We start from the raw sequence: 57,671 nt of genomic DNA on the forward strand, positions 1-57,671 counted from the left end.
TTTTCTAATGCTAAAACTAAGCATTTATCCAAAGCTAATCGACCAGACTTCTTCGTTGATTCTGGATATAAGATAATACCGGATGACTTACCTTCATGCCGAACGACAAACTGATAACTCAATATACGATTGTAAGTACCACAGGGTGATTCAGTGTATTCGGTATCCAGCGATACAGTTGGACGTTCAAAGAACTTAGTACCAACCCTACGCTTTCCCTTCTTGGCTTTATCTTTACCCTTGCCCTTAGTAATAGAATGACTAACTTCATACTCAGCAACAGATAGCATTGCTTCGTTATCAGATAAATTATCCTCATCCCATGTTGATGATAATCCAGTATCTTCGTTACTAAGCTCAGATACCGTTGATTCATCCTGTTCCCATACCATTAATTCGTTAATCATTTTTCAGCTCTCCAGACGCAAAAAAGACTCCCTAGGGAGCCTTAATTAAAAAAGTGTATTATTTACCAAGGTATTACTTTTGGTATTCAGCCCATTGAATGGCTGAGACTTTTTTGTCATCACTGATGTCGATTAGTACATCAGTAATAGCATCTGAAAGACCTGAAATATCCGAGTATTGCTCTTTATCAAAAATGCAAAGTGGTCGCTCATTCAAACCGATCACAAGTAAATGACCTGTTTTTGGTGAAACAAATGTATTTTTAATAATACGCACGTCGATAAAACCGCCATTCTCAAGCACAATACTATAATCTTTCTGTGGTTTAACGCGCTGTTTAGCTTTTTCAAACAGCTCGTGTGACTTTTCGCTGTTATCAAAAATAATTTTACGGCACTGAGCATCAAGAATTAAAGTAGCATCTTCAAAATGAACAACCGTAGTACCAGCACTAGCGTTTAAGATACCGTTTGATGTACGAATAAATAGTGGTTTAATAGTAGTCATAATTATTTCCTATTAAGAGTTTTAGATTGTTAAAGAGCGCATATAGAGCAACGCTCCATGAGTGTCAAAACAAAATGTCTTAACAACGACGCTATTATCTAATAAGCAATCAACGGTGATATTCAGTACAAAAAGCGTATTTTAAAGAGATAGAACATCGTCTTAATAAAATTTATCGGTATATAAACATAAGGCCATTGTGACGAGTAGTCACAATAGCCTTATGTTCTATGTTCTTAATTGAATATGTTAAATCATCCAGCGTGGCTTTAAGGATTGTACTTGCTCGGCTACCTGCTTTTTCTGTAATTCAGCAAGTTCATCCTCCCAAGCGATCACATCACTTAATCTAAAGCGTATAGGACTGTTTTTATTAGTACCCAGTTTAAAGAAAGGCGGCACTGAAGATGGATTACGCGAACAAGCAGTGGTAATAGATTCCAGACTACGTTGTTGGCGCTTAGCTAAATCAGCTTTAGTCAAAATAGTGTTGTTCATGAGATATCCCTTAATCCAAATTAAATGCGTGATGATGACCAGATACAAGCGACAATGCTGTATCTTGGCTAGCTTGAGTAAGCTGCTTATTATCATGAAAAGCATATCGCTCAGTAGTAGTGACACTTTGATGAAATAGGTTTTGCTGAACCAATCTCGCATCACCAGTCAGCTGTAATTGACGACTTGCGTACGTTCTACGTAAATCATGGATAACAACATGCTCATAACAGCCTGATGCTAATGCAACATGGTCACGTATTTTGGCATGGCAATCTTTAGGTGCTGAAATATGCTGGTTATCTTTCAAGGCAGATGGAAATAGCCAATGGTTCCAAGATAAAGCAGCGCATTCAATTAAGAGCTTTTTTGCTGGCTCATTAATAGCAATGCGATAGGCGCGGCCATTCTTTGTTTGCGGTAAAGACAGAAGAGAGAAGTCATTATTAATCATTATTTTTTCAATGCTAATAGCATTGCCAATACGCAATCCCAGAAAGAGACTCACCAATAACGCTTTAGAATGAAATGAATCAATCTCAATCGCTTTATCGATGTAATGGTATAACTCGACATCACTTAATACGCGGTCACGTATATTAGCTTCAGGCCATTTTTTAATACCTTTACAGGGATTACGGTGCAGCAACTCAAGATCAACGGCAGTAGAAAAAATACGAGATAATAATGATAAGTGGCGGTTAACGGTGGAGCCTTTAACCTCTAAAGCAAGTTGAGTTAATATCTGCGTGATATCGATGCGGCTAACATCACTTAGAGTACGACGCGCAATATCACCAGCAAGGCGACGCCAGCGTGTTTTAACACTTTTAATATCACGATTGTGCGCTTCCATCATCGGCAACACATAATCAATAAAGAAGTCACCAACTAATATCGTTGAGGCTTTATTGTAAAAACCTTGTTCAATCTGAGATAAACGAGCATTAGCAAGTTTTTCAAATGCTGAAATGCTCATATCAGGCCAGTGTCCTATCACTTGGTTAGTACGCTGACCTTTGAATGACTTAGATATACTTAGCGATACAGTGGTCGGATAAAATGTGACTTTTTGATGACGCGCACCAAGACGACGCTTAACAATAGGTTTTTCACCGATGTTAGGTCGAGGATGCGCTATAAAAGCATCAGCAGTAAAAAGGATAGTGTTAGCAGACAAAGTAAACTCCGTTACATAATTAAATACATGCAACGGATTTTATAGGAGGGAACGGATTGCGATATTCAGTACAAAAGGACTATCTTAGAGAGGAAGAAATTTATCATCATGAACTTATTTATCTAAAATCTTCTTCAAATTTCGTCTGAAATTAGACACATTCATAGCTATATCTTCTGAATCAAAATCAGACAACACTGTAGTAGATGATTCAGCAGCAGAACGTAATTCCTCATACCTTTCCTCAAAATCCAACGCTAATTGAGAAAGTCCCATAAAAAAGTCTCGTTCTTTATCGCAAACAACATGCTCAGCCACAACAACGCGTTTAACCTGAGCAATATCAGAACGCTCAACACCAAAAGAATCAATGGAGGTAGAGTCAGAGAAACCTTTCATACACGAATTAATTATATCTTCAGAGTCAAATGGACGATCACATCCCTTAAGTAGAGATTTAACACCTTCTGCATAGACTGATATACACACATTTAACTTCTTACTATACGCATAACTAGATGATTTTTTCACTGCCTCACTTCTTATTGCAGATGTCTTTTTTACTTTATCTGCTCGTTTTTTATTAAACAGCTTATAAGGTTCAGGGGTAAAATAGCTGTGAACGATCACAATCATTTCAGCAATACCACGAACTTCTTCAATCAGTGATTCCGCTTTTTTTAAATTATCTATCTCAATTGCACTACGTGCTTTATTCAATTTATCATGAGCTAAAGCTGGAAGTAATAACATCGCCGTATTTGGTCGTTTATCCAGAATACCATCCATGTCTGGATATAATTCATTGACAATAAGTGAAATGAAAACGGCCTGAGCATCACTTAATTCATCATGAAATCGATCTAAATTAGGCAAACTATGTAGCTCACAAAATTCATCGTCAATGAACTCAAAAGCATTATTTTTAACATCCGCAATCGCATTATAAACATAGTCAATAATATAAATACGAATTTTAAAACCATCGCTTTGATCGTCAACTTTAAAGGTTTTAGCATCGATTTTAGGTACTTTAACATCAGCTTCAAAGGCTTTAGTATTATAATTAATACCTTGTAACTTGAGTGATTTTTTAATATTCGATTCGTGCTCTTTACACTGTTTCTTAAGCATCGCTTTTTTATTTACAGGTCTAGCCAAAATATCAAATCTCCATAGTTGAAAGCCTTCTCGCATGATGTTGATAATAATACAGCGCTAGACATGTGTGTGTCATTATTATATCTACCCCTACGTGTAAATCACACACCTACTCAACTCTTTGAACCATAATAAAATAAATACATAAACTAAAACGAAAAATCAAACGTACTCATTTAACTAGCAAATGAAATCAACAATAAATTAGTTAAAATTTTAATAGTCCTAACGTCTCATCTAAGGGGCTATACAATCCATAGGGAAAATAAAAAATGAGTACATTTAATTTATTTGTTGAAGCGTTTAAATCTCGGGTAGTTTTAAAGGCCAACCAAGGAAAAAATTCGAGAGTCGCTGAGTTCGATGCAGTCGTAAGCGACATTGAAATGGTGCATGGTGCTATACCTGATATCTGTAAAATCCGCGCTTATTTCACCGTGTGTATATCTAGCAAACCTAATTGGGGCTGTCGTAAGGTTATTGAAGAGTTTGATTACGCAGTTACTAAAATTAGAGGTGATGGTTGATATCGGGTAATGACTGTGATTTATAGGTATGTCTGTATTAGTGGGTAATTTTATTCACTAATATAATGAGTAACATAGGTATTAAGATGGAGGGGAGAGGGGGTGAACGAAGTGAAACAACTCTCCCCTCCATCTGATCGATTGATGGCGTGATTTTTACAATAAATCAAAAAAAATCATCTTCCAAATCCAACTGGAAAATGATTTTTAGGTAATTAAACAGGTTCATGATTGGGATAATATTTACATTCGCGCTGATGATATTGCCAAATAAATCCAGCTCACTGACAATATCACCTGCTTCTCATCGTTTATTCATTCGGTTTGAATAAGTTAATCTGGCTCACCAAATACAGCACCCGCAATCGCGCCACTAATTACACCGATGATTACGCCTTGTGGACCAAACCTAGCCCCGATAACGCCTCCAATTGTTGCCCCTTTTTTAGCACCTTGCATACTAAAATCGATAGTTGTTGTAGATATACCATTTTTATAACTTGTTTTAACTGCTTGTGATTTTCCAATTACTTCACTGAACATATTTACTCACCTCATTAAGTTGATGGATAACGGTGTTAACAGTCATAGGCTGACAGCCATGCGTTAATCACCATTTAAGTAATATATGCTTCAGTGCGCGATTAAATCAGGCTGCATCAACATACCAACGATGCGTATTGGTAATGAAATAAATAATCTAGATACGTGATTACTTCAGGTTTAATATCCAACGGGATGACGATGACACGCTGATATTACGATGTATTTAGCAGAGATGTTGTTGCTACGTTTGCCAAAAAAATAAATCAATGATGTCGCTTAAGGTTTAGATGTATTTCAGCAAGTGTCGAGTTCCATGCTGTCTATCGAAAGATTCAAAATGAGCTAAGTTCCCCCCAACGTAACTAACATATTAATAATAATATCCTAGCTTCTACAGGGTTCAATATAGGGGTATATATTATATTTTCATCAGTAAATTACTATCCAGATTTTTAATATTTAATTACCCCAATTACATTAAATAGAGTCACCCACCCCATTGCCTATCGTGCAATGGGGTGATTATTTTTGATGGTATTTTCACTTCATTAAGCATCGATCATTACCAACCTAAACAGCCGTTTTCTGTAAAAGGATTAAGTATCCTTTGCTAAAAATTCATAAGATAATATGGCAATACCCATCACACCTTACTGCGTAAGACGCGATGGGTACTGCCGATTTAAAGCAGCCAAGTTGTTAGCTCCCCTCCTGTCCATAACTCGACTTTTTCCTGACCTTTACGCAGCACAGCTAAAACCTAATTACAGCCTATTCCACATTGGCTAAAACGTACTGAGTTTAACTTCATCAAATGCACCAGAATCTTGATAATCAATAAAGTTCATCTCCCACGTTGGGTAAAAATCCATAACTTCATGTAAAGCACGCATTGGTAATGGGTACACCAGCCCAGTGCCATTGCTCATATCAAAATCAATTTCTTTAGCCAATTCAGGATATGGATAACCTTGGTAGCTGAACGAGGTGATGTAATCAAATTGCCACAATCCACCATTGCAGGTAATGCTTATTTCAACAGGATGATAACCACCTTTTTTATTGCTGTAAGTGCTATCTCTAAAGTTAAACACAATCGTGTTTGTGCCTGTTGGTATTTCTTGTTCTTGGGCTACCTTGGCAAGTAAGTTCATCAGGTCTTGTGTTACAGGCACGAGTAAGCTATCCGAATCAAAGTTCAGCTTCATAATGAGCTCCGTTAGTAAGTTTGTAGGGTTAGGTTTAGTGAGGTTCTTAGGTATGTAAGGGGTGAATTAGCAGCGTGGATTAAGTTAATGCTAACAACTTGGCTTTCTTCTGCTCGTAATCATCGGCTAATACATGAAGAAATACGCTAGTACCTGATTGAACAATCAAACCAATATCATCACTGCGTAACACGCCAGCAAGGAACCCAGCGTTATTTGAGCTAGCACCTTTAAAGGCAGGTTTAAGTGCGGTACTTTTAAAAGGCTTATCAACTTGTTCATCCAGGATTGCAATCAATGTAGTTAGGTTAATCCATTCTTTAGAATGTAACCCACCACCTTCATTACCGCTAAGTCTGATATATAACTCACCTTCTTCATCATGCTCTGCGATATCAAAGAAAACATGGTTAGTTGTTTTAGGGCTTAGTTTCTTACCTTTGCCTGATAATACAATATTACTGAAATGGTCATGTTTCTCAGGTTCAGATTGCTTATCATTAGCTGGCTTATCTTCAACAACTTTATCCGTTGGTGTATCCGTAGCTATATCACTTACTTGCTCATTGGTTAATTCAACTGATGTGTTATCAGTGACAGTTTCATCAACGATAACAGTAGTATCAACATTGTTATCTTCAACTTTTATATCGGCTGTTTTATTGGTGTTGTTAGTTTTACGGCTCATAGAAAATCCTTTAATAATGATGGCTAGATTAGGTTTAATTTAGATTTGTGGTATCGGTAGTCATTGCAGGTTAAAGTATCTTGCTTAATACAGTGACGGTAGTTGTTTTAGACGTTAAAGGTGCTAATAAATAACAGCCACCACCTGCATCGGTAATAACTGATAAAGCCAGTAGATAGGGACAAGTATCATCATTCAATAACAAGACAAACTCAGGGTTATCTATCACTCGCTGAATGAAATATTGAATATCTTCATCAGCATCAAGTAATGAACTATCAACATCACTTTCTTCTAGCAGTATGAGAAAGGTATCGTATTCAGACCAGAAGTCAGCAGTTGTATCTAAGCAACCATCAAACGGGCTAATTAATTCATTATTCAATGCTGTTTTAACCTGTTCTGGTAGGGCTAGCTCATTAACAAGGTTGAAGTTCTTAATCACTTTCATTGGTTGTATTCTCCATAGGTTAACAATCAATAATCATGATATTTATATATGTATCAGCCTTGTTTTATTACGCTATAACTCCTCAACCATGCTCGATATCATTGATGCAGTTTCTCGTTGTTTACCTTCACTTAATTTTGCATAACGTAAGGTGCTAGATATGTCCTTGTGATTAAGCAACTTCTGAACTGAGCTAATATCAACACCGTTAGAGATCAGGTTACTCGCTACCGAATGTCTTGCCGTATGCAGCAATACTTCATCAGGATTTTCTATCCCAGCCATCTGCTTAATTATATCGAATGAGTAACGAGGCGCACCGATTGGCTTGCCCTTTTTATGTGGCGCTGGGAATACGAAATTATTGCCCGATATTTTAGGGATTGATTGCAGGATCTCTATCATGAGGTCGGAGAGATAAATGATGTGATAAGTACCGTTCTTGGTCCGAGGGATAGTCAGGGTGCGCTTTTCGAAGTTAATATCACTGTGGACTCTGAAACGTAGCTCACCTTCACGACAGCCGATTAGATGTAGCAATGCAATGAAGTTGCCAATGCTGGGTTTTGGATAGGCTCTGGCCACTTTGATAATGCGCTTAGTCTCGTCAATATCACAATACCGAGTTCTAGCATTATTTTCGGGCAATAATGAAACTCTATCCGCCACATTATCAACATCTAACATTGAGTGCGCTAATTTACCCATGGTTTTTAATAAGGCTAATACACGGTTACAGGTTGCTGGTGCATAATATTCACCTTTGTACTTGGTTTCGCTCAGGGTTAAGTGGAGCTTCATTACATGGCTAACTGTTAGCTCATTATATTTAATGTTGGAAATCGAGGAGCAATGCTTACGGAATCGCTTTTCATCAATACCCCATGTTTTCTTACGACGCTTTGCCAGTGGTAAGTAGGTATCGTAGAAGAATGACTTAACCGTTGGGTAATCAACTTGATTATCACGTTCAGCTTTAGGGTCAACACCATCAGCGATCATACCTTTATACTTTCTGGCTACCTTTCGAGCTTGGTTAATATCAATATCTGGAAAGCGCCCTATGGTGATACTACATTTACGTCCGTTAAATTTATAACGTAGTAGAAAACGTTTATTACCTGTTTTACCGGATAGACATTTAAGGCCAATGATTTCTGTATCGGATACTTCGAGTTCTGTTGATGATGAATTTACTTGATTGGATGGTAGGGATTTTAGATTAGTATTGGTAAATTTGAATTTTTTGGTGGTGATAGTGGGGTTATTGCTGGTCATATTAATACCTCGTTAATTGGGGATACAAGGTATTAATATGTTCTTGAAGATGGGTTAGATACGCTTAGTGATAGACAATTACACAAGCTTCAGGACAGGGGCTGAACTCTTAATCTTGAAGTTCTTCTGTATAATTACCACTCATATAAGCATCTATATTCTTCAATTTAAACGATTCCTTAATTGCCTTTTCATGAACTCCAACATGGCTCATACTAGACTCATAATCGTTCGTAGCATATGAAGATTTGATCGTCTCAAGCTCTTCAAACTCCGGATTTCTTTCTTTATCATTCCATAACAGTTGATCGGGGTACCAGATATTCTTAACACCACTTATAATTTTAACAGCGGGTATCACACCTCTGAACAAATTAGAATAATCTTGTGACTTCAAACTAATACCATCAAATGTAGTTCCCGTTTTCTCACAGAATAACATGAGTAACTTCAGATGAATCCGACAGCGCGGATAATTCCAACGTTGTGAATCGAGCACGTCATAAACAGTAAACGTTTGAGTTCCTACGGTTTTAGTGCGCGCAATAACAACCCCTATTCTAAGCTCATCGCTGCTATTATCGCCACTAGCATTCGCATCAGACATCTGCTTTTCTACATTTTTTGATTCAGTATCGAGTACAAAGAATACCCGTGGTCTTTCTCCATTTATCCTATATCTAGCTAAACGGTAAGCAATGCTATCTACACTTTTATAAACAGTTCCATGCCCGCCATAATTAAACAAATATTCATCAGCTCCTTTCACCCAACCAACACTTATATTAAACATGTCGGAAACTTCATTTACTATGTCACTGCTCAATGCGTCTAATAAAGCTTTATCATCCATCAATTGTGAGGGCGTCAAATTTCCTGATTTGATCATATTAGGGATATCAAATGTGTTGATTTCGTGCATTTGAAATAACTGTCGAAAACGCGAGCACATCAACTCTAACTCTGATGCCATTGGATTTTCGGTAGCTTTCATTACAGATGTCATAGTCATAGACACTAAATCCTGAATAGAGCAGCCAACATGGTCTGCTTGATGATCAAGAAAGTTTCTAACATCAGGCATAAATCTAATCGTGATACCGCGAGCCGGTTGTTCAAGTTCTTTCTCTGTTAGCGCTGGTGTAGAAGGTACACCAGAAAAAAGGATTGCTATTCTGTCTTTAATCGATAGTTTCTTGCTCATATCATTACCACCTTGAGTTTTTGGTTCATTTTGGTTCTACATCTTTATTTAGAACCATATTGACCCAAAAATAATTTCATTGCAACAAAATTACTTAATTTTTCATTAGCAGAATTGTTTTTAGTAAAAAAAAGTTAGCTATATAGGGTCTGTACTATCAGTAATCAACCCTTTATATTTACGAGCTACCTTTCTAGCTTGGTTAATATCATGAAAGCGCCCAGTGGTGATGATGGAATTGGTATTATCTGGTGTATTGATAGACATATTAATATCTCATTGATTAGGGATACAAGGTATTAATATGTTTTTGAAGATGGGTTAGATACGTTAATGAAAAGAGCCATTGAGTGTATCGATATTACCCGAACGGCCTAGTCGAAAAGCGCATGGTAATGGCACTAATAAAGAATTGAGCTTATTCAGAACTTGAATAAGATGTCGGCTGCGCGACACCTATTTTTATTTATACCTTTAGTACAATTGAGGTGGATTACCTTTGTTTTCCACAACACGCTCTACTTGAGCCCCCCATTTACGGATTATCTGCCCAAATTCATGAGACTGGAGATAATCTGTTGACGAGGATTCAAGATTAAAGACTGGCATATAAGTACCTAAAACGCCCTGCTCTAAAATACCATCACTAATTACACCATTTTCTCGAAAAATAAGTACTGGCAATCCAATTTGAAATGCCATAGCAGGTTCAATATGACTATATGGACTAGTTAACCAATTATCATTCAGGGTGCACTCCTCTGACGTCCCAGGTTTACTAACCCCCTCAATCACATGAGCTCGTCTAAATGCGATTGTGATTAATCCATTTGATTCAAGCATTAACCGTCTAATCGCTTTCAGTGGAGCATCCATATCATAATCAGTAACACCTAGGGTTCTAGGTTCATAACCTTGGTCTTTGAGATATGCCGATAAAGTGGATACAAATGTCTCCTGCTCCGCATTGTAAGGTTTTGGATAACTTAAAAAGATTGGTTTTCCCATATATTCCTACTTTTAATAACAGCTAAATCTAGAGGTATACGCCTGCTAAGCGCTGTGAAATAGTTGGCTAAAATTAGCGTGGAGCAAGTAACAGTCAGCTATTCACGTCTGTTTGAGCAACGTCTTAACTAGCAACACAAAATAGCCACGAAGAAACTTTTGGATAGCTACTTATGACAAAAACGATAAAATGCAATAAAACGAAAACCCAAGGTACATAGATTTCTATGTGGGTAAACGGTAAATACAATTTAGGATCGCCCCCCCGACCTACAGCTTCCCATTCAGCATCATATGGGCTAATAGGAAGACTTTTTTCAATTTCATGAATGACCTTAAATTTTGCGCTATTTAAATCCTTATACGACCGAACAAGCCTATACCACATATATGAAATCGCAATACCAGCTAGGGATATTACCCAGTAAAGCTTCGATGAGGTTGCGACACCTAAATTTAAGTAACTAATTAATGATATAAGTGCTGTATTAACCGTAACGAAAAAAGAATTTGCAGTCTGCCTTCTATTACTAATATTTTCGGCTGAAGTTAAGTAAATTTTATATTGTTCTAATAAATGAGCGTTATAACTGTTAGTTGCATCATAAGCATCTATATTGCCACTTGCGTATAGCTTACTATTTATCTCTTCTGGCTCCATACTAGCGAGCACCATTTATCAATTTTTTAAGTGTATCCCACTTCCATTCATAAATTTTATCTGAACTTGATGCAGATGTTGGCTTAGTACACTTTTTATCTGCATATGCCCACAGCAAAAAATAGGCTTTCCCTTTTTCTTTTGCAATTTTTAGCTCAGCTGCAACACCAGTGGCTGTATGAGTTTTTGTACCGCACAGAACAATCACTACATCTACATTATCCATTCGTCTACGAACTTTCTCTTTCCAGTCACCGTCTAAATGAGCTTTTACAGAGTTATCTTTAAATTGAAATGGACTATCAGGGAAATCTGACTGCCCTACTAGCATAGTCTTAGTACCTAAATCATTATCTATGTCGAAGCTTATGAAAACGCGTTTTTTAGTCATTTATTATTTCCCTATTTTTTTGTAGTAATTATCTAATTCATCTAATTTATTCAAAACTCTCAAATTTAACGTATCAATATAATTAGGTAAGGTCATATTGTGAGAAGTCTTAAATACATAAATTTGTTTATTTAAACCTAATGCAATACCTAGTTCATGAGAAACCCAAGGGGAGTCTTTACTTCTTACTGATAAAATAAGAATAATGCTATTGCTATTCGAAATTTCATTTCTTATTTGAGCTTGATGATTGCCAACTTCACGCTCTAGGTTTTTTTCAAAGACAAAAGAATTAACACCTAGTTTGGAAAGGTAATTTGACACCGACTTTGCTTTTTTACTAGCATCCGTTGAGTAACTAATAAAGACTGATTCCATTTATTAAATATTTTCCTGATTATTCGGCCAGTTAACACCGCAATTCACGGCGAGCGATAGCGTGTCCAGTAACGAAGTGGCGATGCAACATTAACTTGTTACATTTGAGACCTATGATTTGTTACAAGCTGGATTTTTCTTATTTTTTTGGACATATCTCAATATAAGGAGCCTTTCAACAAACTTGATGTAGGCGGCACCATCGTACCGATTTATATCTATCGGAAGAAAAGATACATATATATCACTAGGCACAACTTCACTTATTGTGCTACCTAGAAATTGCTCTGAATATGTCCAGCCACCACTATGGCCATTTTTCCTTTTGAAAGCAGATGTACCAAATTGATTTAAACGGGTTCGGATACTCTGTTTAGTTGTTTCACCTATGTATACAATATTTTTTGATGTGAAGTTTAGCGGGCCATTTGGACTTTTTTTGTACCTAGAAAGCACATAAACTCCAGACGAAGTACTCTCAGCGAGAGCTTTCACATCTTCAAATTTCGTCCACTTTGTAAATTCAGCTAAATCCATCGAGTACCCTTAACGTATGTAGCATTATATTACTGTACCTGCTCACTCTGCCAGTCAGATAAGCCATTAAAAATGCAGGTTAATGCATTGAAAAATATAGGCTTAACTTTCAACTTCAGTTAACTTCTAAAAATAGAGAGTACGAAACTATTATTTAATCATTTGGTTCTGGATATATTTTTAACAATAAACCATATGCCATTGACTCTACTAGCTTAATTAGAAACCAACAAGGTAAAAAGTACAGCTTTGAATGGTAAAGTGTTTCACTATTATTCTAAATCAAACAATCTAATATAAATATGGCGGTAATTTAACAGGCAATAGTTAATACGCATAAGCACCTATAGAAAATTTGTATCATAATCAGCACAGAACTACCTAGATCATCACAGATAGATTTAATGATAATGAGGTATACTGATAGTGCGTGTGCTTGTTATCTATCCCCTACGCGCTTATGACACACATGCCACAAACCTATATGGCATAGGCACTTCCCGCATTAGTTCATTACGAAAAAATAACGCAAAGACCTTCACCAGCAATAACCCCCCCGAATTACGCATACCAATTCCAAAGGACAGGACGCGGACCGTAAAGACCGGAATTCCACTCAACCTAATCCCATGCTAATACTGCCACTGACAACCACCAGTAAAACTAACAATCTTCAAAGTACAGGACGGTGTTGGATCTAATGAGATTGCCTTGCGCACAGATTCTGCATGCGAAAGTACCGGATATGGACAGGAGCAAATTATCTAAGAGTAATAACGTGAGTTTATTAGAGAATATTTTTAAGGGATATAACGTAAGGAAAAATGAGGTAAGCTTTTGATTGTGCTAGATACAACAAAGCCCCAACTTTCGTTGAGGCTCTATTACTTAAATATGGTGCCCGAGGGCGGACTTGAACCGCCACTCCTTTCGGAAGAGGATTTTGAATCCACCGCGTCTACCGATTTCACCACTCGGGCATAGGTCAACATTATACATAGCAAACGATGCCAAGCAAGGCGTTTCTCACTATCCTAAAAACAACTGTTCAAAATTAAAGCAAAGTGCTGTTTTTAATCATAACATCCAGACCTAACCACGAAGCTACAAGCTAATTAGCCGTACATCCCCTCTTATCACCAGCCCATTGATATCCAGCAAGTCCGACTATTTAGCACTACCAAGGACATCTTTTTTTGCTACACTGTTGCCACTTTCGAGATAACCCTGAAGACATGGCTGGATTCATAATGGCGAAGAAAAACAAACTTAGAAAACCAAAACACACACCGACAACCGAAGCAGGCGAAACCGCATCAATAGCCACTTTTGGCCCGCGTATTGGTGCTCTTGTCTATGATGCATTGATTGTTATTGGTATCGCGGCTGTCGCTGGTGCCGTCGGACTTGGTATTGCTGAAGCATTAATTGCATCAGGTATTGTCGATATTGCCGGTCGTTATGTTGATACTGCGGCGTATGCAGGCAACCAAATTTGGTTTGCACTGCTGGTATGGGGCTCGGTATGTAGCTTCTATTTGTGGTTCTGGACTCACGGTGGTCAAACTGTTGGTATGCGAGCTTGGCGTTTACGCGTACAAAATGCCGATGGCAGTGCAATCAGCTTAACGCAAGCACTTATCCGTCTTGCTACAGCAGCCTGTGGGTTGGGTAACTTACAAGTGCCGTTTGACATGAAAAATCGCGCCTTTCAAGATCACTGGTCGAACTGTAATGTATTACGTTTAAGCAAAGAACAAAACGGTTCGTTACTGCGTTATGCCGACAAGCTAAAACAGAAAAAATAATCGATTTAACTGTGCTTAGTGCCTAACGCTAAGCCGATAAACCGACACAAAAATGGCAACCAATTGGTTGCCATTTTTTATCGCTATTTTCCGACAATGTATCTTCAGTATCGAAAAATACCCACGTTAACCATGTTTCCTTAACTGCACAATCGCAATCAAGGTGAAGATGGCACTGGGGACCACCGCCCCAAGAAACGGCGGTAGCGAGTACACTAAGCTAATCGGGCCAAAGGTTTCACTGGCAAGATAGAAAGTAAAACCAGCAACCACCCCCATCAAAATACGCGCGCCCATGGTCACCGTTCGCAGTGGTCCAAATACAAAAGACAGCGCCAACAATACCATCACACCGATCGATAACGGCTGGAAAATTTTACGCCAGAAGGCTAACTCATAACTGCCTGCATCCTGCTTATTACTGTCTAAATAAGTAATATAAGAATACAAACCTGATATGGATAAATCTTCCGGGTCAATCGTCACCACATCTAATTTTTCCGGTGTCAGAGTTGAATCCCAACGCTGCGTAGCCTGTTCTGTCACCGAAATACTATCACGCTCAAAATGGGTGATCCGCAGGTCGGTTAACTGCCAATACTTGCCTGTATAAGTTGCACGTCGCGCTTGTGTGGTTTTAACTAAACGCTGATTGCCAGCAAATTCATAAATCGTTACATCATGTAATTCACTGCCATTATTCACTTTACCTATATTAATAAAGTTTTCTTTATCCTTTGCCCAGACCCCTTTTTGCGCCCGAATAATCGATTGACCAGAGGTTGCTTCACCACGTAATTGCGCCGCTTTCTGCTCTGTATAAGGGGCAACATATTCACCCATTAGCATCACAATAATCATCATCGGGATCGCAGTCTTCATTGTAGATAACACAATTTTAAAACGCGACTGACCCGCCGCTTGAATAACCACTAATTCAGACGAACTCGCCAGGGCCCCCAAACCAATTAACGCCCCTAATAAAGCCGCCATCGGGAAAAAGATCGTAATTTCGCGTGGCATTTTCAGCATCACATACATTAACGCTTCGAGTAAACCATAGGTGCCACGGCCGACGGCTCTTAATTGTTCGACATATTTGATCACTGCCGATAAACCAACCAAGGTAAATAAACAGATCATAGTGGCAAATAAAATAGCCTTACCAATATAGATATCTAAAATTTTAATCACTGCGGTTACCTCGAGAAAAACGAACTTTCATCTTATGTACTAGACGATGATACCAAGAGTAATTAGCTAAATTAAACCAAATAGCTAAAATCAGCACCCCGAGATGCACGATCCAGAAACCGAATACTAACGGTAATTTTTCATCTAAAATGGCAGAACGAGCGGCACTTAATAACATAAAGTAAGTTAAAAACATTAATAACGCGGGGAATAATTTCGCATAACGCCCCTGCCTGGGATTAACCATCGCCAGTGGCACCACTAATAACGTCAGCAATGGGATCGCGACAACTTGGGCGATACGCCATTGCAGCTCAACCTTGTGTTCAAACTCATTCGAATTCCATAATTCTGAGGTTGGCAGTGCCTTGGTTTTACGGCCACGTTCACTGACGTCTTGCTCCTGAATAAATACCCGGTACTCACTGAAATCAACAATACGGAAATCACGTTGTGATAATTCACCTTCATAACGCAGACCCTGGCTTAGCTTCAACCATTGTGAGCCGTTGTCGTCAGACTCAACGTTACCTTTATCTGCTAACACAATAGAAGGACGCTCTCCCTCCTGCGAAGGTGATTTAGCAATAAATATTTTACGCAGCGATTTATCACTATCATAAGACTCAACATAGACCACCGCGAGGCCACCATCTAGCGACTCAAAGCGCCCTTGTTTCAGTGTCGCTAAACCGACATCCGCATCGACATTTTCTAATAATTGCACCCGGCCTTCTTCAGCAGTTGGGGCATAGATAAACGCGTTAAAAGCCACCAGACCTATCGTCACAGAAGATAATAATAACGACGACATCAGTATCCGGCTTGGGGTATAACCACAGGCCGTTAAGATCACCATCTCACTTTCGGCATACAATCGCCCATGCGCAAACAAAATACCAATGAACAAACTCACCGGTAAAATTAATGTACCCAACGCTGGCATGGTATACAGCAACATCTCCATCACTAAATTAGCAGGTAAAGCACCTGTCATTACCTTCGAGAGCAGCGCAACAAACTGCTGACTCACAAAGATAAGTGATAAGATGAATAACACAGCGACTTGTGATTTCACTGTCTCAGCAAATAAATATCGGAAAATTATCACTTAAAACCTATATTAGACTAATGTTTTGTATGAAATGCAGCGAATAATTAGGTAAACTCAGCTACAAATGCAGTATAAATAGTTAACTGCACACCCATTTTATCTGAAAATGTTAGTTTTTGATTAACTAAATACGTATAACCCCCTATTATGTTATAAATATTTGATTTTGTCTTTAGGAAACCGGAGAGTCCATGGAGTTCAATGTAAAAAGTGGTAGCCCTGAGAAGCAACGCAGTGCTTGTGTTGTTGTCGGAGTATTTGAACCACGTCGTTTATCGCCTGCTGCAGAACAACTCGATAAGATCAGTGATGGCTATTTAAGTTCCCTACTACGTCGCGGTGATATCGAAGGTAAACCTGGTCAAGTATTGTTGCTTCATCATGTACCAAACGTACTAAGCGAACGTGTATTATTAGTTGGCTGTGGTAAAGAACGTGAATTAGATGAACGTCAGTACAAGCAAATTATCACCAAGACAATGAATACCTTGAACGAAACTGGTTCAATGGAAGCGGTTTGTTTCCTACCAGAGCTAAATGTAAAAGCCCGTGATACCTACTGGAAGATCCGTTTTGCCGTTGAAACAGCACGCGAAAGTCGCTACCGTTTCGATCAGTTAAAAAGTAATAAAGAAGAAACGCGTCGCCCATTACGCAAAATGGTATTCAACGTGACTTCACGTCGCGATTTACCAACCAGTGAAAAAGCCATTGCTCATGGTCTCGCTGTAGCAAGTGGTATGCGTCTGTGTAAAGACGTAGCCAACATGCCACCAAACATTTGTAATCCCGTTTACCTGGCAAATCAAGCTCGCCAACTTTCTGATGAAAGTGACAAGATCACCACAGTGATCTTAGGTGAGCCGGAAATGAAAGAATTAAAAATGGACTCTTACCTTGCGGTTTCACAAGGTTCAGCAAATGAAGCGAAGATGTCGATTATTCATTACCAAGGTAACCCTAATCCTGACGCAAAACCAATCGTACTCATTGGTAAAGGTCTGACCTTCGATTCAGGCGGTATTTCATTGAAACCAGGCTTAGGCATGGACGAAATGAAATATGACATGGGTGGTGCTGCAGGCGTACTTGGGACTATGAAATCACTGGCTAAACTAGACTTACCAATTAACGTTATTGGTATTCTAGCGGGTTGTGAAAACATGCCAGGTAGCAACGCTTACCGTCCGGGTGACATTATCACTACCATGTCGGGACAAACAGTTGAAGTACTCAATACCGATGCTGAAGGCCGTTTAGTGTTATGTGATGTATTAACCTATGTTGAACGTTTTGACCCAGAACTGGTAATTGACGTAGCAACCTTAACAGGTGCTTGTGTTGTCGCACTTGGTCGTCACATCACAGGGTTAATGTCGACACATAACCCTCTGGCACATGAATTATTAAATGCGTCTGATCAAGCCGCAGATAAAGCATGGCGTTTACCAATTACCGATGACTTCCAAGAACAAATTGAAAGTCCGTTTGCTGACTTAGCCAACATCGGTGGTCCTGCAGGCGGTGCAATCACAGCGGCCTGTTTCTTATCACGCTTTACGAAGAAGTATAACTGGGCGCATTTAGACATCGCCGGTACTGCTTGGGTAAGTGGTAAAAACAAAGGTTCAACAGGTCGCCCTGTGCCTATGCTGACACAGTTCTTACTTAATCGTACAGAGCGTAATGAAGTGCAGCAAGCTGACGAAGCTTAATTAGTTTCATCACTCTGAATATATAAAAGGTCACTGCGGTGGCCTTTTTTGTTTCTGCGAAAGAATAACCACCAAAGTATATCCGGATATTACCTCGACAACTGTATTTTCCCGCCCCCGCTTTGTGTTATTATGTGCAGTTGTGTTTTAAACTATAACTGTTCGTAATTTGGCGTAAAACTACCGATGAAAAAAGTCACTTTTTATATCATGCAAGAATCCAAGAATGGCGTTGAGGCAAGCATGCCCCAGCATCACGAACTTGCCTGTAAACTGGCTGGTGAGTTTTATCAGCAAGGACAACGCGTCTATATTCACGCCAACGATGAATCGGCAGCCAATCAGGTTGACGAATACCTTTGGCAATTAGATGCGAGCAGTTTTGTACCACATAATTTACAAGGTGAAGGTCCACGTAATGGCGCACCCGTTGAAATTGGTTTTCAACCACCCCGCCATCGTTATCAGGTACTTATCAACCTGCACGATCAGACACCGCAATTTGCAGTCAACTTTAATCAGATTATCGATTTTGTACCGCATCAAGACGGTTTAAAACAACAAGCTCGTGAGCGTTACAAACATTATCGTCAAACAGGGTTACAACTGTTAACTGTGAACGCCGAATAATCAATCAACCATTGAGAATTAGAAAGCAGACCTATGGAAAAAATATACAATCCCCAAGCCATTGAGCAAGCTCTTTACCAGAACTGGGAAGAGCAAGGTTACTTCAAGCCAAACGGCGATCTAACTAAAGATGCATACAGCATCATGATCCCACCGCCAAATGTCACTGGTAGCCTGCACATGGGTCATGCCTTCCAACAAACGATCATGGATGCGCTAACGCGTTACAAGCGTATGCAAGGTCTAAATACACTATGGCAAGTGGGTACCGATCACGCTGGTATCGCGACACAAATGGTTGTTGAACGTAAGATCGCAGCTGAAGAAGACAAAACACGTCACGATTATGGCCGTGATGCGTTCATCGACAAGATCTGGGACTGGAAAAACGAATCAGGCGGTACCATTACCCGTCAAATGCGTCGTTTAGGCACATCGGTAGATTGGGATCGTGAACGTTTTACAATGGATGACGGTCTGTCTGAAGCAGTAAAAGAAGTATTCGTGCGTTTATTTAAAGAAGACCTGATTTACCGTGGCAAACGCCTAGTGAACTGGGATCCAAAATTCCACACAGCCATTTCTGATCTTGAAGTTGAGAGCAAAGAAAAACAAGGCAGCATGTGGTACTTCCGCTACCCACTAGCAGATGGCGCAACAACCGCAGACGGTAAAGATTACATAATTGTAGCAACCACACGTCCAGAAACTATGCTAGGTGACTCTGCAGTTGCAGTACACCCGAAAGACGAACGCTATGCAGCGCTGGTAGGTAAAGAAATTATTCTGCCTATCGTTGGTCGTCGCATCAAGATCGTGGCTGATGATTACGCGGATATGGAAAAAGGTTCTGGTTGTGTGAAGATCACACCAGCGCATGACTTTAACGATTACGAAGTTGGTAAGCGTCACAACCTAGTGATGTTCAACATCCTAACTGAAAACGCAGATATCCGTGAAGAAGCGGAGATCATCAACTCAGACGGCACAGAAAACACCGAACTAACCTTCGTGATCCCTGCTGAATACCAAGGCCTGGAACGTTTTGCTGCACGTAAAGCAATCGTGGCTAAATTTGAAGAACTTGGTTTATTAGACAAAATTGAACCACATACGCTGCAAGTACCTTACGGTGATCGCAGTGGCGTGGTGATTGAGCCACTACTAACAGACCAATGGTATGTAAGTGTTGGTCCAATGGCTAAAGTAGCCACTGACGCAGTAAAAGACGGCGAGATCCAATTCGTACCAAAACAATACGAAAACATGTATTTCTCGTGGATGAACGACGTACAAGACTGGTGTATCTCGCGTCAACTTTGGTGGGGACATCGTATTCCAGCTTGGTATGATAACGAAGGTAATGTATTCGTTGGTCGTGACGAAGCAGAAGTGCGTGCAGAAAACAACTTTGGTCCTGAAGTAGAATTACGTCAGGACAACGATGTACTTGATACTTGGTTCTCATCTGCGCTTTGGACATTCTCAACGCAAGGCTGGCCACAGCAAACGCAAGATCTTAAAGTATTCCACCCAAGTGATGTACTGGTAACCGGTTTCGACATCATCTTCTTCTGGGTTGCCCGTATGATCATGATGACCATGCACTTCATCAAAGATGAAAACGGCAAACCACAAGTACCATTCAAAACAGTTTATGTGACTGGTTTAGTACGTGATGAAGCTGGCGATAAAATGTCAAAATCAAAAGGTAACGTACTTGATCCACTCGACATGATCGACGGTATCGACCTTGAGTCGCTAGTAAAAAAACGTACTGGCAACATGATGCAGCCAAAACTTGCGAAGAAAATTGAAAAAGCAACGCGTAAAGAATTTGAAGGCGGTATCGAAGCACACGGTACTGACGCACTGCGTTTCACATTAGCAGCAATGGCATCGACTGGTCGTGACATTAACTGGGACATGAAACGTCTTGATGGTTACCGTAACTTCTGTAATAAACTATGGAACGCCAGCCGCTACGTATTAATGAACACAGAAGAACATGATTGTGGCCAAAATGGCGGCGACATGGAATTCAGCCTAGCTGATCGTTGGATCCAAGGTCAATTCCAAGAAACCATCAAAACATACCGTGAAGCGATTGATACTTACCGTCTCGATCTTGCGGCTAACATCGCTTACGAGTTCACTTGGAATCAATTCTGTGATTGGTACTTAGAATTAACTAAGCCAGTATTCGGCAACGGGACTGAAGCACAACTGCGTGCGACGCGTTATACATTAGTAACGATCCTAGAAGCGTTACAACGTTTAATGCACCCTATCATGCCATTCATCACTGAAGAGATTTGGCAGCGTGTAGCTCCACTTGCTGGTAAGTACACAGAAGGCGCAACGATCATGCTACAGGCATTCCCTGAGCATGATGCGGCTAAAGTTGATGCGCAATCAATGCAAGATCTTGAGTGGGTTAAACAATTCATTATCGCTATCCGTAACATCCGCGGCGAAATGGACATCAGCCCAAGCAAGCCAATCTCGATTTTGCTTAAAAATGTAGGCACTGAAGAGCAACGTCGTCTCGACGAAAACCAACAGTTCCTTAGCTCACTAGCAAAACTAGAAGCAATCACTATTCTTAGCGAAAATGAAGAAGCGCCAATCTCAGCAACATCACTATTAGGCAACATGGAAATCTTAATTCCAATGGCTGGTCTAATCGATAAAGATGCTGAAATTACGCGTATCAACAAGCAAATGGAAAAAGTGCAAAAAGACTTAGACCGTGTTGCAGGCAAACTAAACAACGAAAAATTCGTTGGTAAAGCGCCAGAAGCTGTTATCGCCAAAGAACGTGAGAAACAAGCGGAATTTGAAAATACCATTGCTAAATTTAAAGCACAAAAAGCACGAATTGAATCGATCTAATCGTTAAAATCGACCTTATCAACAAGGGAAGACTGATTAATCAGTTTTCCCTTTTTTTTGTTTCTCACTTCTAATAAGTTGCTTTTCGTTTCGAGTAAATACTAAATAGACATCACAATTACGCATCCATTTTTTGAAAAAATATTTCCATCCAGAGCGATAAGATGTAACATATTTGTAAATAACAGTAAGTTGTCGTTATAAAAAACAGCTTAGCTATAGAATGTCGACACCAAGGAATGGAGTGATAGGTTATGGGTAGCAAGAATTATCTGAATCATATATTGATTAATGCAATTCAACATCTGCCAATAGGTATCTTTTGGAAAGATATTCATGGGCAATATCTTGGCTGTAATAAACATTGTTTATCATTATTTGATTTACCATCAGAACAGTTCATTATTGGTAAAACCGATGCTCAACTTGAACCCGCGTTTAAAGAAAAGCAGCTGCCTACCGAAGCACTCTATCAAAGCGATCAAGAAGCGCTAATACACGGTCGCAGTGTCATCGCTAAAGCCATGACGCTAGAAACCATTTACGGTCATCAACAATTTGAGATCACCAAGATCCCGTTGAAAAATCGCGCCGGTAAAACAGTTGGCTTACTCGGAATTGCCATTGATGTGTCCAGCAAATTCAACTCAGAACAAAAGCTACAAGAAAAAACCGCATTACTTAATTCGATCTTTGATGCCCTTCCCGACTTTGTTATTTACAAAGACATGGAAGGTCGTATTGTTGAATGTAACCGCGCAGCACTCAAGTTAGCGAAAAAGAAAAAAGCCGATGTTATTGGCAAAACCATTGCAGAAATACTGCCAGCTTCAACTGCCAAAGTCGCTATTGATTATGATACCCAGCTAAAATCAAATTATAAAAGTGCTAACTACAAAATGGAATTTGAATTAGCAGGCCGACAAGTCTATGTTGATGTACACAAACATCCGGTCATTCAAAATAACGAATTAGTCGGTACCGTCAGTATCTCTCGCGACATTAAAGAACGCCGCACTACGTTAGAAAAAATTGCTACACTGACCAAACATGACCAGCTGACTAAATTACTTAACCGCCCGACTTTCCTACAATCCTTGGAAGACATCGACCAGGATTCGCATTGGGGCATACTACTTATTGATATCAAAAAACTCGGCCAGCTTAATAGTAATTATGGTACTGAGATTGGCGATCAAGTGCTGATCCATGTCGGTGAACAGATCAAAAAAATAGTCCCTGAAGATGCGTTTCTAGCGCGTATCCAAGGTGATCGTTTTGCGATCCTGACAAATAAAGCCAGCTCACCGGATCAGCTTAATTACCTGTGTAATAAATTAATAGATAAACTCAATAGGCAAATAGCGATTCAAGGGCACGTCATTGATTTAGCGGTATGTATCGGCGCAGCAAACTACCCTAATACAGTACAAGATACCAACCAGTTACTCACTTGCAGCGAACAGGCTTTATCACGTTCGCGTAAACATACCGAACAGTATTACACCTTATTTGACCCAGTATTAGAAGCACATGCCGAAGCTGAAAAACGCTTAATCGTCGATTTAAAACACGCCATTAATAACAAAGCTATCGACTTATATTACCAACCGGTCGTCGATGCAAACAGCAAAGCAGTACTCGGGGTAGAGGCCCTCGCGCGTTGGCATCACCCTGAACAAGGGCTTATCATGCCAATTAAATTCATTGAGCTTGCCGAAAAAAATAACCTCATAGGGCAACTGGGTGAAGTGGTATTAGAAAAAGCCTGTCAGCAACTCGCACTATGGCGTGCGCAAGGTATCGATATCTTCATGGCAGTAAACTTATCGCCAATTCAATTTAATGATCCGCAGCTTATCAGTAAAATAAAGTATTACATTGATTACTATGATATCCCTGCACACCGACTTGAAATTGAGGTGACAGAAAGCGCACTACTGGAATCAAACCATACCACAGGGCATATGTTAGAAGAGTTGATTAACCTCGGGGTACGCTTGGCTATCGATGATTTTGGTACGGGTTATTGCTCGTTGTCTTATTTGAAAAATATGCCGGCTCATAAACTAAAAATTGATAAATCATTTGTTGATGAACTTGAATTAGATAAAACCACAACCGCTATCACCCGCTCGGTGATCAGCTTAGCAAGAGAGTTAAATATTACCGTAACAGCGGAAGGGGTCGAGGAAGAATCACAAATGAAATGGCTTCAAGCCCAGCAGTGTGATCAATTTCAGGGGTATTTATTTAGCCGCCCGTTACCGAGCGACAAATTTTGTCTGTGGTATAAACAACATCATGCCACACACAATAATATTACTTATCTACAACCTGCAGAGACAAATATGTCCTTGCCAGTATTATAATGTAAGTACTATGATGCATCGTCTTCGAAATAAGTGCCCCAACCGTCGTAGGTAACATCTTGTTCGATAGACATTTTAAGTAAAGCTTCGATATCACGTGTGATGGTATCGATATCAAGTTCTGTTTCAACAATACAGTCAAACGCAAATACGGTTTGGCCGTCATCCAATTCCACTTCTTCAGGATCAGAAACATCGTAGCCCAGTTTAAACGCTGCAATAGCGGCTTTTTCTAACTGTGCAAAATCATCCCCAGCAAAGTGATGTTCAATAGAATATACAGCATCAGGATCACTGCCATCTTCTAATAAGTTATCAATGATCTCTTCAGCTTCAACTTTCAGCTCGGCAAATTCTTTTTCAAAATCCACTAGGTTAATCTCTTTAGTTATGATGTAAGAAGAATACTCTGGTTTTATAGCAATTGCATTAAATTATAGCCAAAAAAAATGCCAAACCTAAGGTTTGGCATTGACAACTAAACAGCAAGATTATGGCGTAAATACCACTTTTACCGTGTCATCAACTTCTGAAGAGTCAATATAAGCAATGGCATTCGCATGCGATGCAACTTGGCTTTTAATCAAAGCAGATGAGCCAATTGTTTTTGGCGGTTTACCTTTACCGGTAAATATTAAACGTGACCAATAAGCTTGTAGCTGAGAATCACTTTTACCCGTCACGCCCGCGTGGAATTCACCACGAATAGCACTGCCAGTCGCTTGCTCAAAGACTTGAGCTTTCACGCCATTTGGTAACTTTTTAGATTTACCTAAATACAGTTTAGAGACTTGTGATTTCGACAATGCATCAGGGCCAGTTGGGTTGGCAATAACAACAACACCTGCTTGTGCTACACCCGAGATTAATGCTGCGGCTAAGGCAACTTTAGCTAATAGTTTCATCAAAGTTCTCCTTAAAATACTGCATCAAATGAAAGTGTGTACACCAGTGTATCATCGTTAATTTGATTACCCACGCTGTCTATATTTGGAGACATACCACCTGAGGTATCACCAAAATCAGTTGCATAAGTAACATCGGCTTTTAGTGCTAGATTTGAGCTAATGTCATAACGAGTACCAATGCTGTATGCAGTACGCTTCCAGTCAAAGCCAGCTTTTAAGCTAGGTGCTGCTCTCTCACTATCATCCGTCGTTTCAAGAAAAGCATAAGTCACATAGGGGGTGAAGTCATTAATACGGTAACCAAGCGTAATATAACCAGATTCAGTATCTGCATAATTGCCTTCTACATCAGAAACGGCAAACTCTGCGATAGCAAGTAGTGAGCCATCATCATAACTCAGACCAACGCCAGCAAAATAACTTTGCTCATCATTAAAAAATTGTGGTATTTGACCATCTTTTGTCGTATCAAGTGTGGTTTGGTAATAAGTAGTACGGAAAACCCACTCTTCATAAGCAAATGATGCTGAAGCGCCTAGAATATCTTTGTAGTCCACTTCGCCAAGTGTTGCACCCGCATCACGATCAGCATGACCATAACTTGCTTGTAGCGTGACCGCAACATCGCCCAAATCAATATCATAAATAACATCAACACCATCAAAAGATGTCAGTGGCACAATACTGTAAAGTTCACTTGGTGGTGAAGCCCAAGGTTGTGCGTAACCCACTTCTAGATAATCTGAATACATGTACAGAGGCACACGCAAACGACCGAAACGCGTGACAAAACCATTATAAAAATCATGGCTTAAAAATGCCCATTCCATTTCGGTAGACCAATCATCATTACCACGAGCAACTAACTGAGCAACAATGTTTGTTTGCTCTGTAAGTGCGAACGTACCTTGCAGACCAAGCTTGCTGCCTTCAGCGAAATTAGCATCTTTATCGTATCCATTATATCCCGCATCGTTACTAGCAACACCTACTTTACCAGTGAAAAAGCCATTGATAGACATCCGATCAGATAGCGAATCATAAGAGCTCGCTTCTTGTAAAATAGCTAATTCTTGCTCAAGTTGCGCAAGACGCTGCGAATCAGTTGTTGCAGCCATCACAAATTGTGACGCACAGGCAACAGCAAGAGGTAGCATTATAAATGCTTTTTTCATCTAATATCTCCTTATCCTAAAACACTTAGTCCATTTTGCATTTATTCAAAACTGGTCATATATGTTGGTTTTTACGGTAAATAACTAATAACTTAGTATGATGGTTTTATTCATGCTCACACACTTTATTTCCGTGATCTACATCACATTATGACGACTTGTTACGATAGCGTGACTGGTTTTATTGAACTTTAGCACTATAGCACTGTTAGTTAACCGTATTGGTATAATTGTAAATACCCAATACGTTATAAATAAATCCCATGAAATAAAGATGTATATTCTACTTTATTGCATGGAATGATTACCCTAGTTAATGCATTGGATTTTACTTATAAGTCGTAGTTAAAAAGGAGAGAGGAGAGAGGAGCGTATCTTATCGAGAGAGTAAAAAATCAATGAGCCAACAGCACTATGATAGGGTCTGTTTATCACCTTAATAGCGCTGTGACTCATGTTTATAAACGTCATTAATTATGGGCGATAGATGATTTTCACTGAATCATCGACTTCAGCAATATCTAAATAGCCAATCGCATTTTTATTACGAGCAATTTTACGACGTAATAACTGTGTAGAAGAGATAACTTCTGGCTTTTGACCTAATCCCGTAAACACATTTTTAGACCAATACGCATTGACTTGTGCCGGTGTACGGCCTGTCACTAAAGCATGAAAGTCTTTATGTAATCTTGATTGCTTTGGTAACTCATATATTTTCGCTAAGTTCCCATTAGGTAATTTTTTAGCCTGGCCAAGATATAACTTTTTGACCTGAATGCGGGTCAATTCATCGGGACCTAATGGATTAACGACCACCACTATCTCAGCCATCACTGATGAGATAAAAAATGGTAATAGAAATAGTATTCCCTTGATCATTCTCTGCATCTTTTCCTCCATGAAATTTGTAATCAATTCCCCCTCCCAACATCTCGGTATTAAGTGGGGATAGCGTTAAGGTCGGTAAGCAATTTTGACACTATCATTCACTAACGATTCATCAATGTAACCTATCGCATTCTCATTACCGCCAACCAACGACAATATCAATTCAGGTGTACGTACTGCACGCGGCGGTTTTCCTTTGCCGGTAAAAATAAGACGCGACCAATAAGCTTGTAACTGTGAAGCACTTTTATGCGTAACCTTCTCATGGAATTCACGTTTTATGTCACTGTCACCAGCCATATCTATGATATATGCTTTGCCTTGACCGGGAAGATGTTTACTCTTCCCTAAATACAGCTTGCTGACTTGCGTTTGTGATAAATAATCAGGACCTAACAGATTGACTATCACCACTACCTCAGCCTGTGCGCTCCCTATTAACATCAACGACAATAATGCACCTTTAAGTAGAGCACTCATCATCCTCTCCCTAAAACACCATATTCAATGATGTGGTGTAAACCATAGTGTCTTCTTCACCAATATTACCAGTTAGACCACCATTAGTATCTGCAAAGTCATCACTATAAGTAACATCAAATTTCAGCGCCATATTGGCATTGATGTCATATCGTAAACCTGCACTATAGGTTGATCGTACTGCATTAAATACTGCTTTATTTACAGGATTTAAATCACGCTCATTATCATCAGTGGTTTCCATAATGGCATAAGTCATATAAGGGGTGATATTACCAAATCGATAAGCCGCTGTGATGTATGCCGAATCTACATCAGGCCAATTACCTTCAGCACTTGTAGCACCACCATCGACTTCAGATTTAGTCCACTCCGCAACGACAAGTAGATCACCATCGTCATAACTAACACCAAGACCAATAAAACGGGCATCAGCATCGGTGAAATTGATTAAAGGAATATCCATTCCCGGTACATTAGCTTGGCCAGAATTAAGGGTCGTCATCACATAACTAGCACGAACACTAAAGCTGTTATAACTGAAAGTACTCGCTAAACCGATAACATCGTCATACTCAACATCGGTGCCAAATCCGGTTTCTTCATCGGGATCAGAACCAACACCGGTATATGCCTGAAATTGCCACTCAGCTTCATCAAACGGAATAGTATAGACAAAATCGATACCTTCGTATGAGCTAACAGGAACAACGGCGTAAACTTCTTCTGGTGGGCGTAACCAAGGCTGCGCAAAGTTAACTTCTAAATAATCTGAATACATATACAAAGGCACACGTAAACGACCTGCTCGCACGGTTAAATCGTTATCAAAGGTATGACTTAAAAAGGCCCATTCCATTTCTGGACGCCAGTGCTGTTCAGCACGAGCAACCAGTTGCGCAATCAGAAAAGTACTCTCTGTTACTTCAAATGCAGCTTGCAGACCGACTTTCGTTTCAGGTACGTAATCGAGTGTTTTGTCATAACCAGCATAACCAGCATCATTTGATGCCATGCCTGCACTTAAAGTGAAAAAGCCATTCACGGTGACATTGTTAACACGATTGGTTTCAGCTTGCTGCTCTTCAAGTACAGATACTTGTTCTTCGAGTAATTGCACGCGACGTAATTGTTCCGCGGCGGTATATGACGAGAATAGCGCGGCTGAAATACAAGCAGCTAAAGATAATGTTGCGGTGGTTTTCTGTAATCGGATTGATCTAACTGTTGATACTGTTTTTGATCCATCAATAGCAATTTGCTTGCTCATAAAATTTCTCTCCTTAGAAATTTCGTGCAGCAAGCAAATTGTCGTTACTTACTACACACTAAATTGATTTGTTGCTTTCCTTAGTTTTTGTGTGGCAATTTCAATAGCTTGTGCGATCTCATCAAGCACTTCGGTATCTTTAGATACTTGTGTTGCTATCGAATGGGTTTCATCGATATAACCATGTATCAGTTTTGATGTTTGAGCCTGTTCTTCCGTCGCTGATGCAATTTGCTCGTTGACGACATTGATGGCTTGAACTTTACCCGAAATGTTTGTTAGAGAATCGCCAGCACTCGATGATTGCTCTACGCCAATATCCGCTTTACTCATCCCACGTTGCATCGCTTCCACAGCGCCTCGTGAAGCACGTTGCAATTCTTCCAATACTTGTTGGATCTCTTGGGTTGAATCTTGTGTGCGAGATGCTAAAGTCCGAACTTCGTCTGCAACAACAGCAAAACCTCGTCCTTGTTCACCCGCACGCGCCGCTTCAATGGCTGCATTTAAGGCTAACAGATTGGTCTGATCAGCGATACTACGGATAGTATCGAGGATCACGCCAACATTGCTAGTATGAGCGTCTAATTCGTCGATTACTTTTGACGCTGTTTTCACCTCGTCAGCCAGTTCGTGTATGGCTTCGATGGTCTTTTTAACAACCACAGTACCAGTCTCAGCTTCGCTGTTTGCACTGCTTGCTTCTGCCGAAGCATTAGACGCATAATCAGCAATATGCCTGACAGTCTCAAACATTTCGTTCATCGAGCGAGATACCTGATCAATCGACTGACTTTGCTCTTGAATTCGCGATTTAGAAGTACTACTTGATGTCGCTAATTGCGTCGATGCTTGTGATAACGAATCGATCGATTGAATGGTTTCGCTAATACTGCCATGAAGTTTATCTAAGAACAGATTAAACCAATGTACCAGCTCACCAACTTCATCTTTATTTACATAATCAATACGTACCGTAAGATCACCGTCGCCTTGCGCGATCTCTTTTAACGAATCAGATACTTTACGAATACTGCCTGTGATCGATACCGTCAGCCAATAACATACCGCCAGTACTAATATAATCACACCGACAGCTAACATCACACCGCGATCACGACTCGTATCAGAGCTCGCTAATGACGTTTCAATCAAGGCAGTGAAGTCAGATTGACTGTCTTGTTTAAACTGACCAAGATTAGCTAACAACTTTTCTAATGTAAAACGGTTCTTTTCTGCTAACACAGATAAGTCATCCATAGAAATAGTGCCCATAATCAAACCATTAGCTAGATATTTCGCGGAATTATAATACTCTTTAGCTTCCGCCTTAATTAACAATAACTCGCTGCGTTTATCAGGGTGAATAGAATTAATTATGTCTAATTGACTAATGAGATCAGCATAAACTTCATCAGCACTTAGCAGCATATCTTCATCACCAATGGTTACAGATGTTTCAATTGCTTGGGTTAACTCGGCAATCTTACTGTTACTGATCGTGGCCGCTTCAAGTACTGGATAATAAATTGCAGACAGTTGTGATAACCGTTCTTTATTTTCTTTCACAACAAGAATGTTGGCGAAAAGATAAGTTAAAAAACTAACGACAACAACCGCCGAAAGAATGCCGATCTTATGCTTGATTTTTAGTTGGGTGGAGAGTCCCATTTAATACCTCTGTAGCGTTTGTAAGTTAGCTTGATAATGTGATTACAATATCAGTCCCGTCCCTGTGATCTAACTTATAGATCGGACAATATCCGATAAGTCTCTAATAACTTATCGGCCTGAAGATTAAAATCATGACCGTTTAACTGATTTATTTTATTAAATCGTTAGTATTAGAATATTCATACTACCTGAATAAATTAACCCAAACGAGCCTCAGCAGTTAATAACTATCCGACCTTTAAAAATCATACAAAAAAAAAGCCTATTATATAAATTATAATAAGCTTTATTGTTTTGAATTTTAAATCACTGCATTAGCATTTTGGCCTATGACTTTAGCTTTTAGGTACTAACAGTAATGCTGCTTCTACAACCTCAACACCCGCGCCTTTTTTATGCCCTTGCTCGCTGAGGTGACGCTTCCACGCTCTTGCTCCCGGCAACCCAAGGAATAACCCAAGCATATGACGATAAATGTGCGTTAAACTGCCGCCATTACGAATATGATTATCAATATACGGTAGCATCATTTCAGCGTAATCGTGACGGCTATGGATCGACTTCTCGCCACCATAAACCAGCTCATCAATTTGGCTCAATAAAAATGGGTTATGATACGCTTCACGCCCCATCATCACGCCGTCAACATTACCTAGGTGTAATTGCGTTTCTGCTAATGTTTTAACACCACCATTGATAGCAATGAAAAGCGCTGGGAAGTCCTGTTTAATATCATAAACACGTTGATAATTAAGCTCTGGGATCTCACGATTCTCTTTCGGGCTTAACCCGCTTAACCAGGCTTTACGCGCATGTAAAGTAAAGTCCTTACAACCCGTAGCTGCAACGGTATCGATAAAGGTTTGTAGAAATTCATACGAGTCTTGGTCATCAATACCAATACGGGTTTTAACCGTAATCGGAATATCTACCACGTCTTGCATTGCTTTTACACAATCCGCCACCAGCGTCGGTTCAGCCATTAAACAGGCACCAAATTTACCACTTTGCACGCGATCTGATGGGCAACCCACATTCAGGTTAATTTCGTCATAACCACGCTCTTGTGCCAACTTCGCACTTTGAGCCAGATCGATAGGATTACTGCCACCTAACTGCAACGACACCGGGTGCTCTTCTTTGTTATAGGCAAGATAATCACCGCGACCGTGAATGATCGCACCTGTGGTTACCATTTCTGTGTACAGCAAGGTATTCTTGGTTAACAAGCGGTGGAAGTAACGGCAATGACGGTCTGTCCAATCCAACATTGGGGCAATCGAAAAACGCCCAGGGGCATGAACACTGGTGGTAACTGGCTTGGTCATTACTTTATTATCTCTTATCAGGATGCGTAAGTGCACTAAATATAAGTGCGCTAACTAAATATAAGTACGCTAAATGTCATTAGGCTGCTTTCAAATTCGTACTACAGCAAAGCCGCGACGATGAAAAACAAGGGGGCGATCATACACCTTGCGGGCTGCACTTTCAAAAATAAAGATCTTACCCACATATTTTATGACGCCAGCAACTCATTTCTGTTTTAAGGCATCGCCATAGATCTCAACGACAAACTCCAGAAAGACTTTAACTTTCGGTATTTTAGCGCGGTGGCGTGGATACAAGGCATAGACATCGACAGGCTCCATCCCCCAGTTTGGTAATATATTCACTAACCGTCCTGCCGCAACGTCTTCACGACTCATGTAATCGGGCAATACCGCGATACCTAACCCATCAATCAAAGACTGTTTAAGAATGGCAAAGTCATCCACTAATAATCGCGGCTTACAGTTAACGCTAAAAGCCTCGCCCGCTGTCGACACTAAGTTTAACGTTGGATCATTGTTAGTCGGGTTCATCACCAGTAATTGATGCGTGAATAAGTCACTGACCACGTGTGGTGTGCCATGTTTAGCCAAATAAGCAGGACTGGAAAATAATGTGCGCGTGGCAGTCCCGAGTTTTTTCGCAATCAACATCGAGTCTGCTAATTGGCCAATACGGATCACCACATCAAAGCCTTCTTCAATAAAATCAACTCGTCGGTTAACTAAATTAAGTTGCACGTTTATCTCGGGGTATTGGTGCATGAACGTCGCCAAAGCGGGTCTTAATATTTGCTGCCCTGTCGATATCGAGGCACCTATTTTTAATTCACCTTTGTAGCTATGCAGTAATTCAGACACTGATGCAGTGGCTAAATCCAACTCTTCATGCACTCGCTTACAATGAATCAAATAGCGTTTACCGGCTTCGGTTAAATGTTGTGAACGAGTCGAACGCTCTAACAAGGTGATATTTAATTGTTGCTCTAACCGTGAAACCTTGCGACTTACATTGGCTTTGGGAATACCGAGTCGGTCTGCGGCGAGGGTAAAGCTGCCCGTTTCAACCACAGCTAAAAACACCATCATGTCATTTAAGTCATGTTCCATTGTATCAAGGCCCATTCATTGTTGTTGAATATGAAATTATCATATCAATAAATCGCTATTTATCAAACAAGCTTCACGTCCTATTATTAGTTTCAACAAAGAGAAGTTAACAACAGAGCAAGATAACTTCAAAGCAAGTAATACTAAGAATGAAATCACTCAATAACAAACACGGAGCAGAACATGCAAATACTCAGTAGAAAATCATTACCCCTAGGCGGTTTTGCTGGTTTAACCGAACATCGTTTAGTCACGGATAGACGTGTTTTTGGTAACCGAAAAGCAGCCAACACATTCGACGGGTTAGGCAACTTTGTTTACCTTGCGGATGCGCAGTTTAATCCACGCGGTCAAACTCACATGCACCCACACAAAGAAATCGATGTTATTTCTATCATGATGGATGGCCGCGTCAGTCATGAAGGTTCGCTTGAACACGGACAAAGTTTAAATGCCGGTGAAGCTCAGATTCAGCGTGCCGGTGGCGAAGGTTTTTCACATAACGAAGTGAATCCAGATAACAGCAAAAATCGCATGTTGCAGTTATGGGTATTACCCGATGAATCAGGTCAACCTGCGGGATACAAACACTACAAACTCAAAACCAATGGTGTGACCCGTATCTATGGCGGCACGAAGAGTCAAAGCGAGACTTTTGATAGCAAAACCTATATCGACATAGTGCGCTTAGCGGCTAGCGAAAGTATCAAATTAGACAATGAAGTGCTCGCTTATGTCAGTAAAGGTAATGCGGAATTCGCTGATAAGAACAGTACCTTTAACGCCGAAGAGGGTGATTTAATCCGTAGTTATCAAACACAGATCACCGCGACTACAGATGTCGAGATCGTCGTGGTGAGCAAGCAGGCGTAAAAGTAGCAACCTGGGCATCGGTATTGGCCGAAGTGATGGATGATTGGCGCAGTGAAAAAGGCATGGAGCTTGGCAGTATCTTAGGTCAGCACACTACTTATCGTTGGCTATATGGTAATTATTTACAAGCCAGCCAGGCGAACCAAGCGAAAAATTAATGGCCATTTATCATGTTGTACCCAGTGTGCAATACGGTGTTCAACATGCTGTTTTATTAAGGAGTAGAACATGACCCCACCAAACAAGCATCTGATCGCACTAATTAATTATTTTACCCTGATCCCCTTGGTCTATTTTATTCCACAGTGGCTTAACCCTTATCTACCCGCCAATCCATTGTTACAAGTCTGTATAGTGGTGGCGATTATCGTGCCAATCATTTCGTATGTTGTTATGCCAATAGCCATGACGCGATTGACCAAACCCAAGTAAGGAACTGTTATTTATAGAAAAATATATATTATAGCCAAGCCACTTCAAAATGCACAATCAGCAAACCGAACGAAGAGGATATTCAAAAAACGAACGGGATCTGTCATCTCGTTTGTTTGCTTATATGAATAAACCCACTTTCTCTGCATTGCTGATTAGAAAAGTCACCTCAATGTGTTAGCATTATCCTTTCTCCGCTATTTTAATGGTTCCTATGACAGACTCAGCGAACAATTTACTCTACAGAGCGCAGCAGCTTTGTATTACCCGTGCAGTTCGCTTCACCCCAATTAGGCAACAAATTTTTCTGTTAATGGCACAGCACAACGCCATGATCAGCGCTTATGATCTGCTGGCTCAGCTGCAGCTATTAGAACCGAATGCCAAACCACCGACAGTTTATCGCGCACTCGATTTTCTACTCGAAGAAGGCTTTATCCATAAAATAGAATCAAGTAATGCCTTTATTTTATGTCCACATTTTGGTGAAAAGCATCCTTCACAACTACTCTTATGTAAAAGCTGTGGTAGCGTTATTGAATTGCACAATGCAGAAATAGAAGAGTTGCTACAATCACTTGCCGACGAACATGGTTTTGCCATTACGACGAAGACAGTTGAAGCACATGGTATCTGTGCTGGTTGTCGTGAATAATTAAATTTCAGGAATAACAAACTATGCGTGTAGAGTTTATCAATCCATTTATTTCATCTTTATTAAATGTATTAAATACCATGGCACAAGTGGAGTTAACTCCCGGTAAGCCAAGACTCAAAAAAGACGATAAAGCTAAAGGTGATATATCCGGTATTATGGGGATGATGTCAACCCAAGCTAAAGGTTCATTTGCACTGACATTTGATGAATCATTGGCATTAGCCATCATGCAGAATATGCTGGGTGAGAAACCAGCAAAAATTGATGCTGAAGTCATTGATATGGTGGGTGAGATCACCAATATGGTGACTGGCGGTGCCAAACGTATTTTAGCTGAAAAAGGCTTTGATTTTGATATGTCGACCCCGATCGTGGTATCAGGTAAAGATCATACCATTACGCATAAATCTGAAGGGCCAAAATTATTGCTGCCACTAACTAGTGCGTTCGGCAATGCCTCGATTGAAATATGCTTTGATAGCTAAGACAATAGCAAACAATAGATACTAAAAAGCCAATCTCGATGAGATTGGCTTTTTTATTGGACTTAATTTTTACTTAATAAGTTAAGTGAAAATTATAGGCCTTTAGCATTTTTGCTTAGGTATTTAGCAACGCCTTCTGGAGATGCTTCCATAGCTTCTTTACCAGCTTCCCATTGTGCAGGACAAACTTCACCGTTTTTCTCGTGGAAGTTTAGTGCATCAACCATACGAAGCATTTCATCGATGTTACGGCCTAATGGAAGGTCGTTAACAACTTGGTGACGAACAACGCCGTTTGTGTCGATTAGGAAAGAACCACGGAAAGCCACACCAGCTTCTGGATGTTCAACACCATATGCTTGACAAATATCGTGTTTAACATCTGCTACTAGTGGGTATTTAACTGGACCGATACCACCATCTTCAATAGAAGTGTTGCGCCATGCGTTGTGGCTGAATTGTGAATCGATTGAAACACCGATTACTTCAACACCACGTTTTTGGAATTCTTCTAGACGGTGATCAAAAGCAATTAGCTCTGATGGGCAAACGAATGTGAAATCAAGTGGGTAGAAAAATACAACCGCTGATTTACCTTTAGTGAATTCAGCAAAGTTAAAGTTATCAACGATTTCGCCGTTACCTAGTACTGCTGCAGCTGTAAAATCAGGTGCTTGACGTCCTACTAAAACCATTTTAATCTCCTAAAATTAATTAAATATCCGCTTATTTACGGCATAATTTTCACATTAAATATAATTTTAAACCAATTGTTTGAGTCAATCATTTTAATAGACAAAAACTATCAAACAGTTAGTAATCATAAGGTAATAATTATTAAAATATAACCTTAGCAACCATAGCACTGCCCTTTCTGGTTGTCATCTGGTCTGCTACTTTTTTCTAAATTACTGTGATAATAGCAGCGCTAAATGTTGAAAATATGACAGTTATACTGTTAACAGATAATAATTATATTGTTGAAAAGAGAATAGTTATAACCCGCGCTGCCATTCTTTACGCAGATTGCTTTGTTCTGGGGTTTCAATTGCCCCACGTACTTGCGCTAATAATTGTTCTTTATCTTGCCCTAACGTCCCTTTCAAAGACAAGTAGTTAGAAGCATGGTCAGATCTGAATACGGTATTCTTCAGGTCTAGATTTTCTAACAACATTTGCATTTCCAAAAATAACCCTTGCTGATCGGGTAACTGGAAACCATTGACGAAATTCTTGGCAAACTTGGCTTGTCCTAATGGAAAAGACACGACTAATGTGGATAAATAATCCGGCTGTGCTTCGTTCATTAAACGGGCTGAATTTAATGCATGCTGCTCAGTAAACTCGGTGCCACCTAAACCATTTAATATCATCACCGAGGTTTTAATGCCTGCGCCTTTAAGTTTGTATAATGCATCGAGTTGTGAAGCGTAAGTTTCGCCTTTCTCAACTAATGCTAATACTTCATCATCACCACTTTCACAGCCGACATAAACAATGCCTAAACCGAGATTACATAACTCATAAAGCTCTGCCAATGATTTATTTTTGATGTTACGAGGTAGGCAATAAGCACTGACTCTTTGCACATGGGGCATGTGCTTGCGGATCAGTAGCAAGATCTCTTTTAAACGTTTAAACGGTAATGTCATGGCATCACCATCAGCAAGAAAAACGCGCTGATGCTTTTGACCGCTGGCAACAACACTTAAAATTTCAGCTTCAATATCTGCAATCTTTTTAGCGCGGAATTTTTTCTGCGGTTGGGTATACATATCGCAAAAAGTGCAGTTATTCCAAGAACAACCATTGGCTACTTGTAAGATCAGTGAACGCCATTCACTCGGCGGACGAAATACGGGTTCAACATAAGAAATAGGCATAAAACAGTTCCATTATTTGAGCGTCAGCATCCACTGCTAATTGAGGCGGGTACCAAGCAGTATCTATAACCCAAGCATCTTGAAGTAACTTGGGTATATATCATGCAACACTGCTAATTTATTCGGTTAAGATAGTCGTATCTAGTGGGCTAGCATGACAACAATTAACGCCGTTATGTTGTTAATCATCGCTTTGATTAACCTTAAGCTTATAACCTGCTAAGTTCGCGTAATGCGTCAAGTATACTTTCGCTAGTACTTTTGCTTCATGAACATATTTATCTGCTGATTCAGGTTCCTGAACAGCCAGGCGTAAAATTGAACCGACAGTACGTGGTAAAATAACCGAGATCATTTTGATCTGTTCACTATCCAGATCGTCAGCGACAATGCTCACCATTTGCTTTTGAATCACTGCGGAATGAAAATCGAGTGCTGACTGGTCAATACTTTTAAGTTCAGGTAACGAATCAACACCTGACCAAACAGCCATATAACCCGGTTCATTCTGGTAGAATTCAGCATATATTTCGATAACCAGTTCGATACGGTCTTCAAGCGGTAAATCACTTGCGACTACTGAGAAACGTAATTCCAATGCTTGGAGATGACGTTCAGCCAATGCACGGATAATTGATGCTTTATTAGGGAAGTAGCGGTACAAAGATGTTCTGGTTAAACCCGATGCTTTAGCAATATCAGAAGGGGTCGCATTCGCAATCCCGATTTCATCAAATAAGGCGGCCGCGGAGTCAATAATTTGTTTTACTCTTTCAAGGCTTCTTTCCTGCCTAGGAAGATTTCTTTGCATCGTATTATTCTCTGTCATATTCCCTCTTGCTGCTGTACAAATTAAATGATAAAAAGTGAAATAAACTATGCTTAATCGCAACCCTGAGGTACATCTATCAATTTTATACTAATAATTTAATATCGGCGAAATAAAACAATAATTGACGGATATTGGCTCAAGTTTAGACTTAAATTAAGTAAGTAGAGCTTTAACCCTACTCTATGATAGCGCAATTAATTAACAAATTGCAGATGAAATACGCATATTTTAGTCCACCTATTGCATTAAAATTCATGACTCCGTGTTATCTATAAATATAATACCTTGATATGACTTAATTTTCGTTGGCTTTCAAACTAAAAATAAAGACATCATAGCCAACTGTTTTTTATAAATATTTTAGTGTAACCCGTTGGGTAAGCTTAGTTACCAGCTCATATGCAATGGTTCCGATGTGCTCAGCAACTAATTCTGCTGGTAAACCAGCTCCCCACATAATCACTTTATCGCCAACTTTATCTTGGCAATCAACACCTAAGTCAACCGTTAACATATCCATTGAAACGCGCCCAACAATCGGTACGATACGGCCATTGATTAATACCGGTGTACCTTCTGGTGCCATGCGTGGGTAACCATCACCATAACCCACAGCAACAACGCCTAAGCGAGTATCTGTTGATGCACTCCAAATACCACCATAACCCGTGGTTTCACCTTTTTTAATATCGTGCACTGCAATTAAGTCTGTGGTTAATGTCATCACTGGCTTTAAATCATGTTCGACAGCGGTTGCGCCGATCATCGGTGACACGCCATAGAGCATAATACCAGGGCGGATCCAATCCCGATGTGCACTTGGCCAAGCCAACACTCCCGCAGAGTTAGCAATAGAATGTTCACCCTCTTCACCAGCCACTAATTCGTCAAATATATTAATTTGACGTTGGGTGATACTCGGGTCAGCTTCATCCGCACAACTAAAATGGGTCATCAACCGTGCAGGTTGCACTACATTAGGGTTATTCTTCAAGCGCTCAATGGCACGTTTACAGTTGTCAGGACGGATCCCCAAACGGTGCATACCGGTATCCATCTTCAACCAAACATGAATAGGCGCCTCTAAGTCAGCTTGTTCGAGTTCGTCAAGCTGTTGTTCAATATGTACCGATGTTTGAATGTTATTTGCCACCAAGATCGGTAATTCATCTGTCGAGAAGAAACCTTCCAATAATAAGATCGGTTTTACAATACCACCACTGCGCAGGGTTAAGGCTTCTTCAACACGAGCCACCGCAAATGCATCGACATCAGTAAGCGCAGATGCGACTGCAAGCAGACCATGGCCATAAGCATTCGCCTTCACAACAGCCATTATTTTACTGTGCGGGGCAATGTTTTTTATTTGTTGAACGTTATGCTGCAATGACTGCAAACATATTTCAGCCGTTGCTGAACGCATAGCTATTCCTTAATAATCATCATCATAAGCAGGACCAGTAAAGTTATCAAAGCGCGAAAATTCACCGTTAAAGGTCAATCTTATTTTACCAATTGGGCCGTTACGTTGTTTACCGATAATGATTTCGGCAGTGCCTTTATCTGGCGAATCATCGTTATAAACTTCATCACGATAAATAAACATAATTAAATCGGCATCCTGCTCAATAGAGCCTGATTCACGAAGATCCGAGTTAACCGGACGTTTATCGGCACGTTGTTCCAACGAGCGATTCAACTGTGATAAGGCAATCACAGGACATTTAAGTTCCTTAGCAAGGGACTTCAATGAACGGGAAATTTCGGCAATTTCCAAGGTTCTGTTTTCACTTAATGCAGGCACACGCATGAGTTGCAGGTAGTCAATCATGATCATACTGATGCCTCCGTGATCACGGGCAATACGACGTGAACGCGATCGGACCTCGGTTGGCGTCAAACCAGAGCTATCATCAATGTACATTTTACCCTGTTCCAGCATGCTCTTCATGGTCGCAGATAAACGCGCCCAATCATCATCATCTAATTGGCCAGTACGTACTTTAGTTTGATTAATTTTGCCGAGTGACGCGAGCATACGCATCATGATTTGCTCTGCTGGCATTTCTAGCGAGAAAATAACCGCGGGTTTATCTTCATTCAACGCCGCGTGTTCACATAAATTCATCGCGAAAGTCGTTTTTCCCATCGATGGTCTGGCTGCGACAATAATCAAATCAGACGGTTGGAAGCCAGTCGTCATCGCATCAAGATCATGATAACCCGACGCAACCCCTGTCACACCATCATGTGGGGTTTGGTAAAGCTCTTCAATCTTATCAACGGTTTCTTGCAGTACGCTTTCTAAGTTCTTTGGGCCTTGGCCTTCGCTCTGTCTTGATTCTGCAATTTGGAATACTTTACTTTCAGCTAAATCAAGTAGGTCGGTACTTTTACGCCCTTGTGGCTCATAACCTGACTCACTGATATCACTGGCAACCGCAATGAGTTCACGTATTATCGCACGCTCACGCACAATGTTGGCATAAGCGGTAATGTTCGATGCACTTGGGGTATTTTTAGTAATATCACCCAGATACGCAAAACCACCCGCATCATCGAGCAGTTCTTCGTTATCTAACCATTCGGAAACGGTAATAATGTCCAGCGGGATATGCTGATCCACCAGCTTCCCCATTGCTTCGAAGATAAGCTGATGTGGGCGACTGTAAAAATCTTTCGCCACCACAAATTCGGTTACACGATCCCAGGCTTCATTATCAATGAATAAGCCACCTAACACCGATTGCTCAGCCTCAAACGAATGCGGCGGCACTTTTAGCGCATCAACAGCACTGTCTTTTCTATTTTTATCTTTTGAAAACTGATTTTGAAACTGGTTTTGACGTTTGTCGGCCATGCTAGCGCTCACGAAATTTAGTGCGATTAGCCATTATCCTAAAAATATCCCTGTAGGGGAAATGAAATAACCAGTGAAGTGGTAAAAATTTATACGAGGGCGGTGTTTGACGGTTTTTTGATTAATAAAAAAGCCTCATCGCGAGGCTTTATTAATGTATTGGCTGTTGGTACTAACGCAATACTATTTTAAGCTTGCGAAGTACGCCGCTACATTGTTAATGTCTGCGTCAGATAATGCCATCGCTTGACCAGCCATTATCGGCGCCATACCGCCAGTACGTTGACCCGTTTTATAGGCTTTTAATGCATTAACTAAATACATTTCTTTTTGACCCGCTAGATTTGGGTACATAGGCACAGCAGAAATACCTGCTGCACCATGACAAGCAGCACATACAGCCGCTTTCGCTTTACCAGCAGCGATATCACCACCAGCCATTGCAAGAGAAGGAACTAAACATGTTAACGCAACGATCATTGTTGTAATTTTTTTCATCATATACTCACTAATTGCATCCTGCTGTGAAGCAGTATAGGGTTTAACTTTATTATTTGTGGCAAATTTTAGTACTCATACTAAAAAAATGAAAGTGTTGAGTACTATAAATCACTCATTTAACCTGATTTTTGTGAACTACACTCTCTGCGCACTCTCTATAAACATTCGGGGTTTGCCCTGTCCATAACTTAAAGCTACGAAAAAAAGAACGCGTTTCACTAAATCCCAGCATTATAGCAATCTCATCAATTCCAGCCTTGCTTTTGGTCAAGTACTGCTGTGCCAATGATAACCTCGCTTCATCGAGTAGCTTTTGATAACTGGTTTGTTCTTGCTGCAACTTTCGCTGTAACGTTCGCTCACTCATATTCAGCTGTGCTGCCACCATATCTTTACGGGTGATACCTTTGGATAACAAAATACGAATAATATCGTGAACTTGGACACTAAAACTATGCGTCCCTTCCAGTGCAGAAACTTGTCCTGCCGCATGCAACTCAAGGGTTTGCAGTAAGCTATGATCTGGCTGTCGCAACGGGATATTTAGGTTATCACGCGATAACACCAGACTATTACTTGACTGTGCAAATAATACCGGACAAGCAAAGATTTGCTGATAATGATCAATAAGTTCTGGTGCTGGCGCTACGCGTTGCAGATGTACTTCCAGCGGACCTAAATCTTGCCCAGACAACCAACGCGCATAAGCCAGCCAAGAAGCAAAGACGTTATCTACCATCTGCTCTCGCACATCGGCAACGGTGTAAGCGCAATGCCAGCTAACAACTATCTGTTGCTGCTGATAACGAATGGATGTCACGCCCATGTCACCGACCAGTTTTTCATAAGGCTGAATGCGCTCTAATACTTGTTTTAACGTGGCGCAAGTCATCGTAATATAACCCAACACACTGTAAGAGCTAGGTTCAACAAAGGCGCCACTTTTCAGGCCAAATAACGGATCATCTGTAGCAATAATCAGGTTGCTTAAAAATGCCTGCAATTGCTCACCAGTAATACGTTCACTTTCGTGTGTCAGTGTCGTGGCTATAATATTACTGCGCGACAACAATGCCGCCACATCAATATCGAGGGTTTCGACATAGCGTAAATACTGTTTTACTACCGGCACCGATACTGAACCTAGCCCCACCATAACTGAATCATCCTTATCCATATTAATTTATGAGTATAACGAGCATTACCCTGAGGTATTGTGAGTGAGTCCTAATTTGATACTTATCTTGGCTTAATCCGACAATGCGATCAACCGGCCTTGCTCTTAAACTTACCTTACACAGTAATATTACAGGGAAGATGAGAGTATGAAACGTTGGAACGGTTGGGGCGATGAAGCCAATAAATTAGATTTACCAAGCAGTGCAGATGCTTTTTTACTGGCGAAAGTAGGTAGCACAACGCCATTAATAGATGCAAAACTTGAGGATGTCGTTAACCAAGTACCCGAGTCCAGATTACCAAATCACCGGTTATTTGATCGTGATCCGGAAATACGTATTCGCCATGCCCGAGGACAAAGTTTACCGGACTGGTTAGCCATGCGCAGTGGCGATTTTGAGTATTTCCCCGATGGGGTCGCGTTCCCAGAAAACAGTGATGATTTAGTCGAACTACTCAGCTTTTGCCAACAGCACCATATTTTGGTTATCCCTTATGGTGGCGGCACCAGTGTCGCGGGTCACATTAATCCATTTGCATCAGAACAGGCTATCTTAACCGTCGATATGGGGCGGATGAACAGACTTATCGCACTCGATACTGACAGCCAAATTGCCACGTTTGGTGCGGGTACTCCCGGTCCACAAGTCGAAGCACAATTACGAGCACAAGGTTATACCTTAGGCCATTTCCCACAATCTTTTGAGCTTTCAACCATTGGCGGCTGGGTAGTCACCCGCTCGAGTGGTCAGCAATCTTTACGCTATGGCCGTATTGAAGAATTATTTGCCGGTGGTGAAGTCATCACCCCAGTGGGGCGCTTGAATATTCCCACCTTTCCAGCGTCGGCAGCAGGGCCCGATATTAAAGCATTATTAATGGGCTCGGAAGGACGTATAGGCATCTTAGCGGAAGTCAAAGTACGCGTACGTAAATTAGCAGCACAAGAAAACTTCTATGTCACTTTCTTCCCAAGCTGGCAGCAAGCCAAAGACGCGGCCAAAACGTTAGTCCAAGCCGATATTCAACTGTCGATGCTACGCCTGAGTAACGCCATTGAAACCGAAACTCAACTCGCCTTAGCCGGACACGCAAAACAGATCGCGTTACTCGAAAAAGCCCTAGCTATATTTGGTACCAAAGAAGGCAAGTGCATGATGACCTTTGGTTTAACTGGAACCAAATTCCAATGCCGTAGTGCATTAAAACAATTGAAGAAAATAACCAAAGCACATCAAGGGTTATATACCGGTTCATTCATGGGCAATAAATGGGCGGAAAAACGCTTTACCATGCCCTACTTCCGCGAAGCATTGTGGCAAAAAGGCTATGTTGTGGATACGTTAGAAACAGCAACTGACTGGCAAAACGTCGATAATCTGATAGCCAAAATAGAAACCAACCTGCGCAGCGTATTAACGCAAGACCCAAGTTCCGGCACGCCACAACTGCATGTGTTTACCCATCTGTCCCACTTTTACCAACAAGGGTCTAGTATTTACACCACCTATATCTTCAAGGCTGGTGAAGATTACCAGCAAACCTTAGCGCAATGGGCGAAGTTAAAACACACAACCTCAGAGATCATTGTTAATAACAAAGGCACCATTAGTCACCAACACGGCGTCGGTAAAGATCATCAACCTTATTTAATCACCGAAAAAGGCGCGTTAACTATCAAAGCGATTCAGTCCCTGTGTGATACTTTTGATCCACAGCAGATCATGAATCCACATTGCCTGATTGCATCGACTCCCAAGCCACTAGTCACAAAGCAAGAGTCCACACTGAGTGTGTTAACAAGCGATGATAACAAACCACAAGAACAGGTCAGTTAGGAGGTTATATGAGTCATGTATTAGCCAGTTTTAATCGCGCACAGCGCCTCTCTCAGCTCCAACAAGGCGCGGATAATACGGTGTGGGATATGATCGTCGTGGGTGGCGGTATTACCGGTGCCGGTATCCTGTTAACCGCCAGCCAAGCCGGATTAAAAGTCTTGTTAATTGAACAACAAGACTTTGCTTGGGGGGCATCCAGCAAATCCTCAAAAATGGTGCATGGTGGATTACGCTATTTGGGCAGCGGTCAATATAATATGACTAAAGATGCCGTGACGGAACGCGAAAAATTACTTAACGAATTACCTGGTTTAGTCAATCCACTGCAATTTTTGATGGGCCATTATAAATATCAATTTCCGGGACCATTGGTGTTTAATAGTTTACTGACCATCTACGATTGGATTGGAGGCAAACGTAATCACAGTTATATTAATCATGGCATTGCTGACTTCCATGCACCAGGGATTGAGCAGAACAAACTACAAGGAGCAACCCAATTCGCTGATGCTGTCACGGATGATGCAAGATTGGTGATGCGGGTATTACAAGAAGCGCAGGAATGTGGTGGCACAGCGATCAATTATCTTAGCGCTGAACACATCATTCTCACGGCAGATGCAGTGACTGGCGTTAACGTTGCGGACCAGGTATCTGGGCAAAAATTTAATCTCCAAGCAAAAGTGGTGATCAATGCCACAGGGCCTTGGACCGATAAATTGCGCCAGCAACTGCACGCCAAAAAAGCCATTAGACCGTTACGAGGCAGCCATTTAATCGTCCCTAGTTGGCGATTGCCACTGGCCTATTCAGTTAGCTACTTCCACCCTGAAGACAAACGACCTATCTTTGCTTTTCCTTGGGAAAATAGCACTGTGATTGGTACCACGGATCTTGATCATGATAGCGATTTAGATCAACAGCCCTGTATCAGTCAAAACGAAGTAGATTACTTACTTACCGGAATCAATAAGCAGTTCCCACAAGCGGATATCACCGAAAGCGATGTGATCTCTACCTACGCCGGGATCCGCCCAGTGGTGAGTAACGATGCCAGTAACAAAAAACAGCTGAAAAAGACCAAACCCTCAGATGAAAAACGTGAGCATTCGATCTGGAATGAACAAGGCTTGATCAGTGTTGCTGGCGGCAAACTCACCACCTTCAGATTGATCGCGCTCGATGTATTAAAAGTCGCGCAGCATTACTTGCCAGATATGAACTTGATCGACTTACAAGCGGCCAAACTATTTCAAACTATCCCAGATACACCCGTCGACAGCATCTTACATCCGCAACAGATACAGCGGTTAAAAAGTCAGTATGGTAAACACTACAGTCACTTGATCAATAACGCTGAACACAATGAACTTAGACCAATTGGCAGTACCAATACCCTACTTGCCGAGCTTAAATGGAGCTTGCAGCACGAAATGGTGGTTCACCTTGATGATCTACTGTTACGTCGTACTCGCATCGGGTTATTATTAGCGGCAGGCGGCGAACAGTTATTCGGGCAATTACAGCCGCTTTGCCAAACCGCGTTACACTGGAATGAAGGTCAGTGGCAACAAGAGCTAAGTCGCTATCAAGGCATCATTCAGCGTTACTATAGTTTGCCAAAACATCGCCAGCTTTTATCAACACAGGACGTTAGTTCAGCTAACGCAGTTGCCAACTAACTTAGTCAGAGAGAATTTACATGGACAGTAGTACTCCAGCAACATCACGATTAACATCGGACCGACAACAAGGTTATTTGTTAAGTATTGATAATGGCACGCAAAGTGTTCGCGCACTACTTTTTGATCAGCAAGGCAATTTGATCGCCAAAGGCCAGCAAGTGATCACCCCTTACTTTTCAGAGCAGCCTGGTTGGGCCGAGCAGGATCCTGATTACTACTGGCTAGCCGTCAAACAGGCCTGTGATTTACTCTGGCAAGATCTGAAACAATACCCCGAGATCGGTAAACAAGATATTGCCGGTATGTCGATCACCACCCAACGCGGCACAGTGATCAACCTCGATAGTGATGGTAACGCATTACGCCCAGCGATCATCTGGTTAGATCAACGTCATGCGCAACAAGAAAGCATTCAATGGCCTTGGAACTGGTTATTTAAAATTGCCCGTGTCGAAGACATTATTCAACGTTTTCAAGAAAAATCACAAGCCATTTGGATCCGTCAAAACCAGCCCGACATCTGGCGTGATACATCCAAGTATCTACTGTTATCGGGTTTTTTAAATTATAAATTTACCGACAATGTTGTTGATTCAATTGGCAGCCAAGTCGGTTATATTCCGTTTGATTACAAAAAACTAGCGTGGTTAAAAAAATCGGATTGGCGTTGGGATATGTTAGCGATAGATCCGAAAATGTTACCTAAACTGATCGAACCCGGCGAACTTATCGGTCATGTCACCGAAGATGCCGCCGCGTATACCGGTATTCCGGCTGGATTACCGGTGATAGCCTCGGCATCAGACAAAGCTTGCGAAATTATCGGCTCTGGTGGTAACCGTCCCCATATCGCTTGTTTAAGTTATGGCACCACGGCGACCATTAATATCACCACAGACAAATACGTGGAAGCAACGCCGCATTTACCGCCATTTCCTTCCGCGATCCCACGCCATTATTCTTCCGAGGTGATGATTTATCGTGGTTTTTGGTTGATCAGTTGGTTTAAAAAAGAGTTTGGTTTACGGGAACAACATCTCGCGGATGCCGAAGGTATTGCCCCAGAAGTATTATTCGATCGCTTAGTCGCAGACATTCCAGCCGGTTCTATGGGGCTGATGTTACAACCCTATTGGACACCTGGTGCGCGCGATCCGGGTCCTGAAGCTAAAGGCGGTATTATTGGTTTTGGCGATGTGCATACGCGAACCCATATTTACCGGGCGATCTTAGAAGGACTGGCCTATGCATTACGCGAAGGTAAAGAGCGGATCAGCAAACGTAACAAGGTTAAAATAACCACACTGCGGGTATCTGGTGGTGGCTCACAAAGCGATGTGGCGATGCAGTTAACCGCCAATATTTTTAACATGCCAGCAGAACGCCCGCATACCTTTGAAACATCGGGTTTAGGTGCCGCTATTGTGACAGCAGTTGGACTTGGGATTTATGCTGATTTTGATCAGGCGATTGCGGGGATGACGCGGGTAAATAAGGTATTTCAACCGCAGCCAGAGGTCGTGGCGACTTATGATGCACTTTATAAGCAAGTCTATTTGAAGATGTATAAACAACTGCAGCCGTTATACCAGTCTATTCGTACCATCACTGGCTACCCAAAATAGTACCGGTTATCCCAAATAGTCCGCTAACAGTTATTTTTCCTGACGGTGTTGAGAACGCCGTTTATCACATCGCTCGACTCTCAAATTACAGGCATAAAAAAAGCCATGGTTTACACCATGGCTTTTTACTAAGATTAATCTAAAGTTAAACTTTAAATTAAGCTGTAGCTACAACTTCTAAGTTCACTGTAGCGAATACTTCGCTGTGTACTTGGATGCTGATTTCGAACGCACCAAGAGTACGTAAAGCGCCTTCAGGAAGACGAACTTCACTTTTAGCAACTTCAACACCAGCAGCAACGATCGCATCAGCGATGTCACGAGTACCGATAGAACCGAATAGTTTACCTTCGTCACCAGCTTTAGTTGCAATTACAACAGCTTCTAGAGCGTTGATTGTTGCAGCTTTAGCTTCAGCAGTTGCTTTAACAGCAGCTACTTTAGCTTCTAGTTCAGCACGACGTGCTTCGAAAGATTCAACGTTTGCTTTAGTTGCTAGAACCGCTTTACCTTTTGGTAAAAGGAAGTTACGAGCATAACCAGCTTTAACGTTAACAGTCTCGCCTAATTTACCTAATTTAGCGATCTTGTCCAATAAAATTACTTTCATTACCTTTCCTCAGAAATGTAGAGTTAGTCTTGACGACCAAACAAAAGCTTACTTATGTAAGTCAGTGTATGGAAGTAGAGACAAGTAACGTGCGCGTTTGATCGCACGACCAAGTTGACGTTGGTACTTAGCACGTGTGCCAGTAATACGACTTGGTACAATTTTACCGCTTTCAGTTACGTAATTTTTTAACGTAGCGATATCTTTATAATCAATCTCCGTAACACCTTCAGAAGTGAAACGACAGAATTTACGACGACGGAAAAAACGTGCCATAATGAAAATCTCCTAAAATCTTCTCAACAAATTGGATAACTAAATGTTATCCAACAAACAAATACCTATAGCTAAAACGCTATTATTTAGCAGCTGGTGCTTCTGTAGTAGTAGCAGCAGGCGCTTCACGGCGTTCTTCTTTAGCTTTAGCCATTGGAGAAGCTTCAGTAACAACACCTTTAGTACGTAGGAACATGCTACGGATAACAGCGTCGTTAAAGCGGAAGTTATTTTCTAGCTCATCAATAACATCTTGGCCAGCTTCAATGTTCATAAGAACATAGTGAGCTTTATGAAGTTTGTTGATTGGGTATGCTAATTGGCGACGACCCCAGTCTTCTAGACGGTGGATAGTACCATTTGCTTCAGTAACAACTGCGCTGTAACGCTCAATCATGCCTGCAACTTGTTCACTCTGATCTGGGTGAACCATAAATACGATTTCGTAATGACGCATCGTAAGCTCCTCACGGGTTTAATCAGCCTCGGCTCTGGCTTAGTCGGTCCATCGAGGCAAGGAACGTATAGAAAATTGACTAATTTTGAGACCGCGAATTATATAGTGTCACTCCCCACAATACAACTCGACAACGCAGATAATCGTAAATATTTACATTTATACTTGAAGTAACTTGGGTGTAGTTCCTGCCCATAAAAGTATTAAGCCTAAAGCATTAATCAAAATTCATCTTTTAATTATTGATAAATAAAAGTATTAATAACAAATGCTGATTTATGTTTTTATCATCAAACTGTAAAAAACAATGAATAATATGTGCCATATTAAATAATGCATACGCAGTTACCATAGACATTATCACGGCAACAATATGCTGCCATTAACAAGGACTTGTTATGATCAAAACACTATCACCGTACATGTTATCGTGCATGTTATTAGTCTTGTTTGTTATGAGCTTTTCGAATACTCAGCATTCGCTTGCCAGCGCATACCAACGTGGGGAATTCCATCTTCCAAATATTCTGCCGTCTCAGTAACAAAACCATAGCGTTGATAATAATGTTGCAGATGAGCTTGTGCTGACAGATATAAGTCCTGTTCTGGCCACACTGATTTTGCAGCATTAATACCACGATCTAATAATTGATGGCCGAGTCCTTGTCCACGCCCAGATGCGGCCGTCACCACACGGCCAATCGCCACATCCGGATAACTGACACCTGCCGCTAAGATACGCAGATAAGCAAATAACTCACCCGCTTCATTATAATGCAATAAATGGCGGGTCTCAGGATGCGTATCTAAACCATCAATATCTTGATAAGCACAGTCTTGTTCGACGACAAAAATAGCTGAGCGTAATTGCAATACATCATAAAGTTGCAAACTCGATAATTCGTTAAACTGACAACACATCCAAGTCATAATTCATCCCATATACTAAAATTAAACATCACCGAGCATGATAACAATAATCTTTACCCTGTGGCGCAAAACTTGGATTGAATAAATAAGTGCGAGTAAATCTTGATTGTTACGCTAAGGATTGATTATCATCTAGGTCTAACTCCTGTTAACTAATTTATAGAAGTCATATGCAACCTGAACCGTCGTCATCTCGCCAGTATGTTGAACTTGCTACGTTAGCTCAACGCTTTCAAGCAGCAATATTAGATAAAATCGTTTTTCCGACTATTATGTTAGTCCCGTTTATTCTTGGTTTTGATTTATTGAATTTAAGTGGCGGTATCGATGAAAACTTCACGATCTCCTTCGCGACTCAAGTCAAAGTCTCGTTACTTGAAATCCTGCTATTTATGGCTTTAAACAGTTACCTGCTTAAAGAGTACGGTCAAACCTTAGGTAAACGTATTGTTGGGATTGCCGTGGTCGGTGAAAATGGCCAACGCCTAAGCTTGCAAGACATCATTCTTAAGCGTTACCTGCCATTTTGGGTCGCGGCTTATCTGCCATTTTTTGGCTTTATTATTACTATTAGTAATTTCTTGGCTATTTTTAGAGGTGACAAACGTCGCTGCCTGCATGATGACTTAGCCAAGACTATGGTGGTGAAGATGCCAAGAGGCCGTAAAATTACGAGTAGCGAAACCCATATCGATAGTGACGGTAAAAGCGCTGCCTCAGACGTAATGGATGCTTAATAGCCTAGAGTATTCGGCTAACGAGTAGCATCACTCCGCGAACGATAGTCGATAAAAACTTTAGTTCATAAAATAGAGTTAATAAAAAAGCGTCCATTGATTGGACGCTTTTTTTATATCAACTTATTGTTGTAAAACCGATTGGTTAAACCACAATGTAGGATTATTTAGCCTGACGTTGACGTACAACTTCAAACAAGCAAATACCGGTTGCTACCGATACGTTCAAGCTTGAAACACTACCCGCCATTGGGATGCTAATTAGTTCATCACAATGTTCACGCGTTAAACGACGCAGACCTTTTTCTTCCGCACCCATCGCAATTGCTAATGGACCCGTTAGCTTAGGTTGGTATAAATCTTGTGTTGCTTCGCCAGCAGTACCGACAATCCAGATACGACGATCTTGTAGTTCACGCATAGTACGTGCAAGATTTGTCACTGCAATCAGTGGCACTGTTTCTGCTGCGCCACAGGCTACTTTACGCACCACAGATGTCAGTTGTACTGATTTATCTTTTGGTACGATCACGGCGTGAACACCAGCCGCATCAGCACTACGTAAACAAGCACCTAGGTTGTGCGGATCAGTAACACCATCAAGAATCAGTAATAATGGATGTTGTTCTTTTTCTTCAAGACGATTAAGTAACGTATCTAGATCAGATTCGTTTAATTTCTTACCTTCTTTAACGCGCGCTAATACACCGTTATGACGGCCGCCGTCGCACTTCTTATCCAGTGTGTTACGGTTAACCAATTGCACTGAAATACCAATATCATTTAATTCTTCGATTAATGGTGTTAGACGATCATCTTCACGTCCTTTTAATGCATATACTTCAATGAAGCGCTCTGGTTCATGCTCCAATAATGATTTAACTGCATGAATACCGAAAATTAGTTCACTGCTCATTGTATCTCTCTACCTTGTCACTATTATTACTATTACTATTTATTAGTATTTGCTTTTTGCTTTGAACGCTCAGCTCTGCCTGGGCGTGATTTAGCCTTAGCTTTTACTTTTTTCTTCGCTGGCTTGGTCTTGCCTTTCGGTTTAACTACATCGACTGGTGATGTACCCTGTTCTACAGCATCGCCTGTTTGTGGCTTTAACTTCGCAGCAACGCGCGCTTTATCAGCCGCACTCGCCACAACATCACTATTGGTTTTTAACTTTAATTTAGTCTTTTTAGCCGATTTTTCTTTTGCGCCTTCAGTCTTACGTTTACCTGAAAATTCAGCTGGTTTGCGTTTACTACGACGGCTGTGTTGTACAGCACCCGCTATCTCAAGGTCAATCTTCTTATCGTTCATGTTGATCGCTAAGACTTTCACTTCAACCTGATCGCCAATGCGATATTCAACACCGCTTTTCTCGCCACGCAAGGTTTGACGTCCGCCATCAAAGTTATAATAATCACCACGTAAGCTAGATACATGTACCAAGCCATCGATGTTTAAGTTTTTGATACGCACAAAGAAACCAAAGTTAGTTACCGCAGCAATCACACCTTCGAATGTATCACCAAGGTGATCTTGCATATATTCACATTTCAAGAAATCGGATACATCACGCGTTGCATCATCGGCACGACGTTCTGTTAATGAGCAATGCTCACCGAGTGTCTCAACATCAGATACTTGGTAGCAATAACCGCCAGTGCTAGTCCAACGCTGGGTTAATGGCTCGCCTGCTTTAACTGCCGCTTGGTTCGCAATTTCAAACTTGATCGCACGGTGTAATACTAAATCAGGGTAACGACGAATTGGTGACGTAAAGTGACCATATGCTGTTAATGCTAGACCAAAGTGACCGTTGTTCTCAGCTTGGTATACCGCTTGTTTCATTGAACGTAACAACATAGTTTGAATAAGTTCTTTATCCGGACGATCTTGAATACGGCCAATCAAATCAGCGTAATCCAATGGTGTTGGTTTCAAACCACCTCTTAACTCTAAACCAGTTTCATTCAAGAAGTTTCTGAAGTTAACCAGTTTCTCTTCACCTGGAGTATCATGCACACGTAATAATGAAGCGGCTTTATGCTTGCTCACAAAGCGGGCTGCTGACACGTTCGCTAAGATCATGCATTCTTCGATCAGTTTATGCGCATCGTTACGCACTACCGGTACGATCTTATCGATTTTACGGTGTTCATTAAATACAAAACGCGTTTCTAACGTTTCAAATTCAATAGCACCACGTTCAGAACGTGCTTTTTTCAACACTTTATACATGTTATGCAATTCGTGAAGATGTGGCACTACCGCTTGGTATTCATCACGAAGTTCAGTATCACCATCAAGAATATTGGCTACTTTGGTATACGTCAAACGGGCATGCGAGTTCATCACAGCTTCGTAAAATTTATAACCCGACAAACGACCCGCATCAGAAATGGTCATTTCACAAACCATACATAGACGGTCAACATGTGGATTTAGCGAGCATAAGCCATTAGATAATACTTCTGGCAGCATAGGCACTACTTGTTCTGGGAAGTACACCGAGTTACCACGGCCTTGTGCTTCTAAATCTAAATCAGAATTCGTTTGCACGTATGAACTTACGTCAGCAATAGCTACCCATAAACGCCAGCCACCGCTTTTTTTACGTTCACAGAATACCGCATCATCGAAATCGCGGGCATCTTCGCCATCAATCGTTAATAACGGTAAGTCACGTAAATCAACACGGTTTAATTTTGATTCGTCAGGTACTTCTGGAGACAGTTTTTCCATGTCTTCAAGAATATGTTCTGGCCATACATGGGGAATATCATGGGTACGGATCGCCACTTGAATTTCCATACCTGGTGCCATATTTTCACCCAGTACTTCGACCACTTTACCCAGTGCAGGTAAGTTATAAGTAGGACGTTTTAATACTTCAACCACAACCATTTGGCCAGCACGTGCACCCAGACGTTCTTCATCGCTGATACGCACTTCTTGTTTAATACGGCTGTCATCTGGACGTACAAAGGCAATGCCTTTATCTAAATAAACACGACCAACAAGTTGTAGTGGTTCAGCATCTAATAGACGGACGAAACGTGCTTCTTTACGGCCTTTAAATTCTTCTTTTACTGGCTGCGCAAGAATACGATCGCCATGGAATAACGTCGACATTTGACGGATAGAGATAAATAAATCTTTACCACCATCATCAGGACGGAAAAAGCCAAAACCATCACGATGACCTAAAACTAAACCTTCTAACAGGTCTAAGTTTTCAGGTAACTCATAGGTTCTGTTACGAGCAAAAATTAACTGTCCATCACGTTCCATCGCCCGTAAACGACGACGTAAAGCTTCTTCGTGCTCTTCACCTTTTAACGTTAATCCGGCAAATATTTGCTCGCGATTAATCGGATTATCTAGGCTACGAAGATAATCAAGAATAAATTCTCGACTAGGAATAGGATTGCTGTATTTTTCCTGCTCGCGCGTATGGAAAGGGTCTTTACTCATAGAAGGTCCAAATTGGTAGGTATATAGCTCGGATTATATACCCAAAGCACATTAGGATACAGTTTTGTGCCCTAAGTAAGTCGGTATACGAGAAGGATAGTGCCAAATGAGCATGGGATCGAATCGAAACTAACTCTAAATGATTATTCTGTTAGCTTTTAGGGATATTTAATTCATCATGCTTAATTGTACTTAGCGGCATTTTTTGCTGCTATAACCACGCGTTTAGGCATTAAATTTTCTAACTGCGCGAGTAATATGGTCAATTTGTTGTGCATCTTAACATCAGCGGTTACGGTATTATACAAATAACTGTATGCGGCTTGATAATCATAAGGGCTGCCATAGCCTTTGATTAAGAGCTCAGCCCACTGCACTTTGGCCGGTAAAAATCCAAGCTTCGCCGATTGTTCAAATAACGGTAACGCGCGTTCTATATCTTGTTGTACAAATTTACCTTGTACATAATAACGGCCAAGCTGTTCTAATGCACGCGGTAGACCCTGTCTTGCGGCGGCACGCATGAAGTAAATGCCTAACTCAGCATTCTTATCAACACAGACCCCCCAGGCTAACATATCGCCCCATAGGAATTGGTAGGTTGGCAATTTCACTAATTCCGCACGAACTTTAATATCAGCAACCAGCTGACACTCATCTGCTCGCACGCGTTTAAGGTGGGTATTATCTGCAATTAACTGGTTCAGTTCATCATCGCTATATAACTCAATAACACTGGGGTAATCACTGTATTTAGAGGTTACGTTACCGGCTTTTTCAGCCGCAACAGCACGCTTACCACTGTCAGTAATACGTTGTTCTTTCACGCCAACGGATTGACTTGCTATCGATTGACTCGACACAGTTTGGTTATCGTTATCGTTTACATCCGCATTAGCGGCATTCATCGCCAATAAAGATACACTCGTGCACGTGACTAACACTGTCATTTTTACATAATAAAAAGTGGCCGTTTTCACGTAATGACAAATTGTTGTGAGTCGCGTTGTCGGTGTTATAAGCATATCAATCAACCTAAGAGAAAATTTGCAGCGATAATAATTACGGTGGTCATAGTTATATCGACCAATCTGTCGTTTTCTTAAATAAAAAAACCCAAGTTAAATAACTTGGGTTTCAATTGTCATCAGCTTTAACCTAACAGGCTAAATGTAATGATTAACCAGCAACGAATTCTTCACCTAGCGTGATGTTCGCTTTTAGTTCTTCTAACATTGCATCACGTGCGCTTGCTTCAAATTCGCTTAGCTCACCGTATGCTAGTACTTCTTCAACGCCGTTTTTACCTAAAAGAACAGGTTGAGCGAAGAATGTTGCGTGCTCAGAGCCACCGTCAACATAAGTACATTCAACAATACCTTCTTCACCTTGTAATGCGCGAACAAGAGAAAGACCGAAACGAGCAGCCGCTTGACCCATAGAAAGTGTCGCAGAACCGCCACCCGCTTTAGCTTCAACAACTTCAGTACCTGCATTTTGAATACGAGCTGTTAATGCAACAACTTCTTCAGCAGTAAATTCAACGCCTTTAACTTGAGACAGTAGCGGCAGAATTGTTACGCCTGAGTGACCACCAATTACTGGTACTTCAACGTCAGCAAGTGAAATGCCTTTAAGCGCACTTACAAAAGTTTCAGAACGGATAACATCCAGCGTTGTGATACCGAATAGTTTACGTTTGTCATAAACGCCTGCTTGCTTAAGTACTTCAGCAGCGATTGGCACAGTTGTGTTTACTGGGTTAGTAATAATACCGATACATGCATTTGGACATACTTCAGCACATTTAGCGGCTAGATTTTTGATGATCCCAGCATTGATATTGAATAGATCTGAACGGTCCATACCTGGTTTACGAGCAACACCCGCAGAGATAAGTACCACGTCAGCACCAACAAGTGCTTCAGTAGGATCTGTACCAGCAAAACCAGCAATAGTAACGTCTGTAGGGATGTGGCTTAAATCAACAGCAACACCTGGAGTTACTGGTGCGATATCATAAAGTGATAAATCAGAACCAGCAGGTAGTTGAGTTTTCAAAAGTAGGGCTAAAGCTTGACCGATACCACCAGCAGCACCTAATACAGCAACTTTCATAGACGTCTCCATTATCTTAATTGTTTATGTAGAATACAATATTCACAAATTCCTTTAATCACTGCTACCTTACTGCAACATTGACTAAAAAACAATTAACAACACGGATATGCACGGTAAATAAATGAATTACACAGGGGTTTTAAGGGATTAGCTTTCTATCTAGCAGGCATTAGCTTTCAGGTGAAATGGCATAATATGCTCACTCATCGTTATGACAGGCATCAGTAACAAGATGAGTGAACAAATAGCAGTGTCTATTAAGATTGGAATGCGAGGGCTTTTTTCTCTAACTGTTTAAATATCAATATCAAGATACCATTCATGCCGAGGTAGATTATACCCGCAGCAGAGAATGCCATTAACGCATCATAGGTTTGACCATTTATTTGATTGGCATAACCCATCACATCCATGATCGTGATCGAACTGGCTAATGAGGTACCTTTAAGTACCAAGATCACTTCATTAGAATAAGACGGTAATACCCGGCGTATCGCATGTGGCACGATAACCGCCAAGGTTTGCCTGCGATTCATACCCAGCGCATTACAGGCATCCCATTCGCCACGAGGTACCGATTCAATCGCCCCTTTAAATAACAGCGATGAATAAGCGGCAGTATTAAAGGATAAGGCTATAATGGCGCAAATCTTAGCCTGACGCAGGTAATCCCATAAGAAACTGTCTTTGATCCACTCAAACTGGGACGGACCACTGTATACCAAGAAGATTTGGATCAATAACGGGGTACCGGTAAACACCAAAATAATAGCCCGAGCCAATAAGTTTAATCCCGGGATCTTATTGATCATCGCCAGCGTTAATAACACCGCGATCATAGAACCAAACAATAAGCTGAAAAAGGTAATTTCAAGGGTAGTGCTCAAACCGTTAAATAATAACCAGAAGTGATCTAACGTCATTTTGCTACTCCGGCATCAAAACGGTTAATGTAATTATCAAGGTGCTTTAACAACCATTGACTAATTAAAGTAATAATCAGGTAAATCG

General features: G+C 40.8%; 59 protein-coding genes and 1 tRNA gene (2 of these 60 only partly in view). 15 read left to right on the forward strand and 45 right to left on the reverse strand.

Annotated elements, in window-relative coordinates; translation table 11 throughout:
* From PE36_RS01305 to PE36_RS01325, 5 genes are all read right to left on the reverse strand, one after another.
* On the reverse strand, positions 1 to 407 hold the start of the coding sequence (locus PE36_RS01305) for a hypothetical protein (RefSeq protein WP_006030124.1). It extends 2,272 nt beyond the left edge of the window; only the first 407 of its 2,679 coding nucleotides appear in the window; the start codon lies at positions 405 to 407; its stop codon lies beyond the left edge, outside the window.
* A 73-nt stretch (positions 408 to 480) separates the two neighbouring features.
* Complete coding sequence (locus PE36_RS01310) at positions 481 to 915, reverse strand: hypothetical protein (RefSeq protein ID WP_006030125.1); 435 nt, start codon at positions 913 to 915, stop codon at positions 481 to 483.
* Between the two features lie 249 nt (positions 916 to 1,164).
* A complete protein-coding gene (locus PE36_RS01315) occupies positions 1,165 to 1,413 on the reverse strand; it encodes a hypothetical protein (protein ID WP_006030126.1) in 249 nt (82 codons plus the stop codon).
* Positions 1,414 to 1,423: 10 nt separating this feature from the next.
* Positions 1,424 to 2,593: a tyrosine-type recombinase/integrase gene (locus PE36_RS01320; RefSeq protein ID WP_006030127.1), complete on the reverse strand. Its 1,170-nt coding sequence runs from the start codon at positions 2,591 to 2,593 to the stop codon at positions 1,424 to 1,426.
* Between the two features lie 114 nt (positions 2,594 to 2,707).
* Positions 2,708 to 3,754, reverse strand: coding sequence for a hypothetical protein (locus PE36_RS01325; RefSeq protein WP_043993582.1), 1,047 nt, complete (start codon positions 3,752 to 3,754; stop codon positions 2,708 to 2,710).
* Positions 3,755 to 4,026: 272 nt separating this feature from the next.
* Between PE36_RS01325 and PE36_RS01330 the strand changes: the two genes are divergently transcribed.
* Positions 4,027 to 4,281 (forward strand): hypothetical protein, encoded by a 255-nt coding sequence (locus PE36_RS01330; protein ID WP_006030129.1) that lies wholly within the window; start codon positions 4,027 to 4,029, stop codon positions 4,279 to 4,281.
* A gap of 333 nt (positions 4,282 to 4,614) precedes the next feature.
* Here PE36_RS01330 and PE36_RS01335 read toward each other — a convergent pair whose 3' ends face one another.
* From PE36_RS01335 to PE36_RS01390, 12 genes are all read right to left on the reverse strand, one after another.
* Positions 4,615 to 4,824 carry a hypothetical protein gene (locus PE36_RS01335; RefSeq protein ID WP_006030130.1) on the reverse strand — a complete coding sequence of 70 codons (210 nt, stop codon included), beginning with the start codon at positions 4,822 to 4,824 and terminating at the stop codon, positions 4,615 to 4,617.
* A gap of 788 nt (positions 4,825 to 5,612) precedes the next feature.
* Positions 5,613 to 6,035, reverse strand: a complete 423-nt coding sequence (locus PE36_RS01340) for a DUF2787 family protein (RefSeq protein ID WP_006030131.1) — start codon at positions 6,033 to 6,035, stop codon at positions 5,613 to 5,615.
* Positions 6,036 to 6,114: 79 nt separating this feature from the next.
* Positions 6,115 to 6,723, reverse strand: a complete 609-nt coding sequence (locus tag PE36_RS01345) for a hypothetical protein (protein ID WP_006030132.1) — start codon at positions 6,721 to 6,723, stop codon at positions 6,115 to 6,117.
* A 70-nt stretch (positions 6,724 to 6,793) separates the two neighbouring features.
* Complete coding sequence (locus PE36_RS01350; RefSeq protein WP_006030133.1) at positions 6,794 to 7,174, reverse strand: hypothetical protein; 381 nt, start codon at positions 7,172 to 7,174, stop codon at positions 6,794 to 6,796.
* Positions 7,175 to 7,246: 72 nt separating this feature from the next.
* Positions 7,247 to 8,452: a site-specific integrase gene (locus PE36_RS01355; RefSeq protein WP_006030134.1), complete on the reverse strand. Its 1,206-nt coding sequence runs from the start codon at positions 8,450 to 8,452 to the stop codon at positions 7,247 to 7,249.
* Positions 8,453 to 8,561: 109 nt separating this feature from the next.
* Positions 8,562 to 9,656: a hypothetical protein gene (locus PE36_RS01360; RefSeq protein WP_006030135.1), complete on the reverse strand. Its 1,095-nt coding sequence runs from the start codon at positions 9,654 to 9,656 to the stop codon at positions 8,562 to 8,564.
* A gap of 474 nt (positions 9,657 to 10,130) precedes the next feature.
* The gene (locus PE36_RS01365) at positions 10,131 to 10,664 is read right to left on the reverse strand and encodes a hypothetical protein (protein ID WP_006030136.1); all 534 of its coding nucleotides are present in this window, start codon (positions 10,662 to 10,664) and stop codon (positions 10,131 to 10,133) included.
* A 124-nt stretch (positions 10,665 to 10,788) separates the two neighbouring features.
* Positions 10,789 to 11,325: a hypothetical protein gene (locus PE36_RS01370; RefSeq protein WP_157517731.1), complete on the reverse strand. Its 537-nt coding sequence runs from the start codon at positions 11,323 to 11,325 to the stop codon at positions 10,789 to 10,791.
* Position 11,326: 1 nt separating this feature from the next.
* Positions 11,327 to 11,716, reverse strand: coding sequence for a TIR domain-containing protein (locus PE36_RS01375; RefSeq protein WP_006030138.1), 390 nt, complete (start codon positions 11,714 to 11,716; stop codon positions 11,327 to 11,329).
* A gap of 3 nt (positions 11,717 to 11,719) precedes the next feature.
* Positions 11,720 to 12,094, reverse strand: coding sequence for a toll/interleukin-1 receptor domain-containing protein (locus PE36_RS01380; protein ID WP_006030139.1), 375 nt, complete (start codon positions 12,092 to 12,094; stop codon positions 11,720 to 11,722).
* A 111-nt stretch (positions 12,095 to 12,205) separates the two neighbouring features.
* Complete coding sequence (locus PE36_RS01385; protein WP_006030140.1) at positions 12,206 to 12,631, reverse strand: hypothetical protein; 426 nt, start codon at positions 12,629 to 12,631, stop codon at positions 12,206 to 12,208.
* Positions 12,632 to 13,526: 895 nt separating this feature from the next.
* Positions 13,527 to 13,611 (reverse strand) — tRNA-Leu (locus tag PE36_RS01390).
* A gap of 270 nt (positions 13,612 to 13,881) precedes the next feature.
* Between PE36_RS01390 and PE36_RS01395 the strand changes: the two genes are divergently transcribed.
* Positions 13,882 to 14,439 carry an RDD family protein gene (locus tag PE36_RS01395; RefSeq protein WP_006030141.1) on the forward strand — a complete coding sequence of 186 codons (558 nt, stop codon included), beginning with the start codon at positions 13,882 to 13,884 and terminating at the stop codon, positions 14,437 to 14,439.
* Positions 14,440 to 14,565: 126 nt separating this feature from the next.
* Here PE36_RS01395 and lptG read toward each other — a convergent pair whose 3' ends face one another.
* Both lptG and lptF read right to left on the reverse strand, forming a co-directional pair.
* Positions 14,566 to 15,633 (reverse strand): LPS export ABC transporter permease LptG, encoded by a 1,068-nt coding sequence (gene lptG / locus PE36_RS01400; protein ID WP_006030142.1) that lies wholly within the window; start codon positions 15,631 to 15,633, stop codon positions 14,566 to 14,568.
* On the reverse strand, positions 15,626 to 16,744 hold the full coding sequence (gene lptF / locus PE36_RS01405; RefSeq protein WP_043993584.1) for an LPS export ABC transporter permease LptF: 1,119 nt from the start codon (positions 16,742 to 16,744) through the stop codon (positions 15,626 to 15,628). The genes lptG and lptF overlap by 8 nt, the downstream gene beginning before the upstream one ends.
* A gap of 194 nt (positions 16,745 to 16,938) precedes the next feature.
* On the opposite strand from lptF, the gene pepA reads away from it, so the two are divergent.
* From pepA to PE36_RS01425, 4 genes are all read left to right on the forward strand, one after another.
* Complete coding sequence (gene pepA, locus PE36_RS01410) at positions 16,939 to 18,462, forward strand: leucyl aminopeptidase (protein WP_006030144.1); 1,524 nt, start codon at positions 16,939 to 16,941, stop codon at positions 18,460 to 18,462.
* A 186-nt stretch (positions 18,463 to 18,648) separates the two neighbouring features.
* Positions 18,649 to 19,092 (forward strand): DNA polymerase III subunit chi, encoded by a 444-nt coding sequence (locus PE36_RS01415; RefSeq protein WP_006030145.1) that lies wholly within the window; start codon positions 18,649 to 18,651, stop codon positions 19,090 to 19,092.
* A 33-nt stretch (positions 19,093 to 19,125) separates the two neighbouring features.
* The gene (locus PE36_RS01420) at positions 19,126 to 21,987 is read left to right on the forward strand and encodes a valine--tRNA ligase (protein WP_006030146.1); all 2,862 of its coding nucleotides are present in this window, start codon (positions 19,126 to 19,128) and stop codon (positions 21,985 to 21,987) included.
* Positions 21,988 to 22,241: 254 nt separating this feature from the next.
* The gene (locus tag PE36_RS01425; protein ID WP_006030147.1) at positions 22,242 to 24,359 is read left to right on the forward strand and encodes a GGDEF domain-containing phosphodiesterase; all 2,118 of its coding nucleotides are present in this window, start codon (positions 22,242 to 22,244) and stop codon (positions 24,357 to 24,359) included.
* 8 nt (positions 24,360 to 24,367) lie between these two features.
* On the opposite strand, the gene rraB is transcribed toward PE36_RS01425, so the two are convergent.
* The 9 genes from rraB to PE36_RS01470 all read right to left on the reverse strand — a co-directional run bounded on the left by rraB (position 24,368) and on the right by PE36_RS01470 (position 33,198).
* Positions 24,368 to 24,730 (reverse strand): ribonuclease E inhibitor RraB, encoded by a 363-nt coding sequence (rraB, locus tag PE36_RS01430; protein ID WP_006030148.1) that lies wholly within the window; start codon positions 24,728 to 24,730, stop codon positions 24,368 to 24,370.
* Positions 24,731 to 24,850: 120 nt separating this feature from the next.
* On the reverse strand, positions 24,851 to 25,264 hold the full coding sequence (locus tag PE36_RS01435; RefSeq protein WP_006030149.1) for a hypothetical protein: 414 nt from the start codon (positions 25,262 to 25,264) through the stop codon (positions 24,851 to 24,853).
* 11 nt (positions 25,265 to 25,275) lie between these two features.
* The gene (locus PE36_RS01440) at positions 25,276 to 26,442 is read right to left on the reverse strand and encodes a carbohydrate porin (RefSeq protein WP_006030150.1); all 1,167 of its coding nucleotides are present in this window, start codon (positions 26,440 to 26,442) and stop codon (positions 25,276 to 25,278) included.
* Between the two features lie 474 nt (positions 26,443 to 26,916).
* Entirely contained in the window at positions 26,917 to 27,333 is a 417-nt protein-coding gene (locus PE36_RS01445) for a phosphate ABC transporter substrate-binding protein (RefSeq protein WP_043993586.1), read from the reverse strand.
* A 66-nt stretch (positions 27,334 to 27,399) separates the two neighbouring features.
* A complete protein-coding gene (locus PE36_RS01450) occupies positions 27,400 to 27,816 on the reverse strand; it encodes a hypothetical protein (protein ID WP_006030153.1) in 417 nt (138 codons plus the stop codon).
* 7 nt (positions 27,817 to 27,823) lie between these two features.
* Positions 27,824 to 29,083 carry a hypothetical protein gene (locus PE36_RS01455; RefSeq protein ID WP_006030154.1) on the reverse strand — a complete coding sequence of 420 codons (1,260 nt, stop codon included), beginning with the start codon at positions 29,081 to 29,083 and terminating at the stop codon, positions 27,824 to 27,826.
* A gap of 51 nt (positions 29,084 to 29,134) precedes the next feature.
* A complete protein-coding gene (locus tag PE36_RS01460) occupies positions 29,135 to 30,754 on the reverse strand; it encodes a methyl-accepting chemotaxis protein (protein WP_006030155.1) in 1,620 nt (539 codons plus the stop codon).
* A gap of 338 nt (positions 30,755 to 31,092) precedes the next feature.
* Positions 31,093 to 32,085 (reverse strand): tRNA dihydrouridine(20/20a) synthase DusA, encoded by a 993-nt coding sequence (gene dusA / locus PE36_RS01465; RefSeq protein WP_006030156.1) that lies wholly within the window; start codon positions 32,083 to 32,085, stop codon positions 31,093 to 31,095.
* A gap of 207 nt (positions 32,086 to 32,292) precedes the next feature.
* On the reverse strand, positions 32,293 to 33,198 hold the full coding sequence (locus PE36_RS01470; RefSeq protein ID WP_043993591.1) for a LysR family transcriptional regulator: 906 nt from the start codon (positions 33,196 to 33,198) through the stop codon (positions 32,293 to 32,295).
* Between the two features lie 183 nt (positions 33,199 to 33,381).
* On the opposite strand from PE36_RS01470, the gene PE36_RS01475 reads away from it, so the two are divergent.
* The 5 genes from PE36_RS01475 to PE36_RS01490 all read left to right on the forward strand — a co-directional run bounded on the left by PE36_RS01475 (position 33,382) and on the right by PE36_RS01490 (position 35,646).
* Positions 33,382 to 34,071: a pirin family protein gene (locus tag PE36_RS01475; RefSeq protein ID WP_006030158.1), complete on the forward strand. Its 690-nt coding sequence runs from the start codon at positions 33,382 to 33,384 to the stop codon at positions 34,069 to 34,071.
* 23 nt (positions 34,072 to 34,094) lie between these two features.
* The gene (locus tag PE36_RS24860; protein ID WP_255348853.1) at positions 34,095 to 34,229 is read left to right on the forward strand and encodes a hypothetical protein; all 135 of its coding nucleotides are present in this window, start codon (positions 34,095 to 34,097) and stop codon (positions 34,227 to 34,229) included.
* Between the two features lie 70 nt (positions 34,230 to 34,299).
* Positions 34,300 to 34,503: a hypothetical protein gene (locus PE36_RS01480; RefSeq protein ID WP_043993593.1), complete on the forward strand. Its 204-nt coding sequence runs from the start codon at positions 34,300 to 34,302 to the stop codon at positions 34,501 to 34,503.
* 214 nt (positions 34,504 to 34,717) lie between these two features.
* Positions 34,718 to 35,158 (forward strand): zinc uptake transcriptional repressor Zur, encoded by a 441-nt coding sequence (gene zur, locus PE36_RS01485; RefSeq protein ID WP_043993594.1) that lies wholly within the window; start codon positions 34,718 to 34,720, stop codon positions 35,156 to 35,158.
* Between the two features lie 23 nt (positions 35,159 to 35,181).
* The gene (locus PE36_RS01490) at positions 35,182 to 35,646 is read left to right on the forward strand and encodes a chemotaxis protein CheX (RefSeq protein WP_006030161.1); all 465 of its coding nucleotides are present in this window, start codon (positions 35,182 to 35,184) and stop codon (positions 35,644 to 35,646) included.
* 92 nt (positions 35,647 to 35,738) lie between these two features.
* Here PE36_RS01490 and PE36_RS01495 read toward each other — a convergent pair whose 3' ends face one another.
* From PE36_RS01495 to PE36_RS01525, 7 genes are all read right to left on the reverse strand, one after another.
* Entirely contained in the window at positions 35,739 to 36,341 is a 603-nt protein-coding gene (locus PE36_RS01495; protein WP_006030162.1) for a peroxiredoxin C, read from the reverse strand.
* A gap of 300 nt (positions 36,342 to 36,641) precedes the next feature.
* Positions 36,642 to 37,529 (reverse strand): radical SAM protein, encoded by an 888-nt coding sequence (locus tag PE36_RS01500; RefSeq protein ID WP_006030163.1) that lies wholly within the window; start codon positions 37,527 to 37,529, stop codon positions 36,642 to 36,644.
* Between the two features lie 181 nt (positions 37,530 to 37,710).
* Positions 37,711 to 38,358 carry a TetR/AcrR family transcriptional regulator gene (locus tag PE36_RS01505; RefSeq protein ID WP_006030164.1) on the reverse strand — a complete coding sequence of 216 codons (648 nt, stop codon included), beginning with the start codon at positions 38,356 to 38,358 and terminating at the stop codon, positions 37,711 to 37,713.
* Between the two features lie 352 nt (positions 38,359 to 38,710).
* On the reverse strand, positions 38,711 to 39,784 hold the full coding sequence (alr, locus tag PE36_RS01510; RefSeq protein ID WP_006030165.1) for an alanine racemase: 1,074 nt from the start codon (positions 39,782 to 39,784) through the stop codon (positions 38,711 to 38,713).
* A gap of 9 nt (positions 39,785 to 39,793) precedes the next feature.
* On the reverse strand, positions 39,794 to 41,221 hold the full coding sequence (gene dnaB / locus PE36_RS01515; RefSeq protein WP_006030166.1) for a replicative DNA helicase: 1,428 nt from the start codon (positions 41,219 to 41,221) through the stop codon (positions 39,794 to 39,796).
* Between the two features lie 183 nt (positions 41,222 to 41,404).
* Positions 41,405 to 41,719: a cytochrome c gene (locus PE36_RS01520; RefSeq protein WP_043993597.1), complete on the reverse strand. Its 315-nt coding sequence runs from the start codon at positions 41,717 to 41,719 to the stop codon at positions 41,405 to 41,407.
* Between the two features lie 115 nt (positions 41,720 to 41,834).
* On the reverse strand, positions 41,835 to 42,878 hold the full coding sequence (locus PE36_RS01525) for an AraC family transcriptional regulator (protein WP_043993599.1): 1,044 nt from the start codon (positions 42,876 to 42,878) through the stop codon (positions 41,835 to 41,837).
* 169 nt (positions 42,879 to 43,047) lie between these two features.
* On the opposite strand from PE36_RS01525, the gene PE36_RS01530 reads away from it, so the two are divergent.
* The 3 genes from PE36_RS01530 to PE36_RS01540 are packed head-to-tail and all read left to right on the forward strand — an operon-like array spanning position 43,048 to position 48,052.
* Positions 43,048 to 44,739: an FAD-binding oxidoreductase gene (locus PE36_RS01530; protein ID WP_006030169.1), complete on the forward strand. Its 1,692-nt coding sequence runs from the start codon at positions 43,048 to 43,050 to the stop codon at positions 44,737 to 44,739.
* 8 nt (positions 44,740 to 44,747) lie between these two features.
* Positions 44,748 to 46,424, forward strand: a complete 1,677-nt coding sequence (locus tag PE36_RS01535; RefSeq protein ID WP_006030170.1) for a glycerol-3-phosphate dehydrogenase/oxidase — start codon at positions 44,748 to 44,750, stop codon at positions 46,422 to 46,424.
* Between the two features lie 20 nt (positions 46,425 to 46,444).
* On the forward strand, positions 46,445 to 48,052 hold the full coding sequence (locus PE36_RS01540) for an FGGY-family carbohydrate kinase (protein ID WP_006030171.1): 1,608 nt from the start codon (positions 46,445 to 46,447) through the stop codon (positions 48,050 to 48,052).
* Between the two features lie 157 nt (positions 48,053 to 48,209).
* On the opposite strand, the gene rplI is transcribed toward PE36_RS01540, so the two are convergent.
* From rplI to PE36_RS01560, 4 genes are all read right to left on the reverse strand, one after another.
* Positions 48,210 to 48,662, reverse strand: a complete 453-nt coding sequence (rplI, locus tag PE36_RS01545) for a 50S ribosomal protein L9 (RefSeq protein WP_006030172.1) — start codon at positions 48,660 to 48,662, stop codon at positions 48,210 to 48,212.
* Positions 48,663 to 48,710: 48 nt separating this feature from the next.
* A complete protein-coding gene (gene rpsR, locus PE36_RS01550) occupies positions 48,711 to 48,938 on the reverse strand; it encodes a 30S ribosomal protein S18 (protein WP_006030173.1) in 228 nt (75 codons plus the stop codon).
* A gap of 82 nt (positions 48,939 to 49,020) precedes the next feature.
* Positions 49,021 to 49,395, reverse strand: a complete 375-nt coding sequence (gene rpsF, locus PE36_RS01555) for a 30S ribosomal protein S6 (protein ID WP_006030174.1) — start codon at positions 49,393 to 49,395, stop codon at positions 49,021 to 49,023.
* 453 nt (positions 49,396 to 49,848) lie between these two features.
* Positions 49,849 to 50,325, reverse strand: a complete 477-nt coding sequence (locus PE36_RS01560) for a GNAT family N-acetyltransferase (protein WP_043993601.1) — start codon at positions 50,323 to 50,325, stop codon at positions 49,849 to 49,851.
* 170 nt (positions 50,326 to 50,495) lie between these two features.
* Here PE36_RS01560 and PE36_RS01565 point away from each other — a divergent pair, with 170 nt between their 5' ends.
* Positions 50,496 to 51,062, forward strand: coding sequence for an RDD family protein (locus tag PE36_RS01565; RefSeq protein WP_006030177.1), 567 nt, complete (start codon positions 50,496 to 50,498; stop codon positions 51,060 to 51,062).
* 163 nt (positions 51,063 to 51,225) lie between these two features.
* On the opposite strand, the gene rlmB is transcribed toward PE36_RS01565, so the two are convergent.
* The 6 genes from rlmB to artQ form a co-directional block, all read right to left on the reverse strand.
* Positions 51,226 to 51,978: a 23S rRNA (guanosine(2251)-2'-O)-methyltransferase RlmB gene (rlmB, locus tag PE36_RS01570; protein WP_006030178.1), complete on the reverse strand. Its 753-nt coding sequence runs from the start codon at positions 51,976 to 51,978 to the stop codon at positions 51,226 to 51,228.
* A gap of 35 nt (positions 51,979 to 52,013) precedes the next feature.
* A complete protein-coding gene (rnr, locus tag PE36_RS01575; RefSeq protein ID WP_006030179.1) occupies positions 52,014 to 54,539 on the reverse strand; it encodes a ribonuclease R in 2,526 nt (841 codons plus the stop codon).
* A 182-nt stretch (positions 54,540 to 54,721) separates the two neighbouring features.
* On the reverse strand, positions 54,722 to 55,564 hold the full coding sequence (locus PE36_RS01580; protein WP_043993602.1) for a tetratricopeptide repeat protein: 843 nt from the start codon (positions 55,562 to 55,564) through the stop codon (positions 54,722 to 54,724).
* Positions 55,565 to 55,718: 154 nt separating this feature from the next.
* The gene (gene mdh / locus PE36_RS01585; RefSeq protein WP_006030181.1) at positions 55,719 to 56,657 is read right to left on the reverse strand and encodes a malate dehydrogenase; all 939 of its coding nucleotides are present in this window, start codon (positions 56,655 to 56,657) and stop codon (positions 55,719 to 55,721) included.
* A gap of 260 nt (positions 56,658 to 56,917) precedes the next feature.
* The gene (gene artM, locus PE36_RS01590) at positions 56,918 to 57,583 is read right to left on the reverse strand and encodes an arginine ABC transporter permease ArtM (RefSeq protein WP_006030182.1); all 666 of its coding nucleotides are present in this window, start codon (positions 57,581 to 57,583) and stop codon (positions 56,918 to 56,920) included.
* Positions 57,580 to 57,671: the 3' end of an arginine ABC transporter permease ArtQ gene (artQ, locus tag PE36_RS01595; RefSeq protein ID WP_006030183.1), read on the reverse strand. It continues 583 nt past the right edge of the window; only the last 92 of its 675 coding nucleotides appear in the window; the start codon falls outside the window, past its right edge; its stop codon occupies positions 57,580 to 57,582. The genes artM and artQ overlap by 4 nt, the downstream gene beginning before the upstream one ends.

Source organism: Moritella sp. PE36 (genome assembly GCF_000170855.1).
GTDB lineage: Bacteria > Pseudomonadota > Gammaproteobacteria > Enterobacterales > Moritellaceae > Moritella.

Bases quoted from the DNA above. Each gene is read 5' to 3' on its own strand.
- PE36_RS01310 (WP_006030125.1), bottom strand. From the start codon at position 915: ATGACTACTATTAAACCACTATTTATTCGTACATCAAACGGTATCTTA.
- PE36_RS01315 (WP_006030126.1), bottom strand. From the start codon at position 1,413: ATGAACAACACTATTTTGACTAAAGCTGATTTAGCTAAGCGCCAACAA.
- PE36_RS01330 (WP_006030129.1), top strand. From the start codon at position 4,027: ATGAGTACATTTAATTTATTTGTTGAAGCGTTTAAATCTCGGGTAGTT.
- PE36_RS01335 (WP_006030130.1), bottom strand. From the start codon at position 4,824: ATGTTCAGTGAAGTAATTGGAAAATCACAAGCAGTTAAAACAAGTTAT.
- PE36_RS01340 (WP_006030131.1), bottom strand. From the start codon at position 6,035: ATGAAGCTGAACTTTGATTCGGATAGCTTACTCGTGCCTGTAACACAA.
- PE36_RS01345 (WP_006030132.1), bottom strand. From the start codon at position 6,723: ATGAGCCGTAAAACTAACAACACCAATAAAACAGCCGATATAAAAGTT.
- PE36_RS01350 (WP_006030133.1), bottom strand. From the start codon at position 7,174: ATGAAAGTGATTAAGAACTTCAACCTTGTTAATGAGCTAGCCCTACCA.
- PE36_RS01355 (WP_006030134.1), bottom strand. From the start codon at position 8,452: ATGACCAGCAATAACCCCACTATCACCACCAAAAAATTCAAATTTACC.
- PE36_RS01360 (WP_006030135.1), bottom strand. From the start codon at position 9,656: ATGAGCAAGAAACTATCGATTAAAGACAGAATAGCAATCCTTTTTTCT.
- PE36_RS01365 (WP_006030136.1), bottom strand. From the start codon at position 10,664: ATGGGAAAACCAATCTTTTTAAGTTATCCAAAACCTTACAATGCGGAG.
- PE36_RS01370 (WP_157517731.1), bottom strand. From the start codon at position 11,325: ATGGAGCCAGAAGAGATAAATAGTAAGCTATACGCAAGTGGCAATATA.
- PE36_RS01375 (WP_006030138.1), bottom strand. From the start codon at position 11,716: ATGACTAAAAAACGCGTTTTCATAAGCTTCGACATAGATAATGATTTA.
- PE36_RS01380 (WP_006030139.1), bottom strand. From the start codon at position 12,094: ATGGAATCAGTCTTTATTAGTTACTCAACGGATGCTAGTAAAAAAGCA.
- PE36_RS01385 (WP_006030140.1), bottom strand. From the start codon at position 12,631: ATGGATTTAGCTGAATTTACAAAGTGGACGAAATTTGAAGATGTGAAA.
- PE36_RS01395 (WP_006030141.1), top strand. From the start codon at position 13,882: ATGGCGAAGAAAAACAAACTTAGAAAACCAAAACACACACCGACAACC.
- pepA (WP_006030144.1), top strand. From the start codon at position 16,939: ATGGAGTTCAATGTAAAAAGTGGTAGCCCTGAGAAGCAACGCAGTGCT.
- PE36_RS01415 (WP_006030145.1), top strand. From the start codon at position 18,649: ATGAAAAAAGTCACTTTTTATATCATGCAAGAATCCAAGAATGGCGTT.
- PE36_RS01420 (WP_006030146.1), top strand. From the start codon at position 19,126: ATGGAAAAAATATACAATCCCCAAGCCATTGAGCAAGCTCTTTACCAG.
- PE36_RS01425 (WP_006030147.1), top strand. From the start codon at position 22,242: ATGGGTAGCAAGAATTATCTGAATCATATATTGATTAATGCAATTCAA.
- PE36_RS01435 (WP_006030149.1), bottom strand. From the start codon at position 25,264: ATGAAACTATTAGCTAAAGTTGCCTTAGCCGCAGCATTAATCTCGGGT.
- PE36_RS01440 (WP_006030150.1), bottom strand. From the start codon at position 26,442: ATGAAAAAAGCATTTATAATGCTACCTCTTGCTGTTGCCTGTGCGTCA.
- PE36_RS01445 (WP_043993586.1), bottom strand. From the start codon at position 27,333: ATGCAGAGAATGATCAAGGGAATACTATTTCTATTACCATTTTTTATC.
- PE36_RS01450 (WP_006030153.1), bottom strand. From the start codon at position 27,816: ATGATGAGTGCTCTACTTAAAGGTGCATTATTGTCGTTGATGTTAATA.
- PE36_RS01455 (WP_006030154.1), bottom strand. From the start codon at position 29,083: ATGAGCAAGCAAATTGCTATTGATGGATCAAAAACAGTATCAACAGTT.
- PE36_RS01460 (WP_006030155.1), bottom strand. From the start codon at position 30,754: ATGGGACTCTCCACCCAACTAAAAATCAAGCATAAGATCGGCATTCTT.
- dusA (WP_006030156.1), bottom strand. From the start codon at position 32,085: ATGACCAAGCCAGTTACCACCAGTGTTCATGCCCCTGGGCGTTTTTCG.
- PE36_RS01470 (WP_043993591.1), bottom strand. From the start codon at position 33,198: ATGGAACATGACTTAAATGACATGATGGTGTTTTTAGCTGTGGTTGAA.
- PE36_RS01475 (WP_006030158.1), top strand. From the start codon at position 33,382: ATGCAAATACTCAGTAGAAAATCATTACCCCTAGGCGGTTTTGCTGGT.
- PE36_RS01480 (WP_043993593.1), top strand. From the start codon at position 34,300: ATGACCCCACCAAACAAGCATCTGATCGCACTAATTAATTATTTTACC.
- zur (WP_043993594.1), top strand. From the start codon at position 34,718: ATGACAGACTCAGCGAACAATTTACTCTACAGAGCGCAGCAGCTTTGT.
- PE36_RS01490 (WP_006030161.1), top strand. From the start codon at position 35,182: ATGCGTGTAGAGTTTATCAATCCATTTATTTCATCTTTATTAAATGTA.
- PE36_RS01495 (WP_006030162.1), bottom strand. From the start codon at position 36,341: ATGGTTTTAGTAGGACGTCAAGCACCTGATTTTACAGCTGCAGCAGTA.
- PE36_RS01500 (WP_006030163.1), bottom strand. From the start codon at position 37,529: ATGCCTATTTCTTATGTTGAACCCGTATTTCGTCCGCCGAGTGAATGG.
- PE36_RS01505 (WP_006030164.1), bottom strand. From the start codon at position 38,358: ATGACAGAGAATAATACGATGCAAAGAAATCTTCCTAGGCAGGAAAGA.
- alr (WP_006030165.1), bottom strand. From the start codon at position 39,784: ATGCGTTCAGCAACGGCTGAAATATGTTTGCAGTCATTGCAGCATAAC.
- dnaB (WP_006030166.1), bottom strand. From the start codon at position 41,221: ATGGCCGACAAACGTCAAAACCAGTTTCAAAATCAGTTTTCAAAAGAT.
- PE36_RS01520 (WP_043993597.1), bottom strand. From the start codon at position 41,719: ATGAAAAAAATTACAACAATGATCGTTGCGTTAACATGTTTAGTTCCT.
- PE36_RS01525 (WP_043993599.1), bottom strand. From the start codon at position 42,878: ATGGTGGGGCTAGGTTCAGTATCGGTGCCGGTAGTAAAACAGTATTTA.
- PE36_RS01530 (WP_006030169.1), top strand. From the start codon at position 43,048: ATGAAACGTTGGAACGGTTGGGGCGATGAAGCCAATAAATTAGATTTA.
- PE36_RS01535 (WP_006030170.1), top strand. From the start codon at position 44,748: ATGAGTCATGTATTAGCCAGTTTTAATCGCGCACAGCGCCTCTCTCAG.
- PE36_RS01540 (WP_006030171.1), top strand. From the start codon at position 46,445: ATGGACAGTAGTACTCCAGCAACATCACGATTAACATCGGACCGACAA.
- rplI (WP_006030172.1), bottom strand. From the start codon at position 48,662: ATGAAAGTAATTTTATTGGACAAGATCGCTAAATTAGGTAAATTAGGC.
- rpsR (WP_006030173.1), bottom strand. From the start codon at position 48,938: ATGGCACGTTTTTTCCGTCGTCGTAAATTCTGTCGTTTCACTTCTGAA.
- rpsF (WP_006030174.1), bottom strand. From the start codon at position 49,395: ATGCGTCATTACGAAATCGTATTTATGGTTCACCCAGATCAGAGTGAA.
- PE36_RS01560 (WP_043993601.1), bottom strand. From the start codon at position 50,325: ATGACTTGGATGTGTTGTCAGTTTAACGAATTATCGAGTTTGCAACTT.
- PE36_RS01565 (WP_006030177.1), top strand. From the start codon at position 50,496: ATGCAACCTGAACCGTCGTCATCTCGCCAGTATGTTGAACTTGCTACG.
- rlmB (WP_006030178.1), bottom strand. From the start codon at position 51,978: ATGAGCAGTGAACTAATTTTCGGTATTCATGCAGTTAAATCATTATTG.
- rnr (WP_006030179.1), bottom strand. From the start codon at position 54,539: ATGAGTAAAGACCCTTTCCATACGCGCGAGCAGGAAAAATACAGCAAT.
- PE36_RS01580 (WP_043993602.1), bottom strand. From the start codon at position 55,564: ATGCTTATAACACCGACAACGCGACTCACAACAATTTGTCATTACGTG.
- mdh (WP_006030181.1), bottom strand. From the start codon at position 56,657: ATGAAAGTTGCTGTATTAGGTGCTGCTGGTGGTATCGGTCAAGCTTTA.
- artM (WP_006030182.1), bottom strand. From the start codon at position 57,583: ATGACGTTAGATCACTTCTGGTTATTATTTAACGGTTTGAGCACTACC.